The 40,693-nt window shown below is 67.7% G+C and carries 39 protein-coding genes and 1 pseudogene; 20 read left to right on the top strand and 20 right to left on the bottom strand.

Going from position 1 to position 40,693, the window contains the following annotated elements:
- Window positions 1-166 precede the first annotated feature (166 nt).
- The 3 genes from MBTS_RS12825 (at window position 167) to MBTS_RS12815 (ending at window position 5,331) form a co-directional block, all read left to right on the top strand.
- A complete protein-coding gene (locus tag MBTS_RS12825; protein WP_238254234.1) occupies window positions 167-529 on the top strand; it encodes a hypothetical protein in 363 nt (120 codons plus the stop codon).
- A gap of 144 nt (window positions 530-673) precedes the next feature.
- Complete coding sequence (locus MBTS_RS12820) at window positions 674-2,077, top strand: efflux RND transporter periplasmic adaptor subunit (RefSeq protein ID WP_018044286.1); 1,404 nt, start codon at window positions 674-676, stop codon at window positions 2,075-2,077.
- Between the two features lie 11 nt (window positions 2,078-2,088).
- Window positions 2,089-5,331 (top strand): efflux RND transporter permease subunit, encoded by a 3,243-nt coding sequence (locus MBTS_RS12815; protein ID WP_018044287.1) that lies wholly within the window; start codon window positions 2,089-2,091, stop codon window positions 5,329-5,331.
- 221 nt (window positions 5,332-5,552) lie between these two features.
- Here the strand turns inward: MBTS_RS12815 and MBTS_RS12810 are convergent, their stop codons facing one another.
- Window positions 5,553-5,954 (bottom strand): MerR family transcriptional regulator, encoded by a 402-nt coding sequence (locus MBTS_RS12810; protein ID WP_026176009.1) that lies wholly within the window; start codon window positions 5,952-5,954, stop codon window positions 5,553-5,555.
- Between the two features lie 117 nt (window positions 5,955-6,071).
- Here MBTS_RS12810 and MBTS_RS12805 point away from each other — a divergent pair, with 117 nt between their 5' ends.
- Together MBTS_RS12805 and lspA are read left to right on the top strand one after the other, a co-directional pair.
- Entirely contained in the window at window positions 6,072-8,237 is a 2,166-nt protein-coding gene (locus MBTS_RS12805; protein ID WP_018044289.1) for a heavy metal translocating P-type ATPase, read from the top strand.
- A gap of 4 nt (window positions 8,238-8,241) precedes the next feature.
- The gene (gene lspA, locus MBTS_RS12800) at window positions 8,242-8,769 is read left to right on the top strand and encodes a signal peptidase II (RefSeq protein WP_018044290.1); all 528 of its coding nucleotides are present in this window, start codon (window positions 8,242-8,244) and stop codon (window positions 8,767-8,769) included.
- Window positions 8,770-8,916: 147 nt separating this feature from the next.
- Here lspA and MBTS_RS12795 read toward each other — a convergent pair whose 3' ends face one another.
- Window positions 8,917-9,663: a phosphatase PAP2 family protein gene (locus MBTS_RS12795; RefSeq protein WP_018044291.1), complete on the bottom strand. Its 747-nt coding sequence runs from the start codon at window positions 9,661-9,663 to the stop codon at window positions 8,917-8,919.
- A 538-nt stretch (window positions 9,664-10,201) separates the two neighbouring features.
- Between MBTS_RS12795 and MBTS_RS12790 the strand changes: the two genes are divergently transcribed.
- The 5 genes from MBTS_RS12790 to MBTS_RS12770 are packed head-to-tail and all read left to right on the top strand — an operon-like array spanning window position 10,202 to window position 13,169.
- Window positions 10,202-10,585 carry a COG4315 family predicted lipoprotein gene (locus tag MBTS_RS12790; protein ID WP_018044292.1) on the top strand — a complete coding sequence of 128 codons (384 nt, stop codon included), beginning with the start codon at window positions 10,202-10,204 and terminating at the stop codon, window positions 10,583-10,585.
- A 13-nt stretch (window positions 10,586-10,598) separates the two neighbouring features.
- Window positions 10,599-11,108 (top strand): RNA polymerase sigma factor, encoded by a 510-nt coding sequence (locus MBTS_RS12785; protein WP_018044293.1) that lies wholly within the window; start codon window positions 10,599-10,601, stop codon window positions 11,106-11,108.
- On the top strand, window positions 11,105-11,914 hold the full coding sequence (locus tag MBTS_RS12780) for an anti-sigma factor family protein (RefSeq protein ID WP_018044294.1): 810 nt from the start codon (window positions 11,105-11,107) through the stop codon (window positions 11,912-11,914). The genes MBTS_RS12785 and MBTS_RS12780 overlap by 4 nt, the downstream gene beginning before the upstream one ends.
- Window positions 11,911-12,801 carry a LysR family transcriptional regulator gene (locus tag MBTS_RS12775; protein WP_018044295.1) on the top strand — a complete coding sequence of 297 codons (891 nt, stop codon included), beginning with the start codon at window positions 11,911-11,913 and terminating at the stop codon, window positions 12,799-12,801. The genes MBTS_RS12780 and MBTS_RS12775 overlap by 4 nt, the downstream gene beginning before the upstream one ends.
- Entirely contained in the window at window positions 12,798-13,169 is a 372-nt protein-coding gene (locus MBTS_RS12770; protein WP_018044296.1) for a YidH family protein, read from the top strand. Before MBTS_RS12775 ends, MBTS_RS12770 begins: the two co-directional genes overlap by 4 nt.
- A 3-nt stretch (window positions 13,170-13,172) precedes the next feature.
- On the opposite strand, the gene MBTS_RS12765 is transcribed toward MBTS_RS12770, so the two are convergent.
- From MBTS_RS12765 to MBTS_RS12745, 6 genes are all read right to left on the bottom strand, one after another.
- Window positions 13,173-14,258 carry a sulfite oxidase gene (locus MBTS_RS12765; RefSeq protein WP_018044297.1) on the bottom strand — a complete coding sequence of 362 codons (1,086 nt, stop codon included), beginning with the start codon at window positions 14,256-14,258 and terminating at the stop codon, window positions 13,173-13,175.
- A gap of 79 nt (window positions 14,259-14,337) precedes the next feature.
- Window positions 14,338-15,321, bottom strand: a complete 984-nt coding sequence (locus tag MBTS_RS12760; RefSeq protein ID WP_018044298.1) for a beta-propeller fold lactonase family protein — start codon at window positions 15,319-15,321, stop codon at window positions 14,338-14,340.
- 185 nt (window positions 15,322-15,506) lie between these two features.
- Window positions 15,507-15,845 carry a c-type cytochrome gene (locus MBTS_RS12755; RefSeq protein WP_018044299.1) on the bottom strand — a complete coding sequence of 113 codons (339 nt, stop codon included), beginning with the start codon at window positions 15,843-15,845 and terminating at the stop codon, window positions 15,507-15,509.
- Between the two features lie 11 nt (window positions 15,846-15,856).
- A complete protein-coding gene (locus tag MBTS_RS12750; protein ID WP_018044300.1) occupies window positions 15,857-17,080 on the bottom strand; it encodes a molybdopterin-dependent oxidoreductase in 1,224 nt (407 codons plus the stop codon).
- A 278-nt stretch (window positions 17,081-17,358) separates the two neighbouring features.
- Window positions 17,359-17,493 (bottom strand): hypothetical protein, encoded by a 135-nt coding sequence (locus MBTS_RS24010; protein WP_018044301.1) that lies wholly within the window; start codon window positions 17,491-17,493, stop codon window positions 17,359-17,361.
- Between the two features lie 78 nt (window positions 17,494-17,571).
- Entirely contained in the window at window positions 17,572-17,805 is a 234-nt protein-coding gene (locus MBTS_RS12745; RefSeq protein ID WP_018044302.1) for a hypothetical protein, read from the bottom strand.
- Window positions 17,806-18,019: 214 nt separating this feature from the next.
- Between MBTS_RS12745 and MBTS_RS12740 the strand changes: the two genes are divergently transcribed.
- The gene (locus tag MBTS_RS12740; protein WP_018044303.1) at window positions 18,020-19,171 is read left to right on the top strand and encodes a TDT family transporter; all 1,152 of its coding nucleotides are present in this window, start codon (window positions 18,020-18,022) and stop codon (window positions 19,169-19,171) included.
- A 26-nt stretch (window positions 19,172-19,197) separates the two neighbouring features.
- On the opposite strand, the gene MBTS_RS12735 is transcribed toward MBTS_RS12740, so the two are convergent.
- Window positions 19,198-20,259, bottom strand: a complete 1,062-nt coding sequence (locus tag MBTS_RS12735; RefSeq protein WP_018044304.1) for a YeiH family protein — start codon at window positions 20,257-20,259, stop codon at window positions 19,198-19,200.
- Between the two features lie 183 nt (window positions 20,260-20,442).
- On the bottom strand, window positions 20,443-21,081 hold the full coding sequence (locus tag MBTS_RS12730) for a 2,3-bisphosphoglycerate-dependent phosphoglycerate mutase (protein WP_018044305.1): 639 nt from the start codon (window positions 21,079-21,081) through the stop codon (window positions 20,443-20,445).
- Between the two features lie 339 nt (window positions 21,082-21,420).
- On the opposite strand from MBTS_RS12730, the gene MBTS_RS12725 reads away from it, so the two are divergent.
- Window positions 21,421-21,831, top strand: coding sequence for a response regulator (locus tag MBTS_RS12725; protein ID WP_051074325.1), 411 nt, complete (start codon window positions 21,421-21,423; stop codon window positions 21,829-21,831).
- 171 nt (window positions 21,832-22,002) lie between these two features.
- Here MBTS_RS12725 and MBTS_RS12720 read toward each other — a convergent pair whose 3' ends face one another.
- The 9 genes from MBTS_RS12720 to MBTS_RS12680 form a co-directional block, all read right to left on the bottom strand.
- Complete coding sequence (locus tag MBTS_RS12720; protein ID WP_018044307.1) at window positions 22,003-25,170, bottom strand: efflux RND transporter permease subunit; 3,168 nt, start codon at window positions 25,168-25,170, stop codon at window positions 22,003-22,005.
- The gene (locus MBTS_RS12715; RefSeq protein WP_018044308.1) at window positions 25,167-26,669 is read right to left on the bottom strand and encodes an efflux RND transporter periplasmic adaptor subunit; all 1,503 of its coding nucleotides are present in this window, start codon (window positions 26,667-26,669) and stop codon (window positions 25,167-25,169) included. Before MBTS_RS12715 ends, MBTS_RS12720 begins: the two co-directional genes overlap by 4 nt.
- Window positions 26,666-27,061 carry a FixH family protein gene (locus MBTS_RS12710; protein ID WP_018044309.1) on the bottom strand — a complete coding sequence of 132 codons (396 nt, stop codon included), beginning with the start codon at window positions 27,059-27,061 and terminating at the stop codon, window positions 26,666-26,668. Before MBTS_RS12710 ends, MBTS_RS12715 begins: the two co-directional genes overlap by 4 nt.
- A gap of 82 nt (window positions 27,062-27,143) precedes the next feature.
- Window positions 27,144-27,539, bottom strand: a complete 396-nt coding sequence (locus MBTS_RS12705) for a hypothetical protein (RefSeq protein ID WP_018044310.1) — start codon at window positions 27,537-27,539, stop codon at window positions 27,144-27,146.
- 44 nt (window positions 27,540-27,583) lie between these two features.
- Window positions 27,584-28,747: an MFS transporter gene (locus tag MBTS_RS12700; protein ID WP_018044311.1), complete on the bottom strand. Its 1,164-nt coding sequence runs from the start codon at window positions 28,745-28,747 to the stop codon at window positions 27,584-27,586.
- Between the two features lie 7 nt (window positions 28,748-28,754).
- Window positions 28,755-30,050 carry an arsenic transporter gene (locus tag MBTS_RS12695; RefSeq protein WP_018044312.1) on the bottom strand — a complete coding sequence of 432 codons (1,296 nt, stop codon included), beginning with the start codon at window positions 30,048-30,050 and terminating at the stop codon, window positions 28,755-28,757.
- Window positions 30,051-30,086: 36 nt separating this feature from the next.
- On the bottom strand, window positions 30,087-30,512 hold the full coding sequence (gene arsC, locus MBTS_RS12690) for an arsenate reductase (glutaredoxin) (RefSeq protein WP_018044313.1): 426 nt from the start codon (window positions 30,510-30,512) through the stop codon (window positions 30,087-30,089).
- On the bottom strand, window positions 30,512-31,039 hold the full coding sequence (locus tag MBTS_RS12685; RefSeq protein ID WP_018044314.1) for an arsenate reductase ArsC: 528 nt from the start codon (window positions 31,037-31,039) through the stop codon (window positions 30,512-30,514). Before MBTS_RS12685 ends, arsC begins: the two co-directional genes overlap by 1 nt.
- The gene (locus MBTS_RS12680; protein WP_026176011.1) at window positions 31,032-31,391 is read right to left on the bottom strand and encodes an ArsR/SmtB family transcription factor; all 360 of its coding nucleotides are present in this window, start codon (window positions 31,389-31,391) and stop codon (window positions 31,032-31,034) included. The genes MBTS_RS12685 and MBTS_RS12680 overlap by 8 nt, the downstream gene beginning before the upstream one ends.
- 50 nt (window positions 31,392-31,441) lie before the next feature.
- Between MBTS_RS12680 and arsH the strand changes: the two genes are divergently transcribed.
- Window positions 31,442-32,188: an arsenical resistance protein ArsH gene (gene arsH / locus MBTS_RS12675; protein ID WP_018044316.1), complete on the top strand. Its 747-nt coding sequence runs from the start codon at window positions 31,442-31,444 to the stop codon at window positions 32,186-32,188.
- Window positions 32,189-32,325: 137 nt separating this feature from the next.
- On the opposite strand, the pseudogene MBTS_RS24245 reads toward arsH, so the two are convergent.
- A pseudogene (locus MBTS_RS24245) lies at window positions 32,326-32,682 on the bottom strand (hypothetical protein); the annotation flags it as partial.
- A gap of 354 nt (window positions 32,683-33,036) precedes the next feature.
- On the opposite strand from MBTS_RS24245, the gene MBTS_RS12665 reads away from it, so the two are divergent.
- The 7 genes from MBTS_RS12665 to MBTS_RS12635 all read left to right on the top strand — a co-directional run.
- On the top strand, window positions 33,037-33,615 hold the full coding sequence (locus MBTS_RS12665) for a toll/interleukin-1 receptor domain-containing protein (protein ID WP_018044318.1): 579 nt from the start codon (window positions 33,037-33,039) through the stop codon (window positions 33,613-33,615).
- Window positions 33,616-33,656: 41 nt separating this feature from the next.
- Window positions 33,657-35,261 carry a DUF2235 domain-containing protein gene (locus tag MBTS_RS12660; protein WP_026176012.1) on the top strand — a complete coding sequence of 535 codons (1,605 nt, stop codon included), beginning with the start codon at window positions 33,657-33,659 and terminating at the stop codon, window positions 35,259-35,261.
- A 57-nt stretch (window positions 35,262-35,318) separates the two neighbouring features.
- Window positions 35,319-37,322, top strand: a complete 2,004-nt coding sequence (locus MBTS_RS12655) for an AAA family ATPase (protein ID WP_018044320.1) — start codon at window positions 35,319-35,321, stop codon at window positions 37,320-37,322.
- A gap of 193 nt (window positions 37,323-37,515) precedes the next feature.
- Entirely contained in the window at window positions 37,516-37,944 is a 429-nt protein-coding gene (locus tag MBTS_RS12650) for a LexA family protein (RefSeq protein ID WP_018044321.1), read from the top strand.
- Complete coding sequence (locus MBTS_RS12645) at window positions 37,941-39,230, top strand: Y-family DNA polymerase (RefSeq protein WP_018044322.1); 1,290 nt, start codon at window positions 37,941-37,943, stop codon at window positions 39,228-39,230. The genes MBTS_RS12650 and MBTS_RS12645 overlap by 4 nt, the downstream gene beginning before the upstream one ends.
- A 154-nt stretch (window positions 39,231-39,384) precedes the next feature.
- On the top strand, window positions 39,385-39,927 hold the full coding sequence (locus MBTS_RS12640) for a metallophosphoesterase (RefSeq protein ID WP_018044323.1): 543 nt from the start codon (window positions 39,385-39,387) through the stop codon (window positions 39,925-39,927).
- A partial coding sequence (locus MBTS_RS12635) for a metallophosphoesterase (RefSeq protein ID WP_192215799.1) occupies window positions 39,924-40,693 on the top strand: 770 nt, incomplete at its 3' end. The genes MBTS_RS12640 and MBTS_RS12635, both read left to right, overlap by 4 nt.

Raw genomic sequence — 40,693 nt, 5'->3', positions numbered from 1 at the left:
GCGCAACCATCTCATCCCAGAGATCATCGGGGAGAAGCGGTCTGGCCATGCCAAACCAACGCTGAAAGCAACGCTCGGTGCCGTTCTGTTAGGCGCTCTAAGGTTCGACCCTGCCAAAGGGCCATCCGGCATGTACGGGTGGCCCTGAATCGTTCATAAGGCGACCATGACCACGGGACCTCGGATCAGGGCCTACGAGACGATGCGCGGCTGGTGGGCGACCACCGTGCGAGTGCTCTCGCTCGTCTTGGTCCTGGCGCTCGTCGTCCCGGGCGCGATCCATTCCGCCGAGGCCCACCGGTCCGTTGGTCACGAACTGTCCGTGTCCGCACCAACCCTGGCAGCCGCCGTCGATCACTCCGATGCCTGCCCCGCCTGCCATGCCACCTGCGGCTGCCATCAGGCACTCAGCGTCGACGGGACGCCGGCCCTACCGCCCCGCGGGACGGGGCGTGCCTCCTACGCGACCGTGACCACACCCATCGGATCGGTCTCGCCCGACCGCCAACCCAGGCCGCCTCGCGCCTGAGGCGACGCCGCCACGTCCGTGGCGCGTCCCGGCCGGCCCCACACGGGTCACGGCTGCCTCTAATTCGCGAAATACCCAGTACGGGACCGTTTCCCGCCGCCTAAGCGGCCGTGCGACGTCCCGGTCGGAACCCGGCCCATTCCCATGCGTGCATTCCTTTCCGTGGCTTTCCTGGCCATCGGCATCGTCATCGGCGGTGCCTTCCCCCGTGTGTCCGAGGTCGTGCAGGGCGCCCTCGCGGCCGCCGGCCTCACGAACGCCCGGGCGACGCCCCCAACCAATGCGGCCGTTACCAGGCCGGTGACACCCGCAGCCGACGATGGGCACGGTCACGGCGACCATGGCCACGAGCATGCCGACGGCGAGCCCAAGCCTTCCGGCGAGCACAAGCACTCCGAGGGAGAGGCCAAGCCCGAAGCCGGTGGCCACAAGCACGCCGAGGGCGAGGCGAACGGCCACGACGAGGAGGGCGAGGGCAAGATCAAGATGACGGCCGAGCAGGCCGCCGAGCAGGACATCGAGCTGGCGATGGTCGAGGGCGGGATTCTCTCGCGCCATTTGCTGGTGCCCGGCACCATCGCGCAGGACGCCGACCGGATCGCACGCGTTCCCGTGCGGGTCGTCGGCACCGTGTCCGAAATGCGCAAGCGCCTCGGCGAGGAGGTCGCCAAGGGCGAGGTCGTGGCCGTACTCGACAGCCGCGAGGTCGCCGAGGCCAAGAGCGACTTCCTCACCGCGACGGTCAAGGCTGACCTGGAGAAGACGAACTTCGACCGCCAGCAGGCCCTCTGGGACAAGCGGATCTCCGCGGAATCGGCATTCCTGAACGCGAAGGCCGCCTACTCGGAGGCGACGCTCAGGGTCGATCTCGCGCGCCAGAAGCTGTCGGCCCTTGGCCTGAACGCCGCCGAGGTGGCGACGTCCGCCAGGAAGGACGAGACCACGCCGAACCTGTCGAGCCTACGCCGCTACGAATTGAAGTCACCCCTCGCCGGGCGGGTGGTCGAGCGCAAGGTCGACGTCGGCACCGCCGTGGGCAAGGAAGGCGACCCGGCCGACGTCTACACGGTCGCCGACCTGTCCTCGGTGTGGATCGAGCTCGCGGTTCCGACCACCGAACTCTCGAAGGTCCGCGAGGGTGCCAAGGTGACCATCGTCGGCGACGCCGCCGCCCGCGGCGAGGGCAAGGTGGTGTTCGTCAGTCCCATCCTCAACCCGGAGACGCGCTCGGCTCGGGTCATCGTCGCCCTGCCGAACAAGGACATGGCCTGGCGGCCCGGCACCTTCGTCACCACCGAGGTCGAGATCGCCCAGGACAAGGTCAAGGTGCGGCTGCCCAAGTCCGCCATCCAGACCATCGGCGGCGAGAAGGTCGCCTTCGTGCGGACCCCGGAGGGCTTCGAGCGCCGGGACGTGACTCTCGGCAGGGCCGACGATGACGCCTTCGAGATCCTTACCGGCCTCAATCCCGGGGAAGAGGTCGCTGTGGCCAACTCCTTTGTCCTGAAGGCCGAGCTCGGCAAGGCCGAAGCCGACCACGCGCACTGAGGGCGGCCATCATGATCTCGAAGATCCTCGACTTCTCTGTCCACCAGCGCTGGCTCGTGGTGCTTCTGTCGCTGCTGGCGGCAGGGTTCGGTGTGTTCTCGCTGACCAAGCTCCCCATCGACGCGGTGCCAGACATCACCAACAACCAAGTCCAGATCAACACCACGGCGCCCTCGTTGTCGCCGGTCGATATCGAAAAAATCATCACGTATCAGGTCGAGACGGCACTCGCGGGCATCAAGGGGCTGGAATACACCCGCTCGCTCTCACGAAACGGGTTCTCCCAGGTCACTGCCGTCTTCTCCGAGACGACGGACATCTACTTCGCCCGCCAACAGGTTGCTGAGCGCCTTCAGGAGGCTGAGGCGGCGATGCCGTCCGGGGTTGAGCCGCGCATGGGGCCAATCTCGACCGGGCTCGGCGAGATCTACATGTGGTCGGTGCACTACGCGAAGCCCGGGGAGCGCAAGGTCTCGCCCGTCGGTAAGCCCGGCTGGCAGTCGGACGAAAGCTATCTTACCCCCGAGGGCCAGAGGCTGAGGACAGAGCTCGAACGCACAGCCTATCTGCGCACGGTCCAGGACTGGATCATCCGTCCCCAGGTGAAGACCGTGCGGGGCGTGGCCGGCGTCGACGGCATCGGCGGCTTCGAGAAGCAGTACCATGTCCAGCCCGATCCAATGAGGCTGACCGCCCTCGACCTGTCATTCGCCGACATCGGCCGTGCGCTGGAAGCCAACAACGCCAACCAGGGTGCGCGCTACCTGGAGGACAACGGCGAGGGCTACGTCGTGCGCGCCGCTGGCCGCCTGGAGACCATGGAGGACATCGGTTCGGTCGTCGTGACCACGCGCGGCGGCGTGCCGGTGCGTATCTCCGACATCGCTGAGGTCCGTATCGGGCGCGACCTGCGCACCGGCTCGGGCAGCGAGGACGGGCAGGAAGTTGTCATCGGCACCGCACTGATGCTCATCGGCGAGAACAGCCGCACCGTGGCCGCCGCCGTCGATGCACGCATGACCGAGATCCGGCGCACGCTCCCGCCGGGTATCGAGGTCCAGACGGTCCTCAATCGCACCGTCCTCGTCGAGGCCACCATCCGGACGGTGGCGAAGAACCTAGCCGAGGGCGCCGCCCTCGTCGTCGTCGTCCTGTTCCTATTGCTGGGCAACATCCGCGCAGCCATCGTCACGGCGCTGGTCATCCCGGTGGCGATGCTGATGACCATGACCGGCATGGTCCAGGGCCGCATCAGCGCTAACCTGATGAGCCTCGGTGCCCTCGACTTCGGCCTCATCGTCGATGGGGCCGTCATCATCACCGAGAACGCCCTGCGCCACCTCGCCGAGAGACAGGCGGAGCTCGGGCGCAAGCTCGAACTGGAGGAGCGCCTCGCTACCGTACGGGCCTCGGCCGAGGAGATGATCAAGCCGAGCCTCTACGGGCAGGCCATCATCATCCTCGTCTACGTGCCGCTCCTGACTTTCACCGGGGTCGAGGGCAAGATGTTCGAGCCGATGGCGCTCACCGTCATCATCGCTCTGGTCGCGGCCTTCGTCCTGTCGCTCACCTTCGTGCCGGCGATGATCGCCATCGTCATCACTGGCCGGGTCACCGAGACCGACAACCTCTTCGTCCGGGCGATCAAGGCTGCCTACCGTCCGGTCCTCGGGGCCGCCCTACGCGTGCCCATGCTGTTCGTCGCGGCCGCGCTCGTACTCCTTGTCGGCGCCGGCTTCCTGTTCAAGGGGCTGGGGCAGGAGTTCATTCCGCAACTTGACGAGAAGAGCATCGCGCTAAACGCCCAACGCATCCCGTCGACCTCCCTGACGCAGTCGCAGGCGATGCAGTTGAAGGTGGAGCAGGCCATCAGCCGATTCCCCCAGGTCGCCTACGTCTTCTCGAAGACCGGCACCGCGGAGGTCGCCTCTGACCCGATGCCGCCGAGCTCGTCCGACACCTTCGTCATCCTGAAGCCGCAGGAGGAATGGCCCGACCCGGACCTGTCCAAGGCCGAGTTGCAGGAGCAGATCGAAAAGGCCCTCGGGGCGCTCGCTGGCAACGTCTACGAGTTCTCCCAGCCGATCCAGCTTCGCTTCAATGAGCTGCTGGCCGGCACCCGCGGCGACCTTGCGGTTAAGGTGTTCGGCGAGGAGTTCGAGCCGATGCTCAAGGCCGCAAACCAGGTCGCTACGATCCTGCGCGGGACCGAGGGCGCCGACGACGTCAAGGTCGAGCAGACTGCTGGCTTGCCGTTCCTAGAAATCAAGATCAACAAGACCGAGGCCGCACGCCTCGGCCTGAGCACATCGGCCATCCAGGAGGTCGTCGGCGCGGCTATTGGCGGCCGCGAGGCCGGAATGGTGTTCGAGGGCGACCGGCGCTTCCCCATCGTGGTGCGCCTGAACGACAAGGTGCGAGAGGATCGTGAGGCCCTAGAGAACATCCCGATCCCGCTGCTTCCCGGGCTCAACGGTCGAGCATCCTCCGTACTGCTGAAGCAGGTCGCCAGCTTCTCGGTAACAGAGGGCCCCAACCAGATCTCGCGCGAGAACGGCCGGCGCCGAGTCGTAGTCACTGCCAACGTGCGCGGCCGCGACATCGGCTCGCTCGTGGCCGAGGCCCAGGCCAAGGTGGCGTCTGGGGTCTCGCTCCCGGCCGGCTACTACGTCACTTGGGGTGGCCAGTTTGAGAACCTGGCCTCGGCGCGCCAGCGCCTGATGGTGGTGGTGCCGGTCTGCTTCTTCCTGATCTTCCTGCTGCTGTTCTCGGCCCTGAACTCGGCCCGGGACGCTCTCCTGGTGTTCAGCGCCGTGCCCCTGGCGCTCACCGGTGGCATCGCGGCCCTATGGCTGCGGGGCATGCCGTTCTCGGTGCCCGCGGCCGTTGGCTTTATCGCCCTGTCCGGGGTGGCGGTGCTCAACGGCCTCGTGATGCTGACCTACATCAAGCAGCTCATCGCCGATGGGCGTCCGCAGCGTGAGGCTATCCTGGAGGGCGCCATGACCCGGCTTCGTCCGGTGGCAATGACCGCCCTAGTGGCGTCCCTCGGGTTCGTGCCGATGGCGCTGGCGACCGAGACCGGTGCCGAGATCCAGCGTCCGCTGGCGACCGTCGTCATCGGCGGCCTTATCTCGGCGACCCTGCTGACCCTCGTCGTCCTGCCGGCCCTCTACGCCAAGTTCGCAGGGAAGATCGTCGTAAGGAAGGATCGGCCCATGCCGGTCCAACCGCACCTCCGGGCCGCCGAGTAGGAGGGCCGGATGAGTAAGAAGTTAGGTCGAGCCACGGCTCACTGGGGCGCTAAGGGTGGGCGTCGCAGACGCCACGTCAGGACGCATGTCCGTAAAGCGGCCCGGCATACGTTCTGGCTCGTGATGCTGGGCGTCCCGGCCTGCGTGTACCTTCTTTACTGCCTCTGCCACATCGGTGGGGAGCCGCATTTCCACCTGACCCCAACGAACCTCAGGCATCCTTAGGACAGCTCCCCGTGGGGGGACAACGCCTCGATGATGCGGCAGTCGGCGACCGACCCGCATCCGCATTGACCAATAACGTCGCGCAGTTCGTGGGCAAGCCGGGTTAGGTCGGAGAGTTTGCGCTCGACCTCCGCCAGGTGCGCGCGGGCGATGGTATCGACTTCGGTGCAGGAACGCTTGCGGTCGTCGGCTAAAGCGAGAAGCTCCCTGACCTGGTCCAGCGTGAAGCCAAGGTCCCGTCCACGTCTGATGAAGCCCAGACGACGCAGGTGCTCGGTACCGTAGAGGCGGTAATTGCCCGCCGACCGCGCCGGCGCCGGCAAAAGGTTGACCTTCTCGTACCAGCGGATTGTCTCAACGCTGGTGTTCGTCGCCGCCGCCAAATCGCCGATGGTCATGGAGGATGTGTGCGCCATGGCCTTGACCCTGTAGTTGCTACAGGGCGCATGTAGGTTCTCCGACCCGTCGGCACGAGGCCCAGGTCGACGGAGCTTGCCATGTCAGGGCCAGGAACCATGGGTGCGGTCCCCGCCGGTACCGCACTGCGCTACCGCGTTAAGGGCATGGACTGCCCGAGCTGCGCGACCAAGATCGAGACGGCCGTGACGCGCCTGCCCGGCGTCGGGGGCGTGCGGGTTAACTACACGGCCCAGGTCCTCGACCTTGTGCTCGACGAGGCTGCCACACCCCGAGCGGACCTGGAGGAGCGGATCACTGGTCTCGGCTACGGCGTCGCCACCCTGCCCACGGCCGCCGACCTCGCCCGTGCGCACGTCACCGGAGCGGACATCCCCGCCATTGAGGACGAGGAGGCGGAGCCGTCCGTCTGGCGCAGTCGCAAGGGCCTGCTGGCTCTGGCCATCGCCGGCCTGTTCGCTGCCGGCTTCCTCCTCGATCAGGTCCAACCGGGCCTAGCCGGTGAGTACGCCTACTGGCCCGGCGCGCTCCTTGGGCTCGCCTTCTACGGACGCCGGGCCATCGCCGCCGCGCGCAACGGCTCGCCGTTCTCCATCGAGATGCTGATGTCGGTCGCGACCGTCGGAGCTCTGGCCATCCATGCCGCCGAGGAAGCCGCGGTCGTGGTCCTGCTGTTCACCGTCGGCGAGATGCTCGAAGGCTTCGCGGCCGGCCGATCCCGCGCCGGCATCAAGGCGCTCGTGGGCCTGGTGCCGAAGACGGCGCGTTTGATCGAGGAGGACGGCGTCGTGCGCGAGGTGCCGGCCGCCTCCCTGGTGATCGGCCAAACCGTGCTGGTGCGCCCGGGTGACCGCGTCCCTGCGGACGGCGAGGTCACGGACGGCACGTCGAGCCTTGACGAGTCCCCGATCACGGGGGAATCGGTGCCCCGGCCAAAGGAGGTCGGGGACGCCGTCTATGCCGGCAGCGTCAATGCGGACGGGGCCCTGCAGGTCAGGGTCACCCGGATGCCGTCGGACAACACCGTCGCCCGCATTCTGCACATGGTGGAGGAGGCGCAGGCTTCGAAGTCGCCGACCGCCCGGTTCATCGACCGCTTCAGCGCCGTCTACACCCCGGTCGCCTTCGCGGTCGCCGCGCTGGCGGCGCTTGGCCCGCCGCTGCTGCTCGGCGCCGACTGGGGCACCTGGATCTATCGCGGACTGGCGTTGCTCCTCATCGCCTGCCCCTGCGCCCTCGTGCTCTCGACCCCGGCCGCCATCGCCTCGGGTCTTGCCGCCGGAGCGCGGCGGGGACTGCTGGTGAAGGGCGGCGCCGCCCTGGAGACCATCGGACGGGTGCGTACCGTCGCGTTCGACAAGACGGGGACGCTCACGGCAGGGCGTCCAAGGGTCACCGACGTCCTCCCATTTGCCCCGGACATGACGGATCGCACCCTGCTCGGGCTCGCGGCGACGGTGGAGGCCGGATCGAGCCACCCCATCGCTCGTGCGATCCTCGAACGTACGGAGGCCGACGCCATCCCCCTGCGCCCCGTACGCGATGCCCGTGCGGTTCCCGGCAAGGCCGTCCAGGCCACGGTCGCCGGTCGCACGGTCGCGGTGGCATCCCCGCGCCACGCCGCGACGCTGGCCAGCCTCTCGCCGGAAGCGGAAGCGACGGTGCAGGCCCTTGAGGAAGCCGGCAAGACCGCCGTCGTCGTGGTTCGGGACGGAGAGGCGCTCGGCGTCGTGGCGGTCCGGGACGAGCCCAGACAGGATGCGGCCGCCGGCGTCGCGGCCCTGCGCCGGCTTGGGGTCGAATGCGTGATGCTGACCGGCGACAACCGGCGCACCGGCGAGGCCATCGCCAAGGGCCTGGGACTATCGGTCCGGGCCGACCTGCTGCCGGCCGACAAGCTCGCCGAGATCGGCGCGTTGAAGGAGGTCGGCCCGGTCGCTATGGTCGGCGACGGCATCAACGACGCCCCCGCGCTCGCCTCCGCCAGCGTCGGCATTGCCATGGGCGGCGGCACAGACGCGGCACTGGAGACGGCTGACGCGGCCATCCTCAACGACCGGGTATCGGACGTGGCCGCCCTCGTGGCGCTGTCCCGGGCGACGCTCGGCAACATCCACCAAAACGTGGCCATCTCGCTGGGGCTCAAGGCCGTGTTCCTGGTGACGACGCTCGCAGGCATCACTGGGCTATGGCCGGCCATCCTGGCGGATACCGGGGCGACCGTCCTGGTGACGGCCAACGCCCTTCGCCTGCTCCGGGCTTGAGCCGATGCGTCTCATACGGGAAAGGGCCGGGTTCGGCGCCCTCGTCGTAATCGCTGTGACCGCGGCGGGCACCGACCTGTGGACCAAGGCGCTGGCGGTCGACAGGCTTTCCGACGAAACCGTGCACGCGGTACTGCCGATGCTCGACCTCAGGCTCGCGTTCAATCATGGCATCAGCTTCAGCCTGCTTCCGGCGCATGACGCGACGTCCTTGGTCGTCCTTCTTGCGCTTCAGGGAATGCTGACGGCCTACGTTGCCCGGTTGGCATTCCGCGCGACCGGAGCGTCGGAAGGAGTTGGTTTCGCCATCATGACCGGCGGTGCACTGGGAAACCTCATCGACCGATGGGTGGACGGCCGCGTCACGGACTTCCTCGACCTGCACCCGGCGGAGGTGCATTGGTTCACCTTCAACATGGCCGATATCTGGATCAGCCTCGGGGCCGCCTTGATAGCTTGGGAGGCAGTCGGCAAGCCGGGCGGGCCGAGACCACCAGCGCCGCTTGATCGGGCCGCCCTACGGGTCCCTTAACGGCGTCATTTCGGTCGTGCCCGTAATGGTCGAACGGCCTGGCCGCAGGCATGGACGATGCGGTCCTGCTAATTGAACGAATGCTGGGATGCGTCCGTCCCTTCAGTCAGGCGGAGGATGCGTTTAGGAAGAACGGCGCATGGGGTCCTATGCCTCGATGCCGGCCTCGCCCGCGACATGGTCGGGCTTCTCGACTTGACCGCGTCGCTGAAGCTGGAGGGCCACGACCCAGCACAGGACCGCCCAGGCCGACCCCACGCACCAGCCTGCCAGCACGTCGGTCGCGTAGTGGACCCCGACATAGACCCGGCTCAGCCCGACGACGACCGTGAGGAAGACGGCCAGCCCCATGAAGTACGCCTTCAGGCGAGCGCCCGCCGCCACGCGCGTCATGAGGGCGCCGAGTGTCAGGTAAGTCACGGCGGAGAGCATGGCGTGGCTGCTAGGGAAGCTGGCGGTGAACACCTGGATGCCGCCGGGGATCTCGGGTCGGGGCCGGTTGAAGAGGAGTTTCAGCCCGAAGCTGATGACCGTCCCGCCCAGGATCGATCCCACCACCAGGACCGCGGCCCCCTGCTTGCGGATCAGGAGCAGGTACCCTGCCACAGCCGCGATGAGGAAGCAGAGGACCACCATGCTGCCCAGGGAGGTCACGTCCCGGGCCATCTCGTGCAGCCAATCCGGTCCAATCGGACCAGCCGCGCCGGGTGGACGGAAGAAGTGGGCGACGCGGGTGTCGAACCCCATCGTGCCGCCCTCCATGACCTTGTCGGCCAGGAGACCAAACCCGAGGATGAGGGCGGCGACGCAAAACAGCGTCACGGGCAGACCGATCTCCCGCTTGCCGAGGCGCGCCATGATACCGGCACGGGCGGACGGAGAGGACTGGTTCATGCGCCCGAACTCCTGGATCGGTCCCTTGACGGTTGCTGGCTCGGGACACTCACCGCCTCATGCGGCAGAGCCGAAGAACCCGTTCGGATCCTCGCCCGTTCCCCCGCGGTGAGCGGCGAGCCAAGGAGAACCCGCACCTTTGTTGCCCGCAATGGTCGCATCCACGCCGAGATCCCTGTGGAGGAGGGCCTGAAACGTCGGATATCGACCCCGAGGCCTAGTGGTCGAAACCTGACGCTTGATACCGTCCGCTTCCGACCCAACTACGCCGTAAGAGCAAGCCAACGTATCTCTCGAAAGCAGACGTTGCAGTCGATCTCGCCGTGCGAGGGCATGATCTCGGATCTCCGCCTTTCAGAGTGGTGACGCCGCCGCATCATTCCTCTGACTGCTCCTGGGTGACGGCCGTATGCCGTGGTTGAGGACGAGTCGGCGGTCACGCTGACGTCACCAATCTTTTTCGTGTGTCAGTGGAATAGACGCGCCCGTTCGGCATCTCTCCCGATGCGGTCATGGTCGACCGCGGGAGACCTCACTCATGCACACCATGCTGATCCGCGCTGCCTTTGCGGCCTTCGCCTTCTCCGCCGCCGCCGCCCAGGCCGCTGCGCCTGCGATGACGGCCGAGACTGCCAAGGGGCCGGCGCTCGTCGATGCCAAGAGCATGACCCTCTACACCTTCGACAAGGACATGGGCGGCAAGTCGATGTGCAACGGCCCCTGCGCCGCCAACTGGCCGGCCCTGATGGCCGCCTCCGGCTCGGCTGCTAGTGGCGACTGGACGATGGTGACGCGGGACGACGGCACGATGCAGTGGGCCTACAAGGGCAAGCCGCTCTACACCTTCGCCAAGGATACGAAGCCCGGCGACATCACCGGCGACGGATTCCTCAACGGTGCATGGCACATCGCCAAGCCCTGATCGGTAAAGCCTCGTGGACGAGATCGCCGCCCTCATCGAACCGCAGATCCCAGCGTTGCGGCGCTACGCAGTCGCACTGTTGCGGGACCGCGAAGCGGCGGATGACCTCGTCCAGGACACGTTGGAGCGGGCGTTGTCCGGCTGGTCCGGACGTCGCCGCGACGGCGACCTGCGAGCCTGGCTGTTCACGATCGAGCGCAACCTGTTCCTCGGCACTGTTCGACGCCGGGGCCGGCGCGGCATCGATGTCGGCGCTGAGGCTTTGGAGCAGGTGCCCGATCCGGGTGCCGACCCCGAGGCCGTTATGGGGGCACGCGACGTGCTCACCGGACTCGACGCCCTGCCCGAGGAGCAGCGCTCAGTGCTACTGCTCGTCGCGGTCGAGGATCTGTCTTATGCGGAAGCGGCGCAGGTGCTCGGAGTACCGCTGGGCACGGTGATGTCGCGGTTAAGCCGAGCCCGGGAGCGGATGCGAAGTTTTCTGGAAACGGGCCGAACCGGCTTGTTGAGGAGGGTGAAATGAGCGGGGATCCACGCCCGGTCGGCGAGGACGACCTGCACGGCCTGATCGACGGTCGTCTCGAACCGGAGCGGCAGGCACTGGTCGAGGCATGGCTCAGGGGAAACCCCGCGCGGGCGGCCGAGGTCTCGGCGGATCGCGCCCTGCGCGAGCGCTTGCGTGCCCGCCTCGCGCCGATCGCCGAGGAGGCGATCCCGGCGCGGCTCCGGGTGGCCAACATCCGCTCGCGACATCGCCCGATAACCGGGCGCTGGCTTCCGGTCGCGGCTGCGGCCGTGCTCTGCCTCGCGGTTGGCGGTGCCGCCGGCTGGTTCGGCCATGCCGCGCGGCAGGTACCCACGGTCACGCTCGCGCGAACCGAGCCGGCGACCGACGACGCGGTGGCGGCCTTCCGCACCTACGTGGTCGAGGCGGTGCATCCAGTGGAGGTGCGCGCCGATGAGAAGCCACACCTCGTGACGTGGCTCTCGAAGCGCCTCGGCCGGGCGGTGACCACCCCCGACCTCACGGCCTACGGCTTCCGCCTGATGGGGGGCCGGCTGCTGCCGGCGGGTTCCGAATCCGCCGCGATGCTGATGTACGATGACGATCACGGCACCCGGCTGACGCTCTACAGCCGCGTAGGCGATGCGGATGGCCGCACGGTGTTCCGCTTCGCCCGCGAGGGCGACGTCGCCGCCTTCTCCTGGGTCGATGGCGGCATGTCCTACGTCGTCACCGGTCGCACCGACGAAGCGCGGCTTTTGACCGTCGCGCAGGCGGTTGACGCGCAGGTCCGTGGATTGCCGGTTCCGCCGCGGCAACCATGACCCTCGACCAACTCCGCATCTTCGTGGCGGTGGCCGAGCGGCAGCACGTAACCCGGGCTGCCGAGGCGCTGAACCTCGTGCAGTCGGCGGTCAGCACGGCGATCGCCAATATCGAGGGACGACACGCGACCAAGCTGTTCCATCGGGTCGGCCGCGGGATCGAGCTGACCGAGGCGGGACGCGTGTTCCTCGTCGAGGCCCGCGCGGTGCTCGCCCGGGCCGAGGCCGCCGAGCTGGTGCTCGCCGACCTCAGCGGCATGCGACGCGGGACGCTGGCCCTCTACGCCAGCCAGACCATCGCCAGCGACTGGCTGCCGCGCCACCTTGTCGCCTTCCGCCGGGCCTACCCTGAGATCGCCATCCGGCTGGCGGTGGGCAACACCACCGACGCTGCCGATGCGGTCCGCGCCGGGCAGGCCGAACTCGGCTTCGTCGAGGGGGCGCTGGACGACCCGACGCTCGCGAGCACCACCATTGCTCATGACCAGCTCGTCCTCGTGGTCGCCCCAGGCCATCCCTTCGCCGGAGCGACCGCCCTTGAACCCAAGGACCTCGCCGGGGCCGACTGGGTGCTGCGCGAGGGGGGATCGGGAACCCGCTCGGCCTTTGAGGCGGCGCTGGGTGCGGCCGGCCTCGCTGCGGCTCAACTCCAAGTCACACTCGAATTGCCCTCGAACGAGGCGGTCCGCGCCGCCGTCGAGGCCGGGGGCGGGGCCGCCGTGCTGTCCGAGACCGTGGTCGCCGCAGCGCTTCGAGCCGGGACCCTGGTACGGGCGGCGTTCGCCCTGCCGAGCCGGCCGTTCCGGGTACTGCGCCACAAGGAGCGCTACCGCAGCCGGGCCGCCGACGCGCTGCTCGATTTGATCGCAACGGCGGATGCCGAATGAGCGAGCCCGCGAAACCCGTTCCCCCCGACGACCCGCGGGTCAGGCTCGCCGAGGACCGCACGGTGCTGGCAGCCGAGCGCACCTTCGTGGCGTGGCTTCGCACCGGGCTCGCCTTCCTCGGCGTCGGCCTGGCCGCGCAGCGCTTCCTGCGAGAGGTGCTGGCGGTCTGGCCACTGAAGGTGCTGTCGCTCACGCTGATCGCCTGTGCGCTCGCCTCGTTCGCCGGCGCCGCATGGCGGGACCGAGCGATCCGGGCGCGACTCGCTCATGCCGAGATCCCGATGATGCCGCGCATCCTCACCGTCGGGGTTGCGGCCCTGCTCATCGCGATCTCGGGCCTCGCTGCCACCGCCCTGCTCTGGGCGTGACGGTCAGGCCACCGTTACCCGCACCCGGTGCCAGGCGGCGCTGAGGTAGCCCTTGTAGTTCCAGGTGTCGTCCGGCGCCGCAGGCTGGGTCTGGCCGGCGGAATCCCAGGCCCGTACCGCGAGTTCGTGCTCGCCGGTCGTCAGCTCGCGCTCGATCTCCCAGAACGTCCAGGCGTAGGGTGCGTCGGCGTCGCGGTCGATCCGGGCCTGCGCCCAGCTGCGACCGCCATCCGTCGAGACATCGACGCGGGCGACCGCGCGGTCACTGGCGATGGCGTAGCCGCGGATCGCGTGCCGGCCGGCCTTCAACGCCGCGCCGCGGGCGGGCTCGCAGATCGCGCTGTTGAGCGGCATCGCCTCGATGGTGATGCCGTGGGCGGGGTCCGCGGTCTCGGCGGTCACGTCGGGCGGAAACAGCTTGTAGTCGTCGGCCTGCATCGGGTTGTTGGAGGGGTGATCCTGCACCGTGATGCGGGCGAGCCATTTCGGGCTGCGGATGCCGGCAAAGCCCGGCACCACAACACGCAGCGGGTGACCGTGCTCGGGGGCGAGAAGCTCGCCGTTCATCGCGAAGGCGAGCAGCGTCTCGGGGGCGAGAGCCTTGGCGAGCGGGATCGAGGCGCCGAAGCGCGTGTCCGTATGGGCGATCCGGTCGTGGCTCTCGAAGGCGACGTGACGTGCGCCCCCCGCGTCGAGGCCGGCCGCGCGCAGCACCTCGGCGAGGCGCACGCCGGTCCATTCCGCGTTGCCGATGGCGCCGGGCGCCCACGGGTCGCCGGAGACCGGCGCCACCGCCAGCATGTCGGCCCGGCGGTTGCCGGCGCATTGCATCACCGCCGTGACGGTGACGGGCGCGAAGCGTTCCTTGAGATCGGCGAGCGAGAGGTCGAGCGACGTCGCGACCATCCCGTCGATAATCAGGCGGTAGCTGTCGGCGTCGAGGTCCGGGATGTCACCGTGGCTGCGGACGTAGAAGTCGGCCTGATCAGTCAGGAAGGCCGCGCGCAGGCGATCGAGCGGCGGCTCGGCGTTGTAGGGCGCCTTTCCGTGGACGATGAGGCGGTCCTTGCGCTGGAACAGGCCGAGCATGGGGTCTTTGTCCTGCGTTCGTGACGTGTCGACATCGGGAACGCGCCGGGAGCCGAGAAGGCACCCGGCGCGCGACGCCTCAGGGCTTCATGGTCGAGATGACCGCGTTCTTCGCCCGGTCCACCACGGCGACGCTAAGGTCGCGGTTGAGGACGTAGGCGTGGGCGTTGTCGGCCGAGAACGCGATCGCCTGGCGCGGCTCGTTCAGGCCGGTCACCGTGGCGACGACCTTGAGGGTGCCGGTGTCGATCACCGACAAGGAGTTGTCCTTGAGATTGCCCGAATAGACGAAGCGCCCGTCCGGGGTCAGCGCGGCGCCGTAGGGGTCCTTGCCCACCGCCACCTCGGACGTGACCTTACGGGCGGCGACATCGACCACGCCGATCGTGTTGCGGCCGCTGTTGGCGGCAAACAGCGTCTTACCGTCCTTGGTGATCGAGATGGCGCGCAGCTTGTCGAACCCGGCGATCTCGCCGGTGATCTTGTTGGTGGCGGTATCGACCAACGTGATCTTGTCGCCGAGGAAGTTCGTCACGAACACGGTCTTGCCGTCCGGCGACAACTTCACGCCCTGGCGCGGCTGCGCGAAGCCGGGGATCACAGCCTCGGCGAGCATGGTCCTGGTGTCGAACACGGTCAGCGTGCTCGCGGCCTCGTTATTGACGTAGAGCTTGGTCCCGTCGGCCGAGAGCACCGTGCCGAACGCGCCGGGGCCCGCGGCGAGAACGCCGGCTTCCTTGCCGGTGGCGGTCTCGTAGACCGTGATCCGGCCGGTGCCGCTGTCGGAGACGTAGAAGCGGGCGCCGTCCGGCGCGAACACGATGTTGCGCGGGGTCACGAAGCCGTCGAGGCGGCGCAGCACCGTGCCCTTGGCGACGTCGTAGACGATGACGGCGCTCTCTTCGCTGTTCGACACAGCGGCGACCGTACCGGCGGCGTTCAGCGCCAGCGCGTTGTTCTTGATCGCCCCGTCGAAACCGGCGGCGAACCCGGGCTGGCCCTGGGCGAGGAGCAAGGCGGCTCCGGCGACGAGGGCGCGCAGGCTGGTGCGGATATGGGTCATGAAGCGTGTCTCTCGGGCATGCGCGCTCGTTCGGCGGCCGGGGCCTGCCGTGAGGGCTGGTTCGAAATCGGAAATCCGTCGTGCAAGGCCGGGCCGGCCGTGCATCGCCCTGAGGAGACGCCGGAAGGCGCGGTCTATTCCCCGAGGCCGGCGAAAAAAGCGCGGCGGCCTCGGGAATCGGGGGTTCAGGGCGTCGGCTTCAACGCCGTGAGGTAATCGATGATGGTCTGCACGTCGGCCTGATCGACCGGTGCCTTGTAGACGTGAACCATCTTGTTCACGGTCTCGGTCCACTGCGCCTTGGTGAGCTTGGGCTGGGTCAGCACCATCCCGGCCGAGTGGCAGGCAAGGCAGTTGTTGTTGACGGCCTCGGCCCCCGGCCCGTCGGGGAAGATCCGGTCGGAGGTCGGCATCGCAATGGATTGCGAGGTGAAGCGCATCGGCTCGGGGGCCGGGGCGGCGAGCGCCACCAGAGGAGACAAGGCGAGCGCGGCGATGAGGGCCGCAGGGCGGATCGGGTTCATGGCTGGTCTCCTCAAGCGGCCTGGAAGGACACGGTCTCTATGCCGTTCTGCATGAAGCCGTTGGCGTTCCAGACCTGGTCCATGCCCTGGGCGACGCCGTTGGTATTGGTGCAGCGGACCTTAACCGCATGGGTGCCGGCGGCCAGCGCCGGCAGGCTGCCGTCGAAGCGGCGGAAGCTGTAGGGGCCCTCGTCCGCGCCGAGTTGCGCCGGAAACCACGTCGCCCCGCCGTCTCCGGAGAAGTCGACCGCCTTTACCCCGCAATCGCCGCCGAAAGCGATGCCGCGAAGGGCCACCGGCGTTCCGGCCGCCACCTTGGCGCCGTCGGTCAGGTTGGTGACGAAGGAGCGCGGCACCATCCTGTTGATCGGCACCGTCTTGAAGCCGGTCTGGCCGGGCTTGATGTTGGCGCCCGGCACGTCCGGGATGCGGTAGGCGGTCTTCATCCAGTACCCGTCGTCGGGCTTGTCCAGCACCTCGATGTCGGACAGCATCTTGACCCAGTAGGTCGAATACCAGCCCGGCACCACGAGGCGGAGCGGGAAACCGTTGAGCAGCGGGAGCTGCTCGCCGTTCATGGCGTAGGCGATCATCACCTCACCATTGTTGGCGTGGTCGAGATCGAGCGACTTCTTGAAGTCCGGCGCGTCGTCGACCACGGGCTCGTCGAGGCCGTTGAAGCGCACCTGCACGGCGCCGGACTTCACCCCAGCGCGTTCGAGCACGTCCTTGAGGCGTACCCCGGTCCAGCGGGCGTTGCCCATCGAGCCGTTGGCCCATTGCGCGCCGGGCACCCGCGGCTCGAACAGCCCGCGTGAATTGCCCGAGCACTGGTTCACCGCGGCGATCTCGAAGCGCGGCAGGCCGGCGATGGCGTCGAGCGAGAGCGAGAGTTCCTTATCGACGTGGCCGTGGACCTTAAGACGGAAGGTGCCGGCATCGACTTCGGTCGGGATCGAGGCCCAGTGCCAACGGACGTAGAAGCGGTCGTTAGGGGTGAACACGCCCTCGTCGAACACCGAGAACGGCGTCTCCAGCAGCGGCGGATGGGTGCGTTGAAGGATCATCTCGGCCTTGCCCGGAAAGGCGGTGGTCAGCGCCCGCTCGTCCGGGCCGCCGGGCAGCGGAAGCTTCACCGAGCCCGCGGCCCAGGCCGGCATGGCGGCGGCGAGGCTGCCGACCCCTAGGCCACCCAGGACGAGGCGGCGGTTCAACGGTTCGTGCAGATGGCGCATGATGTCTCCCTGGAATCGTTTGTTGGGCCGCGTCGGCCGGTCGCTGGATCTCGGTGTCGCCGTCGGCGGACGGCATTGGCGTCGGTCGGGACGGTTCGGTCTCGCCGCCGGAAACTCGGGTCGTCGATCCATGTCATCCCGGCAAAGAGGCGTCCTCTCCGTGAACGAGATGCTACAGCGAGATGATTATTCCACCCAATGATCGTTAGAGATCTGAACGATCTCCGATTGCGATCATCCGAAGATTTCCGATCTCCGATCAATGGCGGGCGGCCGGATCAGATGATCGTCAGCCAGGCGGTGCCGACGGCGGCGACAGTCAGGGCGACCGTCCAGAACAGGACCCAGCGCATATGACCGCTGGTCTCGCCCTGCCGGGCCTCGTCAGTGGTCTCGAAGGTGGGTCGGGTCATGATGGATCTCCCTGTCATTCGGGTGTTCGAAGGCTTCACGTGCCGCCGGACGGATGCCCGGCGGCCAAGGGGGCGCTGTCAGCGACCGATCAGTTCCCGCGCCGGGCCGCCGGTCTCCTGGCCGCGGCCACGGGCGTAGGCCGGGAGTGCCGGGTTCTTGGCGTTGGCGCCATCGGCGTCGCCGTAGATCGGTGCGGATGGGCTGGTGATGAAGCGGACCTGCGGAGCGCGGAGGCCCTGGGCCTGCGAGAGGCCCGTCATGCCGACGAGGGCGGAGGCGGCGAGGGCGACGGCAGCGATCGTACGGGTCATGGTCGATATCCTTCTGGTCGGGTCGTCACGTCGGTTCGTGATGACAAGAAGGTAGCGGCCGACAACCATTCATACTAATGGTTTGATTAGCTAGTTTTAATCGATTGTTTTGATGATTAAGCGCCGCTTGCGAGTTGATGTTTATCGCGGCGGCGCGCGATGCGGGGTCGTGCTAGAGCCGGTGCGTTGACCCTCCGAAGCCCAAGAGCGCCCCGTGTCCGAATCCAGTCTGCTGGCGATCAGCACAGGCCTAAAGCCGCTCTCGCGCCTCCAGCATCCGCGGGACGTGATCCGACAATTCACGCCGAACTGGTTCACCGTGGTGATGGGCACTGGCGTGGTCGCCTTGGCCCTCGACCGTCTGCCGGAGACGCATGCCCTGCTGGCCCCTGTGCCGCTCGGGCTCTGGCTCGCCTCCGTCGTGCTTTTCGCCACCTTCTGCCTAGTCTACGGCGCGCGCTGGATCTTCTACTTCGATGGCGCCCGACGGATCTTCGGACACTCGACGGTGTCGATGTTCTTCGGGGCGATCCCGATGGCACTGGCGACGCTGCTGAACGGGCTGCTGATATTCGGTCCGCCCTATCTCGGCGCAGAGACCGTCCGAATCGCACTGCCACTGTGGTGGTTCGACGTGGCGCTCGCTCTGATCTGTGCTGTCGCGATCCCCTACCTGATGTTCACCCGTCAGGAGCACCGCATCGACCAGATGACGGCCGTATGGCTGCTGCCAGTGGTGACAGCCGAGGTCGTCGCCGTCTCCGGTGGCCTGCTCGCTCCAGCCTTGAGCGGCGAGAGCCAACAACTCGCCGTCATCGTCACGAGCTTCGTGCTCTGGGGCGTCTCGGTCCCGCTGGCGCTGAGCATCCTGGCGATCCTGGTGCTGCGCATGGCGCTGCACAACTTGCCACCGCGTGAGATGGCCGCATCGAGCTGGCTCTCCCTCGGTCCGCTCGGAACCGGGGCGCTCGGCCTGCTCGTGCTGGGGCAGGCCGGTGGCCCGATCCTCGCGGCAGGCGGTTTTGCCGGCGCGCCCGAGATCCTCAGGATCACGGGCCTGATCGGCGCGCTGATCCTCTGGGGCTACGGCGCCTGGTGGTTTCTGCTCTCGCTCGCCGTCACCGTGCGCTACCTACGCGCCGGCGTTCCGTTCAACCTCGGCTGGTGGGGCTACATCTTCCCGCTCGGCGTCTATGCCCTGGCCACCCTGCGGATCGGCGAAGTGACGGCACTCAGCGGGTTCGCCTGGCTCGGAGCGGGCCTCGTCGGCCTGCTGACCCTACTCTGGCTGATCGTGTCCGTGCGCACGTTGCGCGGGGCCTATCGCGGGGAGCTCTTCGTCTCGCCCTGCCTCGCCGGGGCCTGACCGGGCCTCGGGCGCATCCGATCGGTTCAAGCGAGGCCCAGCACGCGGATCAGACCGAGGCTGACGGCGCCGAGTGCGACGAGCGAGGCGACCACCGCCAGGGTCACCCGCGCCCCGGCCTTGGCGACGCTGCGCACATCGACCCCGAGGCCGAGCGCCGCCATCGAGACCACGGTGAGCAGATTGGCGGTCTCCGACATCGGCGCGAGCGCGACCTGCGGAACCAGCCCGGCCGAGCGAAGGCCCGCGAGCGCCAGGAAGGCGAGGATGAACCACGGCACCAAGCGGTGGATCGCGAGGCCGGCGCGAGCAGGGCGGTCGCCAGCGGTGACGCCGGGGGCGGCCTCGTCGGTCTCCTCGCGCAGCCGGCTTGCGCCGAGCGAGAGCATCAGGACGACCGGGCCTAGCATCAGCACCCGGACGAGCTTCACCAGGGTTCCGACCTGGACGCTGAGCGCCGCGACCGGCGCGGTGGCGGCGAGGACTTGCGGAACAGCGTAGACGGTGAGGCCGGCGAGCACGCCGTACTGCATCGGCGACAGACCGAGCAGCGGCACCAGCAGCGGTAGGCCGAGCACCACCAGCACGCCCAGCACCGCGGTGAAGGCGATGGAGGCGGCGACGTCCTCGCCGTCGGCGCCGATCACCGGTGCCGTGGCCGCGATCGCCGAGTTGCCGCAGATCGAGTTCCCGCAGGCCACGAGGATCGCCATGCGCGGATGCAGCCCGAGCGCTCGGCCGATGCCGTAACTCGACAGGATCGCCACCGCGACGACGCCCGCAATGCCGAAGAGCAGGCCCGGTCCGGCGGCGAGGATCGTCGCGAGGCTGAGCGACGCCCCGAGCAGGACGACCGCGATCTCCAGCACGGTCTTGGCCCCGAAGGCGATGCCGGGAAAGAAACGCTGCGACGGGGTCCAGGCGGTGCGAATCGCGCTCCCGAGCAGGATCGCCAGTACCAGGGCTTCGAGCCAAGCGCGACCGAACAGATGCGCCTCGACGGCCTCGAAGCCGACCGCTGCGGCGGTGACCGCCACGCAGAGGCCCAGTCCCGGAAGGATGGCTCTCGTGCCGGCCAAGGCGTGCATCGATCGAGGGTGGGAGAAAAGTCTGGGCGCGGACATGGATGGCTCCGATGTGATGCCGGAGGATCCCAGGGCCCGTTCATTCACTCCAACGGAATGATTAGATGCTTGCCATCACTGAAATAGATGAAAGCAGGACCCCTTCAGAGTTTGCGGAGACCCATTGTGGAGGGCCGACAGGCGGATTCACCCGTCGATCCAGCGGGCCTTGATCGTCGTGTCCGCAGCAAGCTCATAGATCCTGACGGAGCCCGTCGCGAGTTCAAGGTGCTCGACCTCCGCGGGGCTCAGGTCTTCAAGCGCCATGACAAGCGCCCGCAGGCAATTGCCGTGGGCGACGACGAGCACGTCTCCGCCCATAACCGCCGGCTGGATGGTTCGGAGGTAGCATGGGACGATGCGGGCGACGGTATCGCGCAGGCTCTCACCGTTCGGCGGCGCCTCGGCGTAGGAGCGGCGCCAGGTCTCGATCCGCTCCGCCCCCCAGCGCGCATCGGCGGCGATCTTGTCGAGCCCGCTGAGGTCGCCGTAGTCTCGCTCGTCGAGCGCGGCGAAGCGTTGGGGGACCAATCCGGGTTGCCCGAGCGCATCGAGAATAAGCCGGCCGCTCACGATCGCCCGCGTCAGCGTCGAGGTGAAGGCTGCGGAAAAGCGCCAGCTGCGCTCGGCCAAACGCCGCCCGGCTGCCTCGGCTTCCATCCGGCCCTGCTCGGTCAAGGGCGAGTCCAGCAATCCCGTGAACAGGCCGGATCGGTTGGCTACGCTCTGGCCATGCCGGACCAGCACGAGATGTCGCGTGACCGGGGCTTTGCAATCGTGAATCACGCTGTCTCCCGAGGCAGAGCACTTTCGTGCCGGTCGCATCGCCTCTGATGATGTCGGCATCCGACTTCAACGAACTTCGACCATGCGATGGGTTGGACCGTTCATCCGGAGTCGGCGGGTCATCCTAGGTCCGCTTAAGAACGTCTCGCGACTGAAAGCAGCCAAGCTGCTTCCCACCCCAAGCTGACCTCGCGAATGGGTACCAAGCGTCAGATTTCAACCACTAGGGGCCCGCATCCACGGGACCTACGGAAACGGCGCTAGGCAACCATGCTCCGATGGCGCAAAAGAAACCTATGTTATGCGGCAACCTACCGGCCAGGCCGGCCTTTGGTATCCATGCCCCTGCCTGACCCCGCCGATGCCCCCCATGTCCTCGTGGTCGACGACGACGCCCTCATCCTGATGGATGTGTCCGACATCCTGGAGGATGCCGGTTTCGTGGTTCTTGAGGCGATGGACGTCGCCCAGGCGACGCGGGTGCTCGACGAGCACCATGGCAAGGTGCAGCTGCTGTTCACGGACGTGCAGATGCCCGGGCCGGACAACGGCTTCGACCTGGCGCGGCGGACGGCCGTGACGTGGCCCCACATCGCCATCGTGGTCGCCTCCGGCAATGTGCGACCTGAACCCGGGGACCTGCCCGATGGGGCGACGTTCATCGGGAAGCCGTTCAGCCCCTCCTTGGTCCGGCACCACGTGCGCGAGACGATGCCGTCGGAGAAGCACCCCGGGCCCCTTCGGAGGTAAGCCCGGGATCGGTTGGCCGGAGCCCCATGCCTCCTACCGGCTCTCCTCGATCATCGACCGGATGCGAGCGACCCTCGATGTCGGGTTAGGCGAGGTCTTCGAGAATGTCGGAGACCAACATGCCTAACCGTCGGCTCGTCGTCGACCACCAGCATGGTCTCGTCCTCGTTGTCATTCCGCGGCCAAGGGCATCGTGTGCCCCTCGACGGGTTCCGGCTGCATGTCGGATCTCGGCAGTCCCCATCCCTTCACCAGCCCGTATACCGCCGGGATCACGACGAGGGTCAGGACGGTCGACGACACCATGCCGCCGATCATCGGCACCGCGATGCGCTGCATGACCTCGGAGCCCGAGCCGGTGCTCCACAGGATGGGCAACAGCCCGGCTATGATGGCGACCACGGTCATCATCTTGGGCCGCACCCGCTCGACCGCGCCGACCATGATCGCCCGCCTCAGGTCATTTCGCGATAGGGCGCGCCCATCCCGCTCGCACTCCGTCCGGATCTCGGCCAGCGCATGGTCGAGGTAGACCAGCATGATCACCCCGGTCTCGGCGGCGACCCCGGCGAGCGCGATGAAGCCCACGGCCACGGCGACCGATAGGTTGAAGCCCAACCACCACATCAGCCAGACGCCGCCCACCAGTGCGAAGGGCAGCGACAGCATCACGATGAGGGTTTCAGTCAGCCGGCGAAAGTTGAGGTAGAGCAGCAGGAACACGGTCAGGAGGGTCAGGGGCACCACGATCTTGAGCCGGGCCGTGGCGCGGTCGAGGTACTCGACCTGCCCGCTCCACTGGAGGGTGGTCCCGGGTGGCAGGCTCACCTCGCCGGTAACAGCCGCCCGTGCATCGGCCACGTAGCCGCCAAGGTCCCGTCCCGAGACATCGACGTAGATGAAGACCGCGAGTTGCCCGTTCTCGGTCCGGATCTGGGTCGGCCCCCGGGTCAGTGCCACCTTGGCGACTTCGCCCAAGGGGACCGTGCCTCCGCCCGCGATGGGCACCTGCACCTCGGTCGCGATGGATTGTGGGCTCGACCGGAAGGCGCGCGGGTAGCGCACGTTGACGGTGTAGCGCTCGCGGCCCTCGACCGTGTTGGTGACGCTCTCGCCGCCGAGCGCCATGGCGATCACGTCCTGCACGTCCCCGACCGATAGGCCGTAGCGGCCCAGAACCTCCCGGTCGGGCGTGATGTCGAGGAAGTACCCGCCCTGGACGCGCTCGGCATAGGCGCTCGACGTGCCCGGCACCGCCTTCACCACCGCCTCGACCCGGCGGGCGACCTTCTCCATCTCGGCGAGGTCGGTTCCGAGCACCTTGATGCCGACGGGGGTCCGGATGCCGGTGGCGAGCATGTCGATGCGGGCGCGGATCGGCTGGGTCCAGGCATTGGAGACACCGGGGAACTGGAGCGCGGCATCCATCTCGGCTTTGAGGCTCGCCAGCGTCACGCCCGGGCGCCACTCCGCCTTCGGCTTCAGGTTGACGATGGTCTCGAACATCTCGGAGGGCGCCGGGTCCGTCGCGGTCGCGGCCCGTCCGGCCTTGCCGTAGACGGACAGGACTTCCGGGAAGCTCTTCAGGATGGTGTCCTGTCTCCCTAAAAGCTCGCCGGCCTTGGTCACCGAGATGCCCGGCAGGGTGGTCGGCATGTACATCAGGGTGCCCTCGTCGAGATCGGGCATGAACTCGGACCCGAGTTGCAGGGCCGGCCAGACCGAGGCGCCGAGAACGCCCAGCGCGATCAGGATGGTCAGCACCCGCGCCCGCAGGACCCCTGCGATGATGGGACGGTAGAACCAGATCAGGAGCCGGTTCACCGGGTTGCGGTGCTCGGGCACGATGCGGCCGCGCACGAACAGCACCATCAGCGCCGGAACCAGCGTCACCGACAGCACCGCCGCCGCCGCCATCGCGAACGTCTTGGTGAAGGCCAGCGGCCCGAACAGACGCCCTTCCTGGCTTTCCAGGGTGAAGATGGGCAGGAAGCTGACCGTGATGATGAGGAGCGAGAAGAACAGCGAGGGACCGACCTCGGAGGCGGCCTCTATCAGGACCTGGACCCGGGGCTTGCCAGGGTCCGCCCGCTCCAGGTGCTTGTGGGCGTTCTCGATCATGACGATGGCGGCGTCGATCATGGCGCCGACCGCGATGGCGATGCCGCCCAGGCTCATGATGTTGGCGCCCAAGCCCAGCGCCTTCATGCCCGCGAACGCCATTAGGATGCCGACCGGCAGCATCAGGATCGCGACCAGCGCACTGCGGACGTGGAGCAGGAACACGACGCAGACGAGGGCGACGATGGCGCTCTCCTCGATCAGGGTCCCCTTGAGCGTCTCGATGGCCGCCTCGATGAGGTGCGACCGGTCGTAGACAGGCAGGATCTCGGTGCCCTTGGGCAGGCTCGCGGCGACCTCGGCGAGGCGCGCCTTGGCACTCGCGATAACGTCGAGGGCGTTGGCCCCGAAGCGCTGGAGGATGATGCCGCCGGCGACCTCGCCCTCCCCGTTCATCTCGGTGATGCCGCGGCGCTCGTCGGGACCGAGCTCGACCCGGGCGACGTCCTTCACCCGCAGGGGCGTGCCCGCCTCTGTCTTCAGGACGATGCTCTCGATGTCGGCGATGCTCTTGAGGTACCCGCGGCCACGGACGACGAACTCGAACTCGGAGAGCTCGACGGTGCGGCCGCCTACGTCGGCGTTGCTCGCCCGGATCGCGTCCCGGAGCTTCGCCAGGGTGATGCCCTGCGCCCGCAACCGGCTCGGGTCGACGACCACGTTGTACTGTTTGACGAAGCCGCCGACGCCTGCGACCTCGGCCACGCCTTCGGCACGAGAGGCCCCGAAGCGCACGACCCAGTCCTGGAGCGAGCGGAGCTCGGCCAGCGTGCGCTCTTTGGCGACCACGACGTACTGGTAGACCCAGCCGACCCCGGTCGCGTCCGGTCCCAGCGTCGGGGTCACCCCCGCCGGCAGGCGCTTGGCCACGGTGTTTAGGTATTCGAGCACCCGGCTCCGGGCCCAGTATGGGTCGGTGCCGTCCTCGAAGATGACGTAGACGAACGAGACCCCGAAGAACGAGAAGCCGCGCACGACCTTCGACCGGGGCACCGTCAGCATGGCGGTAGTCAGCGGGTAGGTGACCTGGTCCTCGATGACCTGTGGCGCCTGCCCGGGGTACTCGGTGTAGACGATGGTCTGGACGTCCGAGAGGTCCGGGATCGCGTCGAGCGGCAGGGTCCTCAGGGCGTAGAGCCCGGCCCCCACCGCGAACACCGTCCCGATCAACACCAGAACCAGATTCCGGGCCGACCAGCCGATGAGCCGGGCGATCATGGCGCCCTCCCATCGGCCGCCGCCTGCGGACCTGGTTCTACCTTCGGCTCGGAGAGACCCTGCAGCGCCGCCTTGAGGTTGCTCTCGGCGTCGATGAGGAAGTTGGCGGCGGTCACCACCCGGTCGCCTGCCGCGATGCCCTCCCGGACTTCGACGTAGCCGTCGCCGCGGGCACCGAGCTTGACCGGGCGCGGCTCGAAGCGGCCCTCGCCCTTGTCGAGCAGGACGACCTGCCTGGTTCCGGTGTCGATGACGGCGTCGTCGGGGACGGCGACCACGGGCTTGGCGTTCCCGGTCGCGATCTCGACGTCGCCGTACATCCCGGGCCGCAGGTCGCCGTTGAGGTTCGGCAACTCGATGCGCAGGCGGGCCGTCCGGGTCCCCATGGCGAGGTGCGGATAGATCCGCGTCACCGTGCCAGTGAAGGTCCGGTCGGGAAACGTCCGGGCACGCACGGTCGCCGTTTGGCCCTCCGCCACGGACGCCAGGTCGCGTTCGGTCACGTCGACGAGCACCCATACCCGGGTATGGTCGACGAGCTTGAACAGGGTGTCGCCGGACTTGGCGCGCATGCCGTCGGAGACGTTGCGCTCGACCACGACGCCGTCGCGTGGCGCCGACCACGTGATGGTCGCCGGCACTTTTCGGGATCGCTCGATCTCGTCGATGGCCTCGGGCGGGATGCCGAGGTTCTCCAGTCGGCGCCGGGCGCCCTCGTAGCCGATGCCGGTGAGGTACTGCGCGGCGGCCGCGTTCATCTCGGGCGAGAACAGGCGCATGAGCGGCTGGCCCTTGTGGACGTGGTCGCCGGTGGTGACGGCCTCGACCTTCTCAATGAAGGCGTCGGTGCGCATCGCGATGACCGAGATCCGGCGCTCGTCCTCCTCGATGGTTCCAGGAGCCCGCACCGGCATGGATAGGACGCGCCGTGCAGCGACCTCCGTCCGGACGCCGGTTCGCTGGACCTTGCCGGGCGAGAGGGTCACGGTGCCGTCGTCGGTGTCCTCGCCCTCGTAGACGGGGAGGTAGTCCATCCCCATCGAGTCCTTTTTCGGAATCGGCGAAGTGTCCGGAAGGCCCATCGGGTTGCGGTAGAAGCGCACCTTGCGGGCGCTCGCGGGCGTCTTGGCCTGAGCCATGGCCATGTCGCCGTGGCCGGCGTCAGGCATGGCTTCCGCCTCTTCGGGTTCGTCGAAGCGCACGTCCTCGCTGGCGTGGACGGCGCGGTAGTCGCGACCGTCCGCCGTCTGTTTGGGTTCGGAGGCGTAGTCCGGCTTCCCGTCCGGGTCTCGGTAGTAGACCACCGAACCCGTCGCCTTGATCGGAGCCTGCGCGGGCATCGGGGAGGCCGGCCGTGCACCCGGCAGCCAATGGGCGAACCCGGTCCGCGCCTGCTGGACGAGCGCCGGCACGGGGCTGCCCTCATGCCCCGCGCCATAGCCCAGCCCCCCCGCCGCGAGCGCGGCGAGGGTCCCGGCCAGCCATGCCGTCCGGCTCACTTGGTGGCCTTGAACACCAGCTTGTTCTCGACGGTGCCGGTCTCGCCTTGGACCTTGGCCCCGAGCGAGAGGCGCCAGCCGCCGGCCATCGTCAGCTTCGCCTTGAACCGGTAGAGGCCCGGCTCCGGCGAGGGCAGTTGCTCGATCTTGGAGGTCATCTCCTCCATGCTGTCGGGCGCCATATCGATGCGCTTGGCGAAGATGACGGCGTTCGGCACGGGCTTGGACGTGCGCTTGTCGACGAGGCGGACGTCGAGGATGGCCTCGCCCTGCTTGGCTTCGTCCTTCACCAGCTGGAACTCGTAGTCCTTGGTGTCGGCCCGGGCCGCGGCGGTGAGGGCGAGGCCGAGCAGCGCAACCGTGAGGGCGCGCGAAAACGATGTCTTGGTCACGATGTGGGGTCTCCTGAACGCGATGGATGGCCACGCGCGGACGCGCGTCACCGTGCCGGCGCAGGCGCCGACGGCATCGGGTTCAGGCTCGGGGAGGCTCGGAGGGTGGCCCTTGCGAGACGCTGTCGAAGGAGGCGGTGACGGCCCACGCAGTCCCCTCGACGACGGCGACGCGTCCCGGCAACCCTAAGGCGCCGGGCAGGCCGGTGGCGACCTTCGCCAGGCAGAGTGCCATCAGGGGGCAGCCCTTCGAGCAGTCGGGCATGTCCGGCCGCTCCTTGGGGCAGCACGGCATCTCGTCCATGGCCATCCCGGCCATGTCGTCCATGGCCTCGTCGGGCATCGCCATGGCGTGGCCCTGAGCGGCCATCGGCGCATGCATGCCCGCGGCGGCCGCGGATGCGGTCACCGGCGCAAGGGCGAGGCTGAGGACCGCAAGGAGCGGAAGCAGCCGCCGAAGGGCGAGCCAGAAGGTCACGGACGGACGATGCCACATCGCGGAGCGGTGAGGAAGGGAGGTGACTACCGGACGCGCCAGAGGGATACGGCGAGCGCGACGTTCGCGAGGGCGAGCACGGTCAAGAGGGCGTAGGTCGCATCGGCGCCCGCCTGCGTCAGCACGACCGCCCCGAGGGAGGGCGCAAGCGCCTGCGCCACCAGCCCCGGACGGGCGAGCCGGCCAACGAGCGGGGCGTAGCGCTCGGGACCGAACAGCGCGAGGGGCACCGTCCCGCGGGCGATGGAATAGATCCCGTTGCCGGCGCCGTAGAGGACCAGCGACAGCCCCACCACGGGCAGACCAGCCGCCAGCATCGCGACCCCGATGGCGACGAGGACCATCGCCGCGGTGAGGGTCCATAGAGGGTGATGCCGGCCCTTCCCGGCCATCTCGACGATGCGCGCCCCCACCTGTGACGGGCCGATCAGCGCGCCGTATGCGACGGCCGAGGTCAGCGCCACGCCACGGGCCTGGAGAAGGGTAATGAGGTGCACCGAGACCATGGCCATTACGGTGCCGCCGAGGGTCAGGACCCCCGCCATGAGGAGGAAGGCACGCCGCTCGCGTGCATCGAGCCGGACGGCCGAGACCGGGCCCTCGGAACGTGCTGGCCCGTGGGCAGGGGGGTGCGGGATGACGAGCAGGACGAGGGGAAGCGTGACCGCCAGGTGCAGCCCGGCATAGGCGAGGCAGGTGCCGCGCCAGCCTACCCGTTCGATCAGGAAGGCCGAGAGCGGCCAGCACACCGTGCTGGCGAAGCCGCCCCACAGGGTCAGGGTCGTGATGGCGGGTCTTGCCTCGGCGCCGTAGAGCCGACCAAGCGTGGCAAAGGCCGGATCGTACAGGCCGGTGCCCATGCCGAGCCCGACGAGGAGCCAGCCCACCAGGTAGGTCGGCAGGTTCGGCGCGAGGCCGAGGACGCCGAGGCCCAAGGCAAGGACCACGGCCGCGAAGGCCAGAACGGGCCTACCGCCGTGCTCCCCGATGAACGCTCCGACCCGTGGCGAGACCAAGCCCGCGACGAGGAGGCCGAGGGACAGCCCTCCGATGACCCAGCCGAGGGGCCATCCCGTATCCTTCGACATCGGCGCGGCCAGAACCGACAGGAGATAAAACGAGGAGCCCCAGGTCAGGATCTGGATCACGCCCAGGGCCGAGATCACGGGCCAGCGGCGCGCCGGGGTCATCGGTTCGCTACCGCGCCCCAAGAACGGGTAGCCACACTGTAAGGGCCGCCAGGGTGACGAGGAGCACCGGCGGCGTGATGACCAGACCCACCCGCATGTACTGGCCCCACGTGATGTGCTGGCCCTTGGTGTCGAGGACGTGGAGCCAGAGCAGGGTCGCCAGGCTCCCGATGGGGGTGAATTTCGGGCCGAGGTCGCAGCCGATGACGTTGGCGTAGATCATGAGCTCGCGCGTCAGGGGTGAGAGATTTGGGGCCTGCTGGATTGAGAGTGCACCCACCAGCACGCTCGGCATGTTGTTCATGACCGAGGACAGGATGGCGGCGGCGAACCCGGTCCCGATGGTGGCGACGAACGGGCCAAAGCCCGAGAGCCATACGAGCCCCTGCGCCAGGTAGCCGGTCAGCCCGGCATTCTTCAGGCCGTAGACCACGAGGTACATGCCGAGGCTGAACAGCACGATCTGCCAGGGGGCGCCGGTCAGGACCTTGCGAATGGGGATGACGCGGCTGCGGTTGGCCAGCGCCAGGAGGATCAGTGCGCCGGCACAGGTGACCACCGAGACCGGCACGCCGAACGGTGCGGTCACAAAGTAGGCGACCAGAAGCAGACCGAGGAGCGGGAAGGCCGCCCGGAAGACCAGCGGGTCCTTGATCGCGTGGCGCGGCGCTTCGAGCTCGGCTACCGGGTACGTGGCCGGAAGGTCGCGCCGGTAGAACAGCCACAGCACCACCAGGGTCGCTGCCAACGAGACCAGGTTCACCGGCACCATCACGGCCGCGTAGCGGCTAAAGGAGATGTCGAAGAAGTTCGCCGAGACGATGTTGACGAGGTTCGAGATCACCAGCGGCAGGCTCGTCGAGTCTGCCACGAACCCGCAGGCAACAATGAAGGCCAGCGCGGCCGCCGGCTTGAAGTTCAGCCGGAGCAGGATGGCGAGCACAATGGGGGTGAGCAGGAGGGCCGCCCCGTCATTGGCGAACACCGCCGCGATGGCTGCACCCAGGAGGATGAGCAGCGGGAAGAGCAGGCGTCCCCGGCCGCCGCCCCAGCGGGCGATGTGGAGCGCCGCCCAATGGAAGAAGCCGGCTTCGTCGAGGAGCAGCGAGATGATGATCAGCGCCACGAAGGTGAAGGTCGCGTCCCAGACGATGTGCCAGACCACCGGGATGTCGCCGGGGCTGATGACCCCGGTGGCCAGCGCCACGGCGGCCCCGATGAGGGCGCTCCACCCGATGCCGAGCCCCTTCGGCTGCCAGATGACGAAGACGAGGGTGACCACGAAGATGGCAAGGGCGAGCATCGGGACCGTTTCTTGTTCTTGTGTACGTGGAGCGGATCAGGCGGTGGCGACGCGGCGCCCGTGCTCGTCGACGACGCGCTCGCCGTCTTCCTTCACGAACTCGCCCTGCTGGGCCGGGAGGAGGTCGAGGACCGCCTCGGAGGGCCGGCACAGGGCAACGCCCTTCGGGCTCACCACCAGGGGGCGGTTCAGCAGGATCGGGTGCTCGGCGATGGCGTCGAGAAGCTGGTCGTCCGTCAGGCTCGGGTCCGAGAGCCCGAGTTCGGCGTAGGGCGTGACCTTCTCGCGGAGCAGAGCGCGGACGGTGACGCCAGCCCTGTCGGCGAGTTGGCGCACCAGGATCCGGTTCGGTGGCGTCTTGAGGTACTCGACCACATGCGGCTCGATGCCGGCGTTGCGGATCAGGGCCAGGGTGTTGCGGGACGTGCCGCAATCCGGGTTGTGGTAGATGACGACGTCCATCACGCGACCTCCGGGCGGGGCGAGGTGGCGCCGGCCCGCTGGCCGATCTCGCGCACCTTGGACGAGAGCGCCACGCCACTAAGGCTGTCGAGCGGCAGAGCGACGAAGGCTCCGATCCGGTTCTTCAGGTAGCGTTGGGCGGTGATGAACGCCGCCTTGCGCTGCATGTCGCTGCCTTCGACGGCTGCAGGGTCCTCGATGCCCCAGTGCGCCGTCACCGGCTGGCCGGGCCAGTAGGGGCAAGCCTCGCCGGCGGCGTTGTCACAGACCGTGAAGACGAAATCCATGACCGGCGCGTCGGGGCCGGCGAACGCGTCCCACGACTTCGAGCGCAGCCCCTCGGTCGGGTACTCCGTCTCGCGCAGAACCTGAACGGCGAGCGGGTTCACGTCCGCCTTCGGCTGGCTGCCGGCGGAAAAGGCCCGGAAACGACCCTGGCCCTCCTTGTTGAGCATGGCCTCCGCCAGGATCGAGCGAGCGGAGTTACCGGTGCAGAGGAACAGGACGTTGTAGACGCGGTCAGGCATGAGCGGTGTCTCCGGTGGGCAGGCAGCAGGCGGCGAGCGCGGCGACGGCGGGGGCGCAGACCTCGGGTCGCCCTTGGCAGCAATCGCGCATCAGAAATTGGATGAGCTCGGACAGGTCCGGGTAGGCGGCGCTGTAGATGATCGAGCGTCCCTCGCGCCGCGAGGTGACCAGCCCGGCATGGCTGAGCTCCTTCAGGTGAAATGACAGGTTGGTGCCCGAGACGCCGACCGCCTCGGCCAGCATGCCGGCCGCCATGCCTTCAGGGCCGGCGGTGACGAGCTGGCGCACGATGCGTAGGCGATGCTCCTGCCCAAGGGCCGCGAAGGCGGCGACGGCTTGCCGTTCGTCCATCATGATGTCAATATCTCAACCATCGTTGAAACGTAAAGGAACGAAGCGTCTTGGACAAGCCCCAACAGCCTTTCGCCGATGGATTGCCCAACCTCAGCGAGGAGCACTTCGTGGTCCCGGCGGCGACCGACCTTCAGGTGCAGGCACCGTTCACCCACGCCCCACGCTTCCTGATCCTGTACGGCTCGCTCCGGGAGCGTTCCTTCAGCCGCTTCCTGGCCTACGAGGCCGCGCGTCTCCTGGAGGCGATGGGAGGCGAGGTGCGGATCTACGACGCGCACGGCCTGCCGCTGCCCGACGACGCCACGGCCGATCACCCCAAGGTCGAGGAACTCCGGAACCTCTCGATCTGGTCCGAGGGCCACGTCTGGGTCAGCCCCGAGCGCCACGGCGCCATGACCGGGGTGATCAAGAGCCAGATCGACTGGCTCCCCCTGTCGGAAGGGTCGGTGCGCCCGACGCAGGGCCGGACCCTGGCCGTGATGCAGGTCTCGGGCGGCTCGCAGTCCTTCAACGCGGTCAACGGCCTGCGTGTGCTCGGGCGCTGGATGCGGATGATCACCATCCCGAACCAGTCTTCGGTCCCGATGGCCTATAAGGAATTTGACGAGGCCGGCCGGATGAGGCCTGGGCCGCTCTACGATCGGGTGGTCGACGTCTGCGAGGAATTGGTCAGGTTCACGCTCCTGACCCGCGAGCGCTCCTCCTATCTCGTTGACCGCTACTCCGAACGGAAAGAGCGAGAGCCTGAGCGCCTCAAGGCCGTCGCCGTCGACATCGGGTTCGTCAAGCGCTGAACCACTGCCCGTGGGGTGTTGGATCAAAGCCGAGTGGCCGCGAGTTGCGTTAGACAGCCCTTCGACGTCACAGCGATATTCGGTTCAGGATGGCATCCGAAGGCAAGATCGGCGGATGATCTCGCTGCCTCCGGCCGTCACATCCCCGGTTGGGGTGTGTCGTCCTCATCATCGGTCAGGTCGAGATCGACGGCCAGCCTGAGACGCGGCTCCATTCTGTCGGGCAGCACTCGGAGGATGACGACCTCAGCGTGCCCATGCCCGTCCCCCTGCACCCGATAGTACAGGACATGGGACGGCCCTCCCTTCCGTCCGGTCGCGAGTGCAACGTGGAGGGAACGCGTTTCGGGACCGAGGTTGGGCCTGGCTTTCGACGAAGGTGTATCTGATGCGTCGGCGACCATGCCAATCGCCCGGTCTATGTAGCCCACGTTAGCTTCGAGTTGGCGGGTACCGAACTCCTGGTGGGTTTCGACGAGTATGCGTTCGATATCGCTTTTCGCGGCGCTCCAGGGGTCAGAGTCGAGGGTGGCGGTCCCTGATTTTCATCGTGTGAGCGCTTCTTGAGGCGGCGGTGATCGCATCGCGGGCCCAAATCCCGCAAGCTCGGAGCGGGAGAGATCCACAGCGCAGGATGAGCGCAGGACGACTGGAACAAAACGTGTTCAGACGACATTATTCCTGAACTTGGCCGCCGCCTGGGGGGCTCATTGCGCACGAAATCCGGGCCAGGGGCCAGGAAGGCTACACCACCCAAGACGAAAGGGGCGGCGGTCGCGTGCGCCTCCAGTCCGCCAAAGCCGAGCGCACCAAAGGCGAAGACGAAGAAGCCAACGGTTCGGATCTTCGTGTCCTACAGCCACGCGAACTCAGCACAGCAGGCAAAGCTGCAGGTCCACCTGGCGCAACTGAAGCGCGACGAGGTCGAGACCTGGTTCGATGGCGACATGGAAGCCGGTGACGCACTGAACAGCAAGATCTCCCGTAAGCTTCGGGAGGCCCACGTCTTCGTGGCGTTGATGAGCCCCGAGTACATCCACAGCCACTGGTGCCAACTGGAGTACCGCCGTGCGATGGGCCGCCGGGCCAGGGGCGCAATGCGTGTGGTGGTCGTCGTGCTCCGCCATTGCGACTGGAAGGATACCGGCGCTTCGGCGCTAAAGGTGTTGCCGCGAGACGGCCGGGTGGTGAGCAACTGGCGAACCGCGGACGAGGCTTTTCACGACGTGACCCAGGGCATCCGCGGGGCGGTCAGGACGGTGCGCGCCTCGCTGGCCGAGGATGCCAAAGCGAGGCCTGCCAGGGCGGCCAGGAGCAAGGCATCCACAGGGAACGCCAAGACCGCCGGCGCTCGACGGATGAAGGGGGCCACGGGCCCGAAGCGGACCAAGGACGGTCCGCCGACGCGAAGTCGGGTTTCCGGTTGAACCATATAATTCGGGGGGCGGCCCGTGGGGTCGGAATGGGCATGCCGAAGAACATTGTCGTCTTTTCGGACGGGACCGGCCAGGAGGGCGGGCTGCGCGAGGAGCAGCGCCTCAGCAACGTCTACAAACTCTATCGCGTCTGCCGGGTTGGCCCGGACAGCGGCATCGACCCGAAGGATCAGGTGGCGTTCTACGACCCCGGGTTGGGGACCGACGGCTCAGCCACCGGGTTGCTGAGCGCCTACCGAAGGCTGCAGAAGCTCCTGTCCTCGGTGACGGGCCTCGGCATCACGAAGAACATCGCCGACTGCTACGCCTTCATCATCGACCACTACGAGCCGGGCGACCGTATCTTCCTCGTGGGCTTCAGCCGAGGAGCCTACACGGCCCGTTGCGTGGCAAACGTGCTCTTCCTGTGTGGCGTCCCGACGATTGCGCCCGGGGGCGAGTGCAAGGCCCCAAGCCTTTGGGCGGCGGTTGGCCAATGGATGAAGGAGAAGCTTCCAGGCCGGAAGCACGCGCTCCCGCCGCCGGCCGAGGCACTACCCCCCGGCAGTTACCTTCCACGGTTTCGGAAGACGACCCGCGACATCGCCAACGAGGCGGTGATGGGAGTCTACGAGTATGGCGCCGGGTCCCCTCGGGGCGACTACGACCGGGAGCGCCAGGAGCTGGCGCGTCGGTTCCGGCACCGATACGGGTCAGGCGACGACCTGAGGTCGAACGTGGCTCCTCATTTCGTAGGCGTGTTCGACACCGTCGCATCCCTCGGATCGGTCGGCGTACGGCGTTGGGGCCTCGCGGCAGGGCTGTTCGCGCTGGCCGCCGTGCTCGCCGCCGGGCCGTCGGTCGTGCTCGACCTTGCATTCCATACGGGGTTCTGGAAGCCGTTCGCGGTCGTCGCGATCCTCGGCGCGGCTTTCGTCCTGTGGCGCTGGCTTCCTACCACCATCAAGTTCATCGTGAACTCCCCCGTCAACGGCAAGACGCGCTTCAACCTCGCGCAATGGCGGTCCGGGAACTACGACAGGTTCCTCAGCGGCCACGTCGGCTACGGTCGGCACGCCCTGGCAATCGACGAGACCCGCGCCGACTTCCCCCGTGTCGAATGGGCGAAGAAGGACGCCATTCGCCAAAGGGTCGGCGACGAGCCCGATCCGCTGATCCAGATGTGGTTCGCAGGCAACCATTCCGACGTGGGCGGGAGTTATCCCGAGGTCGAAAGCCGGCTCTCCGACATCGCGCTGGACTGGATGGTCGAGGAGGCCACGACCATTCCGTATCCGCTCCTGGTCGACGGGATGGAACCGGGCAAGACGGGTACCGGGCGATTGCACCTGCACCCGGCCTTCGACGGCATGCAGCACTGCGAGGTCGCCGGGATGCGCGACACCATCGCGGGCATCGTCCCCGGCTGGCTCCTGCCATTGGCCGGCAGGCTGGGCTGGGCGGTGAAGCCACGCTACGTGCCGCCCGGGGCGCCTGTCCATGAGACCGTCTACCGGCGCTTCCGGTTGGCCGAGGTGACGCAATGCACCGGCAGGGGCCCCTACCGACCGGAGGCGCTGGCCACCCACGGGGATTTCAACGACGGATCTCCGGCCGCCCCTGCACCCGCGCAGGCTTCGGCTCCGGGCACGCCCTAACCATCATCCTTTCACATGCAGGCCTCCGCCGAGGCCGACCGGACAACGAGGTCTCGGATGAAGCTCGACAGTTTCAGGGTCACGAATTTTCGCAGCGTCGAGGATTCCGGCGAGATCACCCTCGGCGACATGGCCTGCCTCGTCGGCAAGAACGAGGCAGGCAAGACGGCACTGCTTCACGCGCTCGCCGGCCTGAAACCTCATGCGTCGACGCCTATCACGTTCGACCGTGAGCGGGACTACCCGCGGCGTTACCTGAACGAATACGAGAGGCGTCACGCGGACGACGACGCCATGGTCATCGCGACCCGGTGGACCTTGTCCGACGCCGAGATGAACGACCTCGCCGCATCTTTCGGGCCCGGCTGCCTCGCGTCGTCCCAGGTGACCCTCAGCCGGCGCTACGGTGGCGGGATCGGAGTGACCGTGCACCTCGACGAGGCCGCCTGCATGGCCTTCCTCACCGACAGGCATGGGCTAACCGAGGATGAGCGACGCGCCTTTGCGGCCTCCGGTTCGGCGGCAGCGGTCCGGAAGGCCCTGGAGGGCCTGGAGGAAATATCCGCAGCCCAACAGGCGCTACTGGATGCCCTGGAAGCCTTGCCAGGCAAATCGGTGCTCAACGCTATTGCGAGCCACGTTCGCTCGGCCTGCCCAAGCTTCATGTACTTCTCGCACTACGACCGCATGGCCGGCCAGATCCGCGTCGACGACATCGAGAGGGACGAGGATGGCGGCGTCCATCGATTTGGTCGCCGCCCGCATAGGTCGAGCGAGCCTCTCGAAGTCCCCGAGCTGGTTTTCCTCGATTTCCTGGAGTTCGCCGGGACCTCGGTCGAGGAGATCCGCGAGTCGAAGACCTACGAGTCGCTGAACGCGAAATGCGAATCCGCGTCGAACGCGATCACCGACCAACTGCGGGAATACTGGACCCAGAACCCGTTCCTGGAGATCGAGGTCAGGGTCACAAAGGCGGAGCCGAACGACCCCGCGCCGTTTGACGAGGGCGTGATCGCGCGCGCCCGCGTCAAAAACATCCTGCATCGCGTCTCGGTCCCCTTCTCGGAGCGGAGCGCCGGTTTCATCTGGTTCTTCTCGTTCCTGGTGAAGTTCGCCCAGGTCAGCAAGCAGGGCGGCAGCCTGGTGCTCCTGCTCGACGAGCCAGGGCTGACCCTTCACGGAAAGGCCCAGGCCGACCTGTTGAGGTACTTCGGCGACAAGCTGGTGCCCCACCACCAGGTGGTGTTCTCGACCCATTCGCCGTTCATGGTTCCACCCGACGACCTGACGCTCTCGCGCATCGTCGAGGACCAGATCGAACAGCGGCCGAACGGCTTCCCGACGACGAAGGGCACCAAGGTGCGCGATGACGTCCTGGCGACCGATCCGGACACGCTGTTCCCGCTCCAGGCGGCGCTGGGCTACGACGTGACCCAGGCCCTGTTTATCGGCAAGCACACCTTGCTGGTCGAGGGGCCCGGCGACCTCGTCTTCCTCAATGCGCTCTCGGCCCAGTTGAAGCGCCGCAAGCGTATCGCGCTCGATCCGCGCTGGACGATCTGCCCGGCCGGCGGCCTCGACAAGATCCAGTCGTTCGTCTCGCTGTTCAAGGGCGCGAAGCTGCACATCGCGGTGATGTCCGACAGGGCTCAGGGCGACAAGCGCAAGCTGGAGCAACTCCGGGCCGCAGGTGCGATCCCCGAGAACCGCATCATGAACTACCCCGACGTGCTCGGCCTGCCAGAGGGGGATGTCGAGGACATCTTCGACCCGGAAGTCTACCTCGCCATTGTCAACGGAGCCTACGGCCTGAAGGGCCGCGGTGTGCTGACGACCGCCAAGCTCGACAAGGAGGCGGGGGGTATTGTGCGACTGGTCAAGCGGGTGGAGGCGGCCTTCAAGCTGCTGCCTCCCGACACGCCAGAGTTCGATCACTTCACGCCGGCGGACTGGCTTATTCGCAATCCCGCCGTTCTGGACGAAAAGACCCCCGCCATCGAGGCCACCCTGGACAATGCGGAGAAGGTGATCCGGGCGATCAACGGCGCCCTGCCTACGTAGTCCACCCCTACCGTCCGTGGCATCCCTTCGCGGACGGCGGGTGCATGAACCGCCTCTATCGCGGGAGACGGGTTTTCCCCACTCCACCATCGGCGGGACCTCATCGAATTGTGGCTTCGCACCCAAGCGTAGCCGCTATACGGAACCGGCCAAACGTGTTCTGCTTTTGTTCCTGGACTCTTGGAGGAGCACCATGCAGATCACTGGCATAAACATCGGCTTTTCCATGCCGGTGTCCCTTCTCGCCAAGCCTGTCCAGGCCGGCTTCCCGAGTCCGGCCGACGACTTCATCGAGGAAGAGATCGACCTCCAGCGCCTACTGATCGTCAACCGCCCGGCCACCTTCCTGGTCCGGGTCGCCGGCGACAGCATGATCCTAGCCCGCCTGTTCGACGGCGACCTCGCCGTCGTCGACCGCTCGCTCACCCCGCGCAACGGCGACATCGTCGTTGTCGACATCGACGGCGAGCGATCCTTCAAGGTCTGGAAGCGCCAAGGGCCGCGCATCTCGCTGCACTTCGCCAACCCTCGCTTCCCCGAGTTCCAACTCTCCCCCGACGCTGTCATTGAGGTCTGGGGCGTCGTCTCCGGGTCCGTCTGTGCGAAGCGCCGCTGCGAATGAGCGCCCGGGCCTACGCGCTCTCCGACGGCAACTCGTTCTACTGCTCGTGCGAGCGGGTCTTCGATGCTCGGCTGGCGAAGGTGCCGGTGATCGTGCTGTCCAACAACGATGGCTGCGCGATTGCCCGGACCAACGAGGCCAAGGCGCTCGGCATCCGGATGGGCGAGCCCTGGTTCAAGATCCGGGACATGTGCCGGCAGCAGGGTGTCCAAGTCTACTCCTCGAACTACGCCCTTTATGGAGACATGTCGGCCCGGGTGAACGCGGTCTACCGGGACTTCTCGCCCCGCATCGAGATTTACTCCATCGACGAGAGTTTTCTCGACATCTCCGACGTGCGCAACCAGGACCGGGCGTCCTTATGCAGGGACATGCGGGCGACCGTACGGGCCTGGACGGGCATCCCCACCTGCGTCGGCATCGGGTCGACCAAGACGTTGGCCAAGCTCGCCAACCACATCGCCAAGAAGGTACCCGAGCTCGAAGGGGTCTGCGACCTGACCGACCCGGAGCAGTACGACCACTGGATCATCCGCATCCCGGTGGGCGACATCTGGGGTGTGGGGCCGGCAAACGCCCGGCGCCTGGAAGCCCTGGGATGCGACAGCGCCGCCGATGTCCGCGACTTCGACCCACGCGTCGCCCGCAAGGCCATGACAGTCGTGGGCGAGCGCCTCGTCCACGAGCTGCGGGGTATGGCCTGCCTAGACCTGGAGACGGTAGCCGCCACCCGTAAGGGATGCGCCGTCACCCGGTCGTTCTCCGAGCGCGTCGAGGATCGCGCCACCATGGAGCAGGCCGTCGCCACCCATGCCTCCAGACTCGGCGAGAAGCTCCGCCGCGAGGGGTTGGCGACCAACCACGTGACGGTCTTCTTCCACACCTCGGAGCATGACCGCGACCGGCCTCAACGCTCGGTCTCGACCGTCGTGACGCTCCCCGAGGCGACCAGCGACACTCTCGCCCTGGTGAAGGCCGCCACCCACGGCGTCCGGAAGACCAGGCGGGACGGGTTCCGCTATTCCAAGGCCGGGGTGGTCACCACCGACCTGATGCCGCTGGCCGCATCGCAGCGTGCGATGCCGGGCTTGGGCCAACTCGACCGCGAGATGGGAGCCGCCCTGATGGAGGCGCTCGACGCCTGCAATCGCCGCTTCGGACGAGGCGCCGTCGTCCCGGGCGCCGCCGGGTTCGCCCCGAACCGCGAATGGTCGACCAAGTTCAAGATGCGGTCGCCCCGTTACACGACCCGCCTCGACGAGATTCCGATAGTCGCCGCGGCCTGACAAGCTTCTCACGCCCCTTGCGTTCGGGGACCGGCCAGGCGATCACGCGGAAGCTTCAAGGATAGTAACGATGAAACGCATGGCGCCGCCCCCGACCGACTAATCCCGGAGAGCGATGCCGCGCGCGAAGCCTCCGCAATTGCGAGAGGCTAAAATGCCAAAGGTACATTTTACGGCCGACAGCCACGTTGGCCATCAAGCTCTCATCCTCAGCCCGAGGATGCAGACCCAGCGACCGTTCGCTTCGCTTCACGAGCACGACGAGACCCTGGTCGAACGTTGGAACGCCGTCGTCCACCCGGATGACACGGTCTGGCACCTGGGCGACTTCGCATACCGGTGCACCGAGACTTATGCGCTCGCGATTTTCCTACGCCTTAACGGTCGCAAGCTCCTGATCCGTGGCAACCACGAGCGGATCGGTGAACGCCTCCCCTGGGCCGAGCCCGTCCGGGACGTGGCGATGATCGCCCTGCCGGACCCGGCGGGCGTGATGCGCTCCATATGGCTGAGCCATTACCCTCATGTGAGCTACCCTCGCTCCCACCGGGGTGGCCTTCACCTGCATGGGCATTCCCATGGTTCGGTCCCGGGCACGGCGACGCGTGCCGATGTCGGCGTGGATTGCTGGGACTGGGCCCCGGTGACGTTGGACCGGATCCTGGCGCGCTTGGCGACGAACGGAGCGGGGTCATGACTGCCCCTGGCCTTCGCCTATGGGTGTTCTCGGACCTGCATCAGGACTGGAAGGAGAATGCTTGGGACCCTGCCGCGCATGCGCCGGCGGGTGGTTTCGACGTGGCCGTCGTGGCCGGTGACGTGCACATGCCCCTGGTTCGGGCGCTGGACTGGCTCGGCGACCACTTGTCCGGCGTGCCGGTGGTCTACGTGCCAGGCAATCACGATTTTTGGTGGGACCGGGGTGAGGAACGCTACACGATTCACGACCAGTTGACCCGGGGGCGTGAGCGGGCGGACGCGCTCGGCATCCATCTCCTGCTCGACGACGCGGTCATCATCGACGGCGTTCGGTTCGCCGGCGGTACCCTATGGACGGACTTCCGCCTGGGGTCGTTCAACCTGAACCACGGTATCCGGACCGCCCAGGGGCGTGGTGGGATGGTCGATTACCGCCGGATCCGCACGGGTCCGAGGTCGCGCAATCGCATCAAGCCCGAGGAGGTGCTTGCGATGCACCGGGTCACCCGTGGCTTTATCGAGAACACCCTGGCCGTCAGCCACCCCGGTCCCACGGTGGTGGTGACCCATCACGCCCCGCACCCGGCGAGCCTTCCACGGAGCGACGCGGACCTACGGTGGTGCGATGCTTCCGACCTGACTGACGTCATCCTGGACCAAGGACCGGACGTCTGGGTCCACGGTCATGTCCATTATGCCTCCGATTACCGGGTGGGCCGGACGCGGGTGGTCTGCAACGCAAGGGGGCATTCAGATGAGCGAAC

Origin of the sequence: Methylobacterium bullatum (genome assembly GCF_014845095.1) — a bacterium.
Classification (GTDB): domain Bacteria; phylum Pseudomonadota; class Alphaproteobacteria; order Rhizobiales; family Beijerinckiaceae; genus Methylobacterium; species Methylobacterium bullatum.
The sequence above is the reverse complement of the archived record's forward strand: the minus strand, read 5'-3'. Positions and strand labels throughout refer to the sequence as shown.

What these genes read in the sequence shown, in the direction of transcription:
- MBTS_RS12825 (WP_238254234.1), top strand. Translation starts at nt 167, where the DNA reads ATGACCACGGGACCTCGGATCAGGGCCTACGAGACGATGCGCGGCTGG.
- MBTS_RS12820 (WP_018044286.1), top strand. Translation starts at nt 674, where the DNA reads ATGCGTGCATTCCTTTCCGTGGCTTTCCTGGCCATCGGCATCGTCATC.
- MBTS_RS12815 (WP_018044287.1), top strand. Translation starts at nt 2,089, where the DNA reads ATGATCTCGAAGATCCTCGACTTCTCTGTCCACCAGCGCTGGCTCGTG.
- MBTS_RS12810 (WP_026176009.1), bottom strand. Translation starts at nt 5,954, where the DNA reads ATGACCATCGGCGATTTGGCGGCGGCGACGAACACCAGCGTTGAGACA.
- MBTS_RS12805 (WP_018044289.1), top strand. Translation starts at nt 6,072, where the DNA reads ATGGGTGCGGTCCCCGCCGGTACCGCACTGCGCTACCGCGTTAAGGGC.
- lspA (WP_018044290.1), top strand. Translation starts at nt 8,242, where the DNA reads ATGCGTCTCATACGGGAAAGGGCCGGGTTCGGCGCCCTCGTCGTAATC.
- MBTS_RS12795 (WP_018044291.1), bottom strand. Translation starts at nt 9,663, where the DNA reads ATGAACCAGTCCTCTCCGTCCGCCCGTGCCGGTATCATGGCGCGCCTC.
- MBTS_RS12790 (WP_018044292.1), top strand. Translation starts at nt 10,202, where the DNA reads ATGCACACCATGCTGATCCGCGCTGCCTTTGCGGCCTTCGCCTTCTCC.
- MBTS_RS12780 (WP_018044294.1), top strand. Translation starts at nt 11,105, where the DNA reads ATGAGCGGGGATCCACGCCCGGTCGGCGAGGACGACCTGCACGGCCTG.
- MBTS_RS12775 (WP_018044295.1), top strand. Translation starts at nt 11,911, where the DNA reads ATGACCCTCGACCAACTCCGCATCTTCGTGGCGGTGGCCGAGCGGCAG.
- MBTS_RS12770 (WP_018044296.1), top strand. Translation starts at nt 12,798, where the DNA reads ATGAGCGAGCCCGCGAAACCCGTTCCCCCCGACGACCCGCGGGTCAGG.
- MBTS_RS12765 (WP_018044297.1), bottom strand. Translation starts at nt 14,258, where the DNA reads ATGCTCGGCCTGTTCCAGCGCAAGGACCGCCTCATCGTCCACGGAAAG.
- MBTS_RS12760 (WP_018044298.1), bottom strand. Translation starts at nt 15,321, where the DNA reads ATGACCCATATCCGCACCAGCCTGCGCGCCCTCGTCGCCGGAGCCGCC.
- MBTS_RS12755 (WP_018044299.1), bottom strand. Translation starts at nt 15,845, where the DNA reads ATGAACCCGATCCGCCCTGCGGCCCTCATCGCCGCGCTCGCCTTGTCT.
- MBTS_RS12750 (WP_018044300.1), bottom strand. Translation starts at nt 17,080, where the DNA reads ATGCGCCATCTGCACGAACCGTTGAACCGCCGCCTCGTCCTGGGTGGC.
- MBTS_RS24010 (WP_018044301.1), bottom strand. Translation starts at nt 17,493, where the DNA reads ATGACCCGACCCACCTTCGAGACCACTGACGAGGCCCGGCAGGGCGAG.
- MBTS_RS12745 (WP_018044302.1), bottom strand. Translation starts at nt 17,805, where the DNA reads ATGACCCGTACGATCGCTGCCGTCGCCCTCGCCGCCTCCGCCCTCGTC.
- MBTS_RS12735 (WP_018044304.1), bottom strand. Translation starts at nt 20,259, where the DNA reads ATGCACGCCTTGGCCGGCACGAGAGCCATCCTTCCGGGACTGGGCCTC.
- MBTS_RS12725 (WP_051074325.1), top strand. Translation starts at nt 21,421, where the DNA reads ATGCCCCTGCCTGACCCCGCCGATGCCCCCCATGTCCTCGTGGTCGAC.
- MBTS_RS12720 (WP_018044307.1), bottom strand. Translation starts at nt 25,170, where the DNA reads ATGATCGCCCGGCTCATCGGCTGGTCGGCCCGGAATCTGGTTCTGGTG.
- MBTS_RS12700 (WP_018044311.1), bottom strand. Translation starts at nt 28,747, where the DNA reads ATGACCCCGGCGCGCCGCTGGCCCGTGATCTCGGCCCTGGGCGTGATC.
- MBTS_RS12695 (WP_018044312.1), bottom strand. Translation starts at nt 30,050, where the DNA reads ATGCTCGCCCTTGCCATCTTCGTGGTCACCCTCGTCTTCGTCATCTGG.
- arsC (WP_018044313.1), bottom strand. Translation starts at nt 30,512, where the DNA reads ATGGACGTCGTCATCTACCACAACCCGGATTGCGGCACGTCCCGCAAC.
- MBTS_RS12685 (WP_018044314.1), bottom strand. Translation starts at nt 31,039, where the DNA reads ATGCCTGACCGCGTCTACAACGTCCTGTTCCTCTGCACCGGTAACTCC.
- MBTS_RS12680 (WP_026176011.1), bottom strand. Translation starts at nt 31,391, where the DNA reads ATGGACGAACGGCAAGCCGTCGCCGCCTTCGCGGCCCTTGGGCAGGAG.
- MBTS_RS12660 (WP_026176012.1), top strand. Translation starts at nt 33,657, where the DNA reads ATGCCGAAGAACATTGTCGTCTTTTCGGACGGGACCGGCCAGGAGGGC.
- MBTS_RS12655 (WP_018044320.1), top strand. Translation starts at nt 35,319, where the DNA reads ATGAAGCTCGACAGTTTCAGGGTCACGAATTTTCGCAGCGTCGAGGAT.
- MBTS_RS12650 (WP_018044321.1), top strand. Translation starts at nt 37,516, where the DNA reads ATGCAGATCACTGGCATAAACATCGGCTTTTCCATGCCGGTGTCCCTT.
- MBTS_RS12645 (WP_018044322.1), top strand. Translation starts at nt 37,941, where the DNA reads ATGAGCGCCCGGGCCTACGCGCTCTCCGACGGCAACTCGTTCTACTGC.
- MBTS_RS12640 (WP_018044323.1), top strand. Translation starts at nt 39,385, where the DNA reads ATGCCAAAGGTACATTTTACGGCCGACAGCCACGTTGGCCATCAAGCT.